This is a genomic window from Thermomicrobiales bacterium (assembly GCA_037045155.1).
In the GTDB taxonomy this organism is placed as follows: Bacteria; Chloroflexota; Chloroflexia; order Thermomicrobiales; family CFX8; genus JAMLIA01.
In genome coordinates, this window is sequence record JBAOIG010000005.1 from 633,666 (window position 1) to 691,336 (window position 57,671).

The following is a 57,671-nucleotide window of genomic DNA, read 5'->3' on the forward strand; positions in this document are numbered from 1 at the left end:
CTCATTCGCTGCGACCCTTGCGAACCTGGTGGGGTATCGCCCATCGGAGGGGGAGGCATGGATGAGCGCGGCGACACGGGAATATCCGGCGTCGGTATCCGTGGTCGTTGTCGGTGGCGGAGTGACCGGGACATCGGTCGCCTGGCAGCTGGCGCGGCGCGGGATCGACGTCGCGTTGTTCGAGCAAGAGCATCTGGCCTGGGGCGCCAGCGGCCGCAACGGCGGCCAGACCGGCGTCGAGGCAAACTACGGCAGCGGCATCATCCCGCATCGTCTGCGCTCGCTGGAGATCTTCCGCGAGGCCGAGCGCGAGCTGGGCGAGTTCGAGTACGACCAGTGCGGCCGGCTCAGGCTCTGGCTCGGAGAGCCCGGCGAGCACCCAATTCCCGACCCGACCCGGCCAGAAGCCGATGAGTACGCGCTCGGCGACGAGATACTGACTGGCGACGAAGCTCGTGAGCGACTGCCGCTCCTCTCCGAGCGAGTGATCGCCGCGCGCTGGGTGCCGACCAGCGGCCGGCTCTGGCCGTTCAAGCTGGTCCATCGCTTCGCCGAGGGCGCGACGAGACACGGCGCGCGGATCTACAACGGCGCGACGGTCGAGCGACTGGTCGTCGCCGATGGGCGCGTCCAGGGGGTTGTCGTCGACGGGCAGATGGTGCGGGCGCAGTGGGTCGTCAACGCCGCGAATGCGTGGGCCGGCCCGCTGGCAGACACGGCCGGGCTCAAGCTGCCGGTCATGCCCTGGCGCGGGCAGATCGTCGTGACCGAGTCGGTTCGACCGATGCTGCCGTTCACCATGGGCCACTTCGTCCACCGCAGCTCGAACTACTGGCAGCAGACACGCGACGGAAAATTCGTCATCGGTGGCTCACGGGTGCTGGACACCGTTGGCCGCGACAACCTCCACGACCGCAGCGTGTCGCCCGACATTCTGCAGAAGACCCTCTCGATGCTGGTTGCGGCGTTGCCGGCCCTTCGGGACGTGCGGATTGTCCGCGCATGGGGCGGGACGATGGGGTTTACGCCGGACGGCAACCCATACATCGGTGAGACAGAACTGCGACGGGGGCTGCTGCTAGCCTGTGGGTTCAGCGGCTCGGGCCTCTCCTGGGCGCCGGTGGCGGGGGAGCTCCTGGCCCAGATCGTGGCTGGTGAGCCGCTATCGCTGTCACTCGACCCGATTCATCCCGACCGCGAAACTGGCCAGCTAGCTGACGGCGAGGTTGCATGACGTCGACGCCAGGCGAGCGACACGGGCCCCGGCGGGTTTTCTACGGTTGGTGGATTGTCGTCGCCTCGGCCGGGGTCCAGATGCTTCAGGCCGGCCTGCTCCAGCAAGCCTACGGCGCGTACGTGTCGGTGCTGCTCGACCAGTTCGGCTGGAGCAAGACAGCGCTCTCGTTCGGCTACTCGCTTCAGCCGGTGCAGAGCGGGCTGCTGGGGCCGGTTCAGGGCTGGATGATCGACCACTGGGGGCCGCGCCGGGTCATGCGCACCGGCATGCTGATGTTCGGTAGCGGCTTCATCCTCTTCAGCCGGATCGACTCGCTGCTTCAGTTCTACGGCGTTTTCATTCTGATGGCGGTCGGTTCCAGTCTGGCCGGCTTCATGTCGATCACGACGACACTCGTGCAATGGTTCGAGCGCCGGCGAGCGACCGCAATGAGCCTGTCGCAAACGGGCATGAGCATCGGCGGCATGCTCGTGCCAGTCGTTGCCTGGTCTCTCGCAACCTACGGATGGCGGCAGACTGCCTTCGTGTCAGGGATCATCATCCTCGTCGCCGGGCTGCCGCTCACACAGGTAATGCGAACCAACCCCGAGCAATATGGGCTACATCCGGACGGCGTTGCGACAGCCGATCTGATAGCGGAGCCCGACGAGGCCACCGGGCCGGCCCGGGATGTCGCGACTCGGGTGGACTTCACCGCGCGCGAAGCACTGCGGACGCGCGCCTTCTGGCTGATTTCATTCGGGCATGGCTCGGCGCTACTCGTCGTGTCAGCCGTGATGGTTCATCTCATCCTCGACCTGGAGCAGAGCCGTGGCTTCTCCCTCGGTGAGGCAGCGACTGTCGTCGCCGTGCTGACGCTCGTCACCGCGCTGGGGCAGATCGCAGGTGGATTACTTGGCGACCGATTCCAGAAACGCAAGATTGCGGCGCTGGCGATGTTTGGCCACTCTGCCGGATTGCTGGCCCTCGCCTGGGGCGGAGCGTTCTTCTGGTTGATCGTGTTTATCTTCGCCCACGGCATCGCCTGGGGGATGCGTGGGCCACTGATGCAGGCGATGCGCGCCGATTACTTCGGCCGGCGCAACTTCGGCACGATCATGGGCTTCTCGAGCCTGGTTATCAACGTCGGGATGGTTTCCGGGCCGCTGATCGCCGGCGGAATGGCGGATCGCTTCGGCAACTATCAATATGGCTTTACGCTGCTCGCGATTTTCGCCGCGCTCGGCTCCATATTCTTCATCTTCGCCACACCGCCCCCACCACCCGTGCGACACGGTGATGGGCTGGTGTAACAGCGGAACGCTGGCGGCAGGCGAAGCAGGCCGGCGTCGCAATCTCAGTCTGCCGCAACCGCCTCCGACAACATGATGTCGTCGATTACCAGCGCCGGCTGCGCCGCGTTGCCCTTGAGCATGCCCTTGACAAGCGCGTAGAGGACGGCGTGGGAGGTGTGGAGGCGATTCTCGGCCTGATCGAAAACGACAGACTGCGGACCGTCGATCACCTCGGCAGTGACCTCCTCGCCGCGATGCGCCGGCAGGCAATGCATGAAGATCGCGTCGCGCTTGGGAAGATCGCTCATCAGCCCCTGGGTTACCCGGTACGGGGTAAGCTCGCCAAACAGCTTCGCGCGCTCGGCTTCGCTATCGCCCATCGAGAACCAGGTGTCGGTGTAGACCGCGTCCGCTTCCCAGACCGCCTGATACGGGTCGGTCGTCAGCTCGATCGTTGCGCCGGTCTGCTTGGCAATTGCCTTCGCCTTGGCGACGACGAGCGGGTCGGGTCCGTAGGCCTGCGGGGTCGCGGCAGTGATCGAGACGCCGGCCATCGCGGCGGCCTCGATCAGGCTATTGAGCACGTTATTGAACGCGCCGACGTAGGCCAGCTTTCGTCCCTCGAAGGTTCCCCACTTCTCCTTGAGCGTCAGGAGGTCGGCCAGGCTCTGCATCGGGTGGTGGCCATCGGTGAGGGCGTTGATAACCGGGATCGTCGCGCGCTCGGCGACCAGCTTGACATCATCATCGGCATAGGTGCGGATGACGAACGCCGATGCGTAGCGACTGATGGCCATCGCGGTGTCCTCAAGCGTCTCGCCGCGACCGATCTGCAGGTCGTGTGAATCGACCGACGAGGGGATGCCGCCGAGCCGGGCGACCGCTGTCTCGAACGAGAAGCGCGTGCGGGTCGAGGGCTTGGCGAAGTAGAGCACAACGGTCGAGCCGGTCAGCAAGCCATGATGCTTGAGCGGGTTCGCCTTCAGCTCGCTCGACAGGTCGAGCAGCATGTGCAGGTCGTCGATCGACAGGTCCGAGGTTCGCAAGAGGTCTTTCATCATCATGTTCTCCGATAGCTCCAGGAATCAACGCAAGTACCAGGTCGTTCGCCACGAATCGTGGCGGCAGCGGCCTGATGCACCTGGCGAAACCGGAAGAAGAGCCGGGGCGCCGGGCGTCAGGCGTTACGCCTGCGCCTTGTAATGCGCTCGATATTCACTGAATTTGCGGAGTATCGGGTGGGAGTGGGGGTAATCTGCGTGGGGTTCATGGCCGGCTCCAGACGAATCGAACGGACGAACAGAGAAACAACAGACGGCGGCTAGCCGCGCCTGCTTCTCCTGGTCCTCGACTCGCTGAAGATTCGGGTCACAACATCTCCTCTATGGCAGCACGCCATGATCCACGTTGGACGACTCTACCATCGCGTCGACCAGCAGTCAATACCCTTGCGAATGACGATGCAGTATTCTGACACCCGACTTCTCGCTCGAGCGGAGACAGACGACGTGAGCATGCGGCGGCGCCTCGACAAGGTCGACACACGCATGACACGAGCGTCGCGCCGCATGCGCGCGGATATCGGCGCCCTCGGGCCAGGGCTGATCACCGGGGTCGCGGACGACGATCCCTCCGGCATCTCGACGTACACCGTTACCGGCGCAACCCAGGGCTACCAGCTCCTCTGGCTCAGCATTGTCACGTTGCCGATGATCATCGCGGTGCAGAGTATCTGCGCTCGGATCGGGATCGTCCGCGGGCAGGGCCTGGCGCAGACGATTGGCGAACGCTACGGCCGTGGCTGGCTCATCCCGGTCGTGGGGCTGCTATTCATCGCGAACGTGGTCAATATCGGCGCCGACATCCTGGCTATCGCGGCGGTCACCGACATGCTGACATCGATCCCTACTCGCTGGTTGGTCGCGCCGATCGGCATCGGGATCGCGCTCGTTCAGGTTATCGTCCCCTACCCACGGTTCGCCCGCTATCTGAAGGTTCTGACACTGGTTATCTTCGCCTACGTCATCGGCGCGTTCTTCGCGAATCCGGACTGGGGAGCCGCACTCCGTGGGACGTTCGTGCCAGCGGCGGACTGGTCGGGGCCCGGGCTCCAGACCATCGTCGCCGTCCTCGGAACGACGATCTCGCCCTACCTGTTCTTCTGGCAAGCGTCGGCGGAGGTCGAAGAGGAGGAGCAGATGGGCATCGTAGCCGGGAAAGCCGATCCTGGAGAGATCTCGCCGATTATCCGGGGCGCTCGCCTGGATATCTCGCTCGGCATGCTGCTGTCGAACATCGGCTTCTACTTCGTCGTTCTCACTTCGGCAGCGACGCTCTTCGCCAGTGGCCAGACCAACATCCAGACGGCGGAACAAGCAGCCGAGGCGCTGCGGCCACTGGCCGGCAACGCGGCCTCGATCCTGTTCGCCGTCGGCATCATCGGCACAGGTCTGCTGGCGATCCCGACGATGGCCGGATCGGTCGCCTACGCGGCAGCCGAGCTGTTCGGCTGGCCCGAGGGGCTGAACAACACGTTCCGCCGCGCGCCGCAGTTCTATTCCGTTATCGCACTGGCAACGCTTCTTGGCATCGCGATGACCTTCACGAGCCTCGGTGAGATCCGCGCCCTGTATCTGTCAGCCATCCTCAACGGGCTGATCGCGCCGCTACTGCTCGTTGTCATCATGCTGCTGGCCGGCGACCGGGCGGTGCTCGGGCAGTTCACCGCCGGCCGGACTGTCAGGTTCATCGGTTGGACGACGACCATCGCGATGCTTGTCGTCGCGATCGTGATGCTGATCGGGCTGATCCCGACCTGAGGCCGGCGCGCCGCCCGACACGCCAGCCGACTGATTGACGAATTTGCCCGGCCGGCCCATGGCTCGCTTCTCGCCGCTACGCCGCCTGGGCCATCCGGCAGTAGCACGATGCGCGGATCGGGATATCGGCGCGAGCAATAGCGAGATCGAGGCGTGGTCGGATCATCGCGGCCAGATCATCCTCGCCCAACCTGACGAGACACTCGTAATAGCCATGCAAGCTCCAGACGTTTTCCGGGTGCTGCCGTGCCCGCGGCAACGAACCATCCAGACCCAGATCTGCACGGTAGACAGCCGCAGCATCTGCGACGCGGCCCTGCTCCAGTAGCAGCGCCCCGTAGGCATGACGGGTCGGCTGCATCCAGCCCCAGGGCTCGTCGTAGACCAGCCCATCCTCCAGCTCGATCGATCGACGCAGGTGGGCAAACGCAGCGTCGTAATTCGCCTTGCGGTACTCCAGCTCGCCCGCCAGCATTTCAGCGGCGATTGCGAGGATGTCATGGCAGCGATTGTTGAACAGGTAACGATCATCGGGCACCCGCTCGGTCGCCGCGACAAAGCGCCGCTGCTCCTCCTCGGCCTCGCGAACCCGACCCGTCGCAGAGAATGCTACCCCCCTGGCATAGTGGATCATCGCGGTCGTCACAGAATATAGATCCGGGTCATCCGGCAGCGGCGTGTCGATGATCTCCTGCCAGCGACCGAATCGGATCAGCACGTGCAGCTTGACCGGCATGAACCCTTCCAGCCAGTCAGCCATCGGAGGCGACTCGACACGCAGCAGCTCTGGCGGGATTGTCGCAATCACCTCGTCGGCTGTATTCAACGCAACCTCCGACTGGCCCAGAAACATCGCGCCGTACACCTTGAAGTGATAATTATGGACACGATATAGCGTATAGAAGTTCATTGCGCCTTCACGCTCGCGATACTTCTCATCGGCGATAATCGCATCATGGTTGGACGCGACAACCTGATAGTAGTGCCCACAGAGAACATCGATATGTGTCGGCATGTGTCGGAGATGGCCGGAATCTGGCGCAAGATCACGCAGCCAGTCCGATGCGCGTAGCGCCAGCTCGGGAAACGGCGACATCTCCATTAGATGAATGTACATGTGCAGCACGCCGGGGTGGACGCGGCTGGCCGGATTCTCCAGCGCACGTTCAAGGATCGCCCGCGCTTCATCGGTGTCGGCATCATCGGCGACGCCGCCGGTCGACAGGTCCCAGAGCGCCCAGGGAGTGCGGTTCATCAGCGCCTCGGCGGCCAGCGCGGCGATATCGAGGTCGTCAGGATGGCTGGCGTAGACTGCTCGCATCGCGGCAGCATACGCATCGGTCCACGGGGCAAAATCCTCCGGTGGCTCGTCTGCCTGGTAGCGCGACGCGAGCGCCGCGATCAGCGCGCGTTCGGCCGGCTGCGCGCCACCGGCCAACGCGGCAGCCTGCTCCGTGGCCGCGTGCGTCCTGGCGACAGCGTTCGCCAGATCGACGCGGTCGAACATCTCCCACGTCTTGTTGTAATTCGGGCCGGCCGCGTAGGCGATGCCCCAATAGGCCATTGCGCACGACGGATCCGCCTCGGCTGCTCGCTCGAAGCAGCGGATAGCCTCCTCGTGGTGAAAGCCATAGATCCAGCTCAGGCCACGGTCGAACCAGCGCTGAGCGTCAGATGAGGCCGTGGTGACCGGACGGGTGTGAGCGCCGAGATCGAAATAATCGGTCATCAGGTTGTTCCTTTGCTGCGTTACGACTGTCTCGGGGAACAATCGCGGGAGACGGGGCGGGCCAACGAACTACCAGTCATGAGGATCAATAGTGGAGGATGGCGAGCCCATTGTCCACTGATCCTTGCCGGCCGAGGCGAGATGAGCCTACGATGGCATACCTTCTGCGTCGTCTGGAAGTGCCCGGCACGGACGCGAGGCCAGCTGCAACGAGGCGGCGCCCGCCGTGCCGACTACGGGGGAAGGGTTCAGTAGCTGCATGGCTAACGGTATTGTCGTAATCGGCGCGGGGATTGCTGGTGGTAGAGCAGTCGAAGCGCTCCGAAAAGAAGGGTTCGAGGGAAACATTACCCTGGTCGGTGCAGAGCCGGAGTTGCCCTACGAGCGTCCCCCTCTTTCCAAGGGGTTCATGACAGGCGAGATTGCAGAGGGTGCGTTCACCATCACGTCCGCCGAGCAATATGCCGATCAACGCATCGATGCCCGACTGGGCCGGCAGGCTACAAGCCTCGATCCGACGAGCAAGAGCGTGACACTGGACGACGGTGAGACGTTGGAATACGACCAGTTGCTGATCGTAACCGGCGCTTCACCAAGGCGGATGACGGTCCCGGGCCACGAGCTCGCCGGCATCCACTACCTGCGCACCCTGGCCGATTCACGGGCGATCCGCGACGACCTTGCCAACGCTGAGAACGTGGCGATTGCCGGGATGGGATTCATCGGCGCTGAGCTCGCGGCATCGGCTCGCACACTCGGCAAACATGTGACGACGATTGAGTCACAGCCTGTGCCGCTGGCGCCCGCGCTGGGCCACGAGGTGGCCGAGCGGATCGTCGGTATCCATCGCAGCCACGGCGTCGAGATGTTTACCGGCGAGAGAGTTACCGGCTTCGAGGGCAATGGCCGAGTCCAGCGGGTTGTCATGGCTTCTGGCCACGCCGTTCCTTGCGACATGGTTGTCGTGGGAATCGGGGTCATACCGAACACACAGTGGCTCGAGGGGTCGGGGATCGAGATCGAGAACGGCATCGTCGTCGATGAATACTGCCGGACGAGCCTGCCAGATGTTTTCGCGGCCGGTGATGTCGCCAACTGGTGGAGCCAACGGTACGGTCGACGGCTGCGAATCGAGCACTTCGACCACGCCGGCAACCAGGCGGTTGCGGCGGCGAAGGTGATGCTCGGGCAGGATAAGCCGTACGACCCGGTGCCGTATTTCTGGTCCGACCACTACGACATCAGCCTGCAGGTGGCCGGCACGACTCGCGATCACGACGAGGTGATCTTCCGAGGCGCCGTTGCCAGCGGGTCGTGGTCGGCGTTCTATCTCGCGAGCGGCGAGCTACGCGCGGCATTGTCCGCGAACCGATTCAAGGATTTCTCGGCGGGACGGAGGATGCTACGGGCCGGCACGCCCGTCACCGCCGACCAGCTTGCCGACGAAAGCATCGAGCTGAAGACGTTACTCGCCTGACACTACGGGTACATCTCCTGGCTCGCGGCGTATCGCATCGTGCTTCAAGTAGAAAGGGAGCCTGCCATGCGCAGCAGAGCACGACTTTTCGGCCATCCGATTCACCAACAGCTGATCGTCTTCCCGCTGGGACTTCTGGCGACGGCGACACTGTTCGACATCATCAACCGGATCTTCGGCTGGACCAGCCTCTCAGCGGCTGCGTACTACATGATCGCGGCTGGAATCATCGCCGGCCTCATTGCCGCCGTATTCGGATTCATTGACTGGACTGCAATCCCCAACGGGACGCGGGCGAAGCGGGTCGGGCTGACCCACGGCGCGAGCATGTTCGTTGCCGTCGTCCTGTTCATCATCGCCTGGTTCCTGCACGACCACAGCAACCCATCGGCGTTGGCGCTCGTCCTCCAGATCGTCGGCTCAGGCATCGCGGTCGTCGGCGGCTGGCTCGGCGGCGAGCTGGTCGACCACCTCGGCATCGGCGTTGAGCCGGGCGCAAACCCCGACGCCGCTGGCTCGTTCGATCACGAGCCGGCCGGCGACGGTGGGCTGGCCCACGGCTGATTCGATGACGCCGCATACGCGGGCGGCGGGCGGCTCATGCCCACCCGCCGCCTATCCGCCGATTTCCGACTACAGCCTGATCGGCAACTGCCGGAGCGCCGCGCTGATCGGGCGCGACGGCGCGATCGACTGGCTCTGCTGGCCTCGCTTCGATAGCAACGCCATCTTCGCCGCGATCCTCGACCAGGGTCGCGGCGGCACGTTTCGCATTCGACCAGTCGGGGACGCTGAGATTCAGCGCCGCTATCTGCCCGGCACGGCCATCGTCGAGACCACCTACCGCACGTCTGGTGGCGCATGCGTCGTGCGTGACCTGATGCCGGTCGTGGACGAACGAGACAAGCGCACGATGCTCGTGCCGGAGCACGAGATCCTCCGGGAGATCGAAGGGCTGGCCGGCGAGGTCGTCATCGAGGTCGAATATGCCCCCCGACCCGGTTTCGGGCTTGACAGCCTCCGGCTCGTCGATCGCCATGGTTTCGGAATCTGGTGCGAGGCGGGCGGCGCGCTTTACTTGCAGAGCGATATCCCCCTTACGATCAGTCGTGACGGGCAAACCGCATCGGGCAGTGCGCCCGTGCAAGCGGGGCAGCGGCGGTATCTCTCGCTCGGCTTCTCCAGCGACGGGCCGGCGGTCATTCCTCCGCTCGGCGACGCGGCGCGCGAGCGGATCGAGCGCGCGGGCGCGTGGTGGAGCGCGTGGGCCGGCCGCTGTCAGTACGACGGACCGTATCGCGAAGCGGTCGTCCGCAGCGCGATCACGCTCAAGCTCCTGACGTTCGCCCCGTCCGGCGCAATCATCGCCGCGCCGACGACGTCACTCCCCGAACAACCCGGCGGCGACAAGAACTGGGACTATCGCTTCTGCTGGCTCCGCGATGCTTCCTTCACCGTCCGGGCACTCTACGATCTTGGCTACACAGAAGAGGCAGAGGCGTTCGTGAGCTGGACGCTGCATTCGACACGACTCTCGTGGCCGAACCTTCGGGTACTTTACGATGTCTACGGCCGGCAACCGCGGGGCGAGCGAGAGCTTCAGCATCTCGAAGGATTCGCGCAGTCCCAGCCGGTGCGTGTCGGCAATGGCGCGCAGGGGCAGTTACAGCTCGATGTCTACGGAGAGGTAATTGACGCCGCATGGCAGCTCGTCGCGCGCGGCGGCAAGATCGACCGGCAGACAGCGACGCTGCTTCGCGGGCTGGGGGAGACGGTCTGCCGGCGCTGGCGCGAGCCCGACAGTGGCATCTGGGAGCCGCGCGGCCCGCTTCAGCACCACACCCACTCGAAGCTGCTGTGCTGGGTCGCGCTCGACCGGCTGCTGGCGCTCCAGCACACGCAGGGGTTCGAGCTCCCGGTCGCGCGGTTCGTCGCCGAGCGGAGCGCAATTCGCGCTGCGATCGAACAGCAGGCATTCAATCCGCGGCTGGACGCCTATGCCGGAGCATTGGGCGGCGATCAGCTGGACGCCAGCGTCCTGACGATACCGCTCTACGGCTTCGTCGACGCCAGCAGCCTGCGGATGCGCTCGACGTGGGCAGCGGTGGATCGGCAGCTGGGCAACGGCGCATTCGTCTACCGCTATCGGACGCCGGGGGAAGTGCCCGACGAGGGAACGTTCGCCATCTGCGCCTTCTGGGCGATCCAGTGCCAGGCGAAATCCGGCGACCAGGCTGGCGCGACCGCACGCTTCGATCGGCTACTCGCCTGCGCCAATGACGTCGGGCTCCTCGCCGAGGAGATCGACCCGCGCGACGGCGCAGCGCTGGGCAACTTCCCGCAAGGGTTCAGCCACATCGGCCTGATCAACGCTGCGCTGGCGCTCTCCGCGCCGCCGGCGCAGCGCGATGTTCCCACGCATATGCCGAACATAATGGAAGCCGGGCTAACTTGATGAACTGGACGGGTGTGATCCTCTGGGGATTCGTCGCGACGGTCTTTCTGACCGGCATCGTGTCGGCGGCGCAGGGCCTGCGGCTGACGCGGATGAGCATCCCCTTCATGCTGGGCACGATGTTGACACCCGACCACGACCGCGCCCAACTGTTCGGGACGATGATCCATTTCGCCAATGGCTGGCTGTTTGCCTTCGTCTACGCAGCCGCCTTTGAGAGCTGGGGCCGCGCAACATGGTGGGCCGGCGTGGTGATCGGCATCGTCCAGGCGACATTCGTCCTGACGGTCGGCATGGCGTTCCTGCCGGGGATGCACCCGCGAATGGCCGGGGAGCAGCGCGGCCCGACCCCGACGCGCCAACTCGAACCGCCCGGATTTCTCGCGCTCCACTATGGCCGGCGAACACCACTGGTCGTCTTCGCCGCCCACCTGATCTACGGCGCAATCCTCGGCGGCTTCTACCATCTGGCCGGCTAGACCCGGCGTTTAGCGCACGCACAATCGGCCGGTGTCGAGACTGTCGGTCACCACTCAGCACCATAACCAGCCCGTTTGACCTGCTACCATCCGACTCGGCCGTCGCTCGGATCGATCGGTCTCCGTCTCTTCGGCCCACTACGAGAGGATGATCCATGAATGACGGATTGGTCGATGCCTTCAACCATAGCGCCTGGGCGACGAACCTCGTCCTCGATACATGCCGCGGCCTGTCAGACGAGCAGCTGAGCTCGGCAGTGACCGGCACCTACGGCAGCATCATCGCCACGCTGCGCCATATCGTGTCCAGCGAGGCGAGCTATTATCGGCGGCTCTCCGGAGAGGACGTGAGCTGGCACAACGACGAGATCGAATCGGCAGACATCGCCACACTGACAACGCACGCGGAGGACATGGCCGACCGCTGGCAGCGCTTCCTTGCCACGCCGTTCGATGCCGAGCGGACATTCATCGTTCCCTGGGACGAGGGAGTCGAGCGCGATGTGCCGGCCGGCGTCGTGCTCGCTCAGGCGCTGCACCACGCGGGCGAGCATCGCACCCAGGTCTGCACGACGCTGACGGCGATCGGCGTGCCGCCGCTGGAGCTGGGCGTCTGGGAGTTTGCCGAGGCCACGAACCGCGCGCTGGTGCGAACAGGCTGACGTGAATAACCCGGAACCGGACGCCGGTCGATACTCCGAGTACACCAGCGCGAGATGGAGGCGTTGTTGCACTACAACGGGCTGGCCATCCGCGAGGTCTACGGCGACTGGGACCGCAGCCCGCTTACGCGCGCAAGTCCGCGGATGATCTATGTCTGCAACGCGCGCGCCTGACACGAAAAAGCCCGCCCCGCGCGATGCGGGGCGGGCCAGACCTATGCACCGAGATGACTAGCCCTCGAAGTACCAGTTATCGATGTCGTAGATCTCCATCTCCCAGGAGGAGTCGACGTGGCCCTTGAGCTTCTTCGAGAAGCCGACGAGGCCGCCGCGATGGACGAGCCCGATCCGGACGACTTCGTCGACGACCAGGTCGTTCATTCCGATGAACAGCTTGACCTGCTTAGCCGGGTCGAGCTCGGTCTTGGCCTGGACCCAGAGCTTGTTGAAGTCCTCGTTGACCCAGCGGTTGTAGTTGCCGCCAGACCACTGGTTCGACTTCTGGGCGAGATCCGTCGCCGGGTCGGTCGACTTGAAGCCCGACATGTAATCCAGTGGGTACGTGCTGGTCGGGCCATTGGTGAACATACCGATGTCGGCGTAGAAGTGCGAGATCGTATCCGGGTTGCCAGCGTCTGACGAGAAGAAGACCCCAGCATCGATCGCGCGGAGCTCAACGGCGATGCCAAGCTCCTGCCAGGACTGCTTCAGGATCTCCTGTGTCTTCTGGCGCACGGGGTTCACCGTCGTCATGTAGGACAAGGCCAGATCCTTGCCGTCCTTCTTACGGACAGTGCCATCCTTCGTCCAGCCGGCCTCGTCGAGGAGCGCGGCCGCCTTGGTGAGGTCATACTCCATTGACGTATTCGGGGATTTGAACGAGGACGGCGCGACGAGCGTGTTTGGTGATGCCGTGCCGGCTTCGCCGTACAGCTGGGTCGCGATCGTCTCGCGATCGGACGAGATACGAATCGCGTCGCGCACGCGCTTGTCCTTGAAGATCGGGTGCTGGGTGCTGGGCTCCGATCGCGCGCCGTCGACCTCCGTGTTCGGGTCGGCAAAGTTGATGAGCAACTGCTCGACGCTGTTGCCCGTGGTTGCGATCAGCACACCGGTGGTGGCGCTGGCCGCCATCTGCTCGGCGATGGTCTTCTCGATCTGGAGATTCCACGCATAATCGGTTTCGCCCGATTGAAGCACGGCGCGCGCGGCAGCTGTCGCGTCGCCGCCGCCCTTCAGCTCGACCCGGCTGAAGTACGGCTTGTCGGCCTCACGATACTTCTCGTTGATCTCGTAGAGGACGGTGTCGCCGGGGCGGAACTCCTTGAGCTTGTACGGGCCGGTGCCAATCGGGCTGAGGTTGAATGGCGCGTTGCGGGCGGCCGTTCCGAGGACGTCGGCGAGGATGTGCTTTGGCAGCACCGCGCCATTGAACGAACCAGCGAAGGCACTGAACCAGCCGGGATTCGGCTCGGTGTACTTGAAGGTGATCGTATGGTCGTCGACCACCTCGACAGCGGAGATGACATCATAGACAGCGAAGGTCGTTGCGGCGACGTCGACATTCGTCGTGTATTCCCAGGTGAACTTGACATCTTCGGCCGTGAACGGCTCGCCGTCCGACCAGACGACGTCCGGTTTGAGCTTCCAGGTGACGCTCATCCCATCGGCCGCGACGCCGCCGTTCTCGAGCGACGGAATTTCGGCAGCTAGCACCGGCTGAAGCGACCCATCAGACATAACGTTGGCGAGTGGCTCAAGGATCAGTCGCGCTGCGAGGCCGTCCTTGTCACCCTGGGAGAAGTGGGTGTTGAGTGTGGTCGGCGCCTGCCAGACGAGCAACCGCACGAGGTCACCCTTGCCACGGCCCTGCCCGGGTGTCTCGCCGCCACTCGGCGTCGTAGCCTCGGGCGACGCTTCACCGCCGGCTGGCTTGGTCGCCTCGCCGCCGGGCGCGGTCGTCGCTTGTGGCGCGCTCGTCGGAGTGGATTCCGAGCCGCCGCAGGCCGCCAGCAGGCCGGCGATAATCGGCGCGCTCAGCCCGAGCGCGGCGCCGCGCTTCAGCACGTCACGGCGATTCAGGCGGCCGGCCACGATGCCGCTATACAAGTCGTCGATTCGATCATCCTTCAATGTCTCACTCCTCCAGATACCCTCATCCGCGCGGCACAACTGCTTGCCATCAGGCCCGCACGACACCTGATGATGTGCCCGCATCCCGCGTTGCTGTCGGATCGCCAGCCACTGGCAAACACCACGGCCGGCGCGACGCAACAAGGTCAGACGTGAGTCTCATGACCCGGACAGGACCGAGCCGCGCCGGATATTCGGCGCTTTCTATAGGGAGTATACGTTCCGGACACGTCCGCTGGTCGCATGACTCACTGTTGCGCAACTCACAGGGCATGGCCGGCCGGGTCGCAGAAGCCTTCGATATCGCCAGTGCCGACGGTGCTACAGTCGAGCGAAGCGCAAGTAGCGGATGCGCTCGTTGAAGAGTTGCAGGCCAGCGACATTGCCGTAGCCATCGCGGGTCACCGCGAGTGTGTTGCCCCCATAGCCGTCGATCGCGAAGAAATCTGGCGCGAGCGGCCGCAGCGGGCGCAGACCGTTCTTTCCTTCGCCGAACGAAAGCACACCATCTTTCAGGCTCATCCGGTAGATCGCGCCGATCTCGGGACAGGAGTAGCTGCCGACAGTTGCGGCGAGATTCTCGATGTCCGGATCGAACGGCGCCAGGCGCGAGGAGACGCGCATGTCACCATGGCGATCGATCTCATGCAGCTCCAGCGCGTCGTCAGGGCCGTCGAATCGCACCTCGAAGGGCGGCTCGTCGGCGCGGAAGCGGCGGTGACCGATTGGAGTCAGCGTGAGATCGTCACCGAACAAGGATGGCATCCGCAACAGCCCATCACGCAGCGTCACCTCGCGCACCTGCCGGGACGGCGACGCGTGGTAGACACCGGTCAGCGCCGCCAGCTCGTCCTCGGCCAAATCGACAACAGAAGCATCGGCGACATCATCCGCGCCCAGCCGGTCGGCGATGACGATATCAGCGACCTTCAACGCCAGCAGGCCCGGCTTCATCGAGCCGAGGTTGCAGAGGATTACAACGCCGAGATCGGATTCGGGGAACCATGTCACCTGCGCGCGGTAGCCGGAGTCGCTCCCACCATGCCCGATCATCCGCTGACCACGATAAGCGCCGACACTGAGACCGAAGCCATAGTGTGTCGGCGCGCCGCTGTTCAGCGCGCCGCTCGTCATCGCCAGATCCATGATCGGGCCGGCAACCTCACGCGTCTGGTAGTTGCGCACCCAGTGGGACAGATCCTCGACGGTCGTGAACAGACAGATCGCCCCGACGGCGCTGACCGTCGAGTTAGCGACCTTGACTCCGCCGTCCTCACCTGGGCGCTTTGCGTAGGCGCTCGTGCGACGGGCGACGATGGCGCTGTGGTCGTCGTGAATGTGGCTGCTGGCCATGCCGGCCGGGTCGAGCAGTCGCTCGTGGACGAACGAGCGGAACGACTGGCCGCTCACTCGTTCGACCACGAGCGCCAGCAGCGTATAGCTCGTATTGCAGTAGCGGTTCTCGTCGCCGGGGGAAAAGTTCAGCCGCTCGTGCCGGTAGGCGAAGTCGAGGACGTCGGCGAAGGTCTGCGTATCATCGTCGCGCCAGCCGGCCAGACGGAACAATCCATACTGGTCGCGAAGCCCGCTGGTGTGATGGATGCATTGGCGGATGGTGAACGGAGGGAGCGCGTCGGGCAGCTCGGGCACGTATTGGCGAACTGCGTCGTCGAGCGAGAGCTTACCTTCGTCGGCGAGCAGGCCGACCGCGAACGCGGTGAATTGCTTCGACACCGACGCGACGTGAAAGACCGAGTCCGGCGCGATCTGGATCCCGTGGTCGAGGTTCGCCATGCCGTAGCCGCGCTGATGGATCACCTCACCGCCCAGCAGCACGGCGATCGCTGCGCCGGGGCTATCGGCGCGGTCCCACTCCGCAAACAGCTCGTCAATCCGCGCGCTGAACTCGCCCTGCACCACATTACCCATATTCCGATTCACTCCGTCCCGTCTGAAAAATTGCCGACCAACGACGCAGAATAGCACCGTCCCAGCCTGGACTGGCAAGCCCGACATAATAGGTCGCCAACGTCAAAGTGGCACACACGTTGGCGCGGCAGCTACCCCGTGGCCTGTCATCTTGAGCGCACGCGAAAGATCTCTCCTGCGTTGGACTGTATCGAGCGGGTGGGAGATCCTTCGCTGCGGCTCAGGATGACAGGAGAAGGGGCGGGCTGCCGATCGGACAGTCTGACGTTGACCGCCTGCATAGTCCATTCAACGAATCCGAGGCGGGCGGGCATTGCTGACGGCGCATCGATCGGTGATGATCCCCGGCAATCCGGTGAGCTTGCTGGCATGAGGGGAGAGCAACGTGGGCGGGATGGTGGTGGCGCCACAGATTCCAGCGGTCGAGACGGGCGTTGGAACCCTGCGTAATGGCGGCAATGCAATCGACGCGGCGGTAACGGCAGCCTTCGTCCAGATGGTGGTCGACCCGCAGATGTGCGGGATCGGCGGCTTCGGCGCCGCGACGGTGCGGACGGCGGCAGGCGAGGAGGTCTGTGTCGATTTCAACGGCACGGCCGGCTCGAAGGCCACACCGGAGATGTGGCGGGACATCGTCATCGAGCAGGACTGGACCGGCTACGGCTACCACCTCGAAGGCCGGGTCAACGACGTCGGCTACGGCTCGATCATGACTCCCGGCACCGTCGCCGGTATTGCCGAGCTGCTGGAACGCTTCGGCACGATCTCCTGGCAGGACGCGCTGCGGGATGCCATCCGCATCTCGGAGGAAGGTCATGTCGTCACGCCGGAGCTGTGGCAACTGTGGAACATGCCCGGCTTCGGACAGCACATCTCGTTCGGCGAACGGATGGCGGCGACCGAGACGTCGCGGGCGATCTACTACAAGCCCGACGGCTCCGGCTACAAGCCCGGCGAGCGGATCGTGAACCCCGACCACGCACGCGCTCTCCGGAGGCTGGCCGACGGCGGACCGCGCGAGTTCTACGAGGGCAGCCTAGCGAAGGAGCTGGCCGCCGATCTGGCCGCCAATGGCTCATTCATCACCGCCGAGGACCTGGCCAGCTATCGCGTGCGCGTCTCCGAGCCGATCCGGGTGAGTTACCGCGGCCAGACAGTGCTGACCAATCCGCCGGCCGGCGGCGGTGTCTGCATGGCCGAGACCCTGAAGATCATCGAGCATGAGGACATCGCCGCTCTGGGCCTCAACAGCGTCGAGTACATCGACCTCGTTGGCCATGCAATGAAGGCCGCCTACCACGACTGGTACGGCATGGTCGCCGACCCGACGTTCCACAACGTGCCGGTCGACCTGCTGCTGTCGGACGAGCGGGCCGACGAGTGGTACGCGAAGATCAAGGCCGGCGAGCGGTTCGACGTGCCGCGCTATCCGGAAGCGCCGACAACGACGCACATCACCGTCGTCGATGACGCCGGCAATGCGATCGCGCTGACTCACTCGCTCGGCGCGAGCAGCGGCGTCGTCTCACCGGGCTACGGCTTCACCTGGAACAACATCATGAATGCGGCTAACCCGCAGCCGGGCCTGCCAAACTCGATCGCGCCGGGCAAGTCGCGGATCACCGGCATGTGCCCGACGATCGTGCTGCGCGATGGCGAGCTGGTGCTGGCGCTCGGCGCGCCGGGCGGCACACGGATCATCACCGGGGTATTGCAGACGCTGTTGAACGTTCTCGACCACGGCCTCTCGGCGGTCGAAGCGGTCTCGGCCCCGCGTTTCGATTGTCAAGGCGATCTGCTGGACTGCGAATCGCGAATTCCGATCTGGGTGAAGGCGGAGTTGGCCGGACGCGGCTTCCAGATCGTCCCGAACCCGGCCCCGTACGGGCAGTTCGCGCTGGTTCAGGCCGTCACCCGCGACCCGGCGACTGGCCGGCTCCGTGGCGGCGCAGATCCGCGATCCGGCGGAGCGGCGATGGGCTGCTAGTGGCAAGAGCGTCGGGTGTGAAAGCCCTCAACCATCGCGCTCGCCGGCCATGGAGATCAAACGACGCGCGATCCCGAGATGCGGTCCGATCCGGGACAGGTGATTGACGAGCGCATCGGTGGCGGTATGCAGTTCCTCGTCGGTTACCGGGTCAAGCACGTCGAGAATGAACAGCGCTGAGGTCGTCGTGTCACTCAGTTGCGTTCGACGGGCCTGACGCCAGTTCCAGCGACGACAGGTCACGCCCGCGTCGTCGAGCCAGATAACCTCGCCTGGCTCGGGGTGCTCGATCACGACCTCGCCATCCGCCATCGTGTCGAACGACTCGCTGCCGGTGGCACGGATCAACCGCGGCGGGCCACTGTATCGATCCAGATCCTCACCGCCGAGGGGGATCTGGTGGAGGACTGAGATAGCGTTGTAGATATCGGTGAGCCGGTTCACTCGCGGCAGCCCGGTGGGCGCGCGACGGAGCAGCGCCTCCAGACTGTTCCGGGTCCGTTGCGGCTTCGCGCCGAACGCCCGGTAGGCATCGCGCCAGGTCGCGACACGCGGGAGCTGGTCGGGCGGCGCGCTGCCAAGCGCCACGACCGCAACTGATTCTGCTTCCTGCAAAAGCGTCCCGCTCGCCTCATCGCTCGGGCCGGGCGTCAGGTGGGCGACCGCCAGCAACATGACGCGATAGTCGGGCCGAAGCGCGAACACCGCGTCATCGACCGAAGCGCCAGCGAGAAACGCCTGCGGAGTATGCTGATGATTCATCTCTATCCTCTCCACGGGGAGTGCATTCCAACGCCCGCGCATCATAACTGTGCCGAGCTGCAGTCAAGAACGCCAACTCCGTACCTGAGGATGTGGCGGACTTGACGTCGTTCGATCCCATATTCCCGGATTCCTGAATTCCCGATCTCTATATGATCGGGAATTCGGGAATTTCGTGGGGAGCATTGACGAGCGCCACATCTCGCGGTCTCATGCGACCATGCGTCCTGACAGAGAACGACCAGTCCGAAGGAGGAGCGTGTGGACGATTGGCGAGGGGCAACGGAGTCGGCTGACGAGTACGGGGTACTGGCGGCACTCGAGGTGATGATGCCGATGCGCGACGGGGTGCGGTTGGCGACCGACGTGTACTTTCCGGCGCGTCTCGATGACCCGGCCGACCGCGCCGAGGGGCTGTTCCCGGTCCTGCTGGTCCGGACTCCGTACAACAAGCGCGCCGACGACACACGGATGCGCGCGGAGTACTTCACGCGGCGTGGCTACGTCGTCGCGATCCAGGATTGCCGCGGGCGCTACCGTTCGGAGGGCACGTTCGCGTTTCTGACCCAGGAGCCGGAGGACGGCTACGACGCGGTCGAGTGGCTGGGCGCGCAGCCATGGTCTACCGGCAAGGTCGGGATGTTCGGGACGTCGTACCTCGGCTGGACACAGACGGCGGCGGCGGTGCTGAACCCGCCCAGCCTGGCGGCGCTGGTCGTCAATCAGGCCGGCGCGAACGCCTACAGCAGCTCGGTGCGCCAGAACGGTGCGATGGAGCTGCGCTTCCTGGCCTGGGCGTTTATGGAAGCGGCGACGCACCCGGAGGTTGTCGTCGATCCGGTTCGCAAGGCGGCGCTGGAGAGCGTCTCGTCGCTGGAATGGCTGCGCCAGCTGCCGTTGCGGCCAGGCCTGTCGCCGCTGGCGATGGTTCCCTCAATCGAGCGCTGGGCGCTGGACCTGTACACCCGCGGGGACTACAGCGAGTACTGGGACCACCCTGGCCTCAACTTCGCGAAGTTCTGGGACAACCACTCCGACGTGCCGATGCTGCTCTGCGGCGCCTGGTACGACTCGTACACCCGGGCGACGCTGGAGAACTTCGCCGGCCTCTCCGAGCGCAAGCGTGGGCCAGTCCGGCTGCTGATGGGGCCGTGGACGCACGGGATGGTCGACGTCAGCTACTCGGGTGACGTCGAGCTCGGCCCGACCGCGCCGGTGGCCGGCAACCTGGCCGAGACGTTCGACCACCTGCACCTGCGCTGGTTCGACCACTGGCTCAAGGGGATCGACAACGGCGTCGGCGAGGAGCCGGCCGCGCGCGTATTCGTCATGGGCGACGGCGGCAGCGCGACCCGACGCACCCGCGACGGCAAGCTCTGGCGTGGCGGGCACTGGCGCGAGACAGACGTATTCCCGCTGCCCGGCACGACACCGGTGGCGTTCTATCTCCGCCCCGATGGCGGCCTCGGAACCACGCAGGCGGAAGCAGGCGGGGCATCGACCACGTTCCGCTACGATCCGGCCAACCCGGTCCCGACCGTCGGCGGCAACCTCTCATCGCTCTCCGACGCGATCCCGATCGTCGGCGACGAGCGCGGTCGGATCACCTACGAGCAGCGCTGGAACAGCGTCGTCTCGATCGGCGGGCAGGACCAGCGCGACCCGGAGAGTGGCATGCCACTGGCAGCGCGCGACGATATCGTCGTCTTCCAGACCGAGCCACTAGCCGAGCCGCTGCAGGTCATCGGCGCACTGGAGGCGACGCTCCACATCTCATCCTCCGCGCCGGATACTGACTTCACCGTGAAGCTGGTGGACGTCTTCCCGCCGTCGGCCGACTACCCGCACGGCTACGCGCTGAACCTCTCCGACACGATCTTCCGCTGCCGCTACCGCGACGATCCGGCCAGCCCGACGATGATGACGCCGGGGGAGGTCTACGAGCTGACGATCCCGATGTACGGCACCGGCGCGGTCTTCGGTCGCGGCCACCGCATCCGGGTCGACATCTCGTCGAGCAACTTCCCGCGCTTCGACCCGAACCCGAACACCGGCGAGCCGATCGGTCGCCACCACCACACCCAGCCGGCCGACAACACCATCCACCACGACGCCGCGCATCCGTCGCGGATTACGCTGCCGGTGGTGGCGATGGAGTGACTGTTGATCGAGGCATCGAAGTAGTTTGTTCGCTAGTCAGCTAATACATAGTGGTGTGTTAGCTCGGACTCCAGAACACGATGTTATACAATTGTGGTGACTGGACTACAAGCGAAGGTTGCGCGCCGCGAACGAGACGTGGTGTCTTTTTCCACGCGGGCGCTACAGTGGCACAACGCTTCCGGGAAATGGGAGCTGAGATCGATCGGAACGTCTCATTACCCCCGGTGTCATAGGGATGGACCACGAGAGTGACCGCCGGCGATCACTGGTATCAAGAACCGATGGCTGAGTTGGGGGTGAGGCGTCTCACCGTGGCCCGCAGTCTTCGAGGGCGCTTGGGCCGCAAAGCAAACACCGTGTCCAAATCTGAGGATTACAATCAACTCGTTCTGTTCGACAGTCACTTCCCGTCTGCAGCTCTACACACAGTCCCTGTTGGGGACTCGCAGACGAGACAGTTGGACCCGCAGATTCGCCCTTTCACGACCGCTACGGACGATGATCCTCTTGACAGTAGCTTCGAAGACGCCGATTCCGATCGTTCATTTCTTCATGGCCTCGACGACAACCTTATCGGTCTCTTCGAAGACGACGAAGAGGTCGATGAGGAGATCGTCGATGCGCTTGATGGCGAATTGCTCGGCGAACCGGCCATCGATCGCGAGGATCTCGAGCAGATCATGGAGCTGGATATTCTTCCACGATTACAGCGCGCAATCGAGCACCGTGGTTATCTCACACTGGGAAATCTCAGCGTCGCGGTCGCGAGACTCCAAGCGAGTCAGCCACACCTTGAAGAGCTACGGACATTCATTCAGCGCGCTAACGTGCCACTAGTGCCGTCGCGATCCCACCAAGGCGTGCGAGATGTTCGAGTGGAGGATGTCCGCGTCGCGGAACACATCTTCGGTGACCTCATTCAGGGCGCGCCTGATTCCAGAATGGTTATCGAACGACTCGGCTATGCGGGTGTATCTCTGTCGGACGGGACGCGTGATTTCCTGATGCAAGTCTGGATGGGGCATCGACTCGCACGCGTAGAAGAGCGTATTCACTGCACAACCGTCGCGCAGGAGGTGGCTCGAAAAGGTAGTGATATCACTCGCTGGAGCAGCGAAGCACTGGCGGCGCGTGAGTCCCTCGTTGTGGATAACCTCTGGCTTGTGGCGAGAATCGCGCGTAAGTACATCGGAAACGGCCTGGAGATCGAAGATCTCCTTCAGGAGGGAGCAGGTGGCCTCTTCGACGCGGTCGTGAGGTTCGATCCCTCGCTTGGCTATCGATTCGTGACTTATGCTTCGAGCTGGGTATTCCAGCGGATTACTCGCGCTTTGGCGAATCAATCTCGAACAATTCGTTTACCGATCCACATGATCGAATGGCTCACTAAGGTGAATCGAGCAACCGAAGACTTGGAATCGGCATTGGGTCGTGAGCCGATGATTGAGGAACTGGCCGCGCAGCTAGAGGTCGACACATCAAGAGTAGCCCAGGCTCTTCACGTGAGCCAACCGATCTTGTCGATTGATACCCTGACCAACGAACAGCGGACGAAGCATGACCGTGACCAATTTCGTCAGGAGCCGGACCCCGTCTTAGAAGCCGTTGTGTCTCGCTCGGCCGCTGACGAAGTCACGGCGCTGCTCAGCAATCTCAATACACGAGAACGCAGGATTCTGGAGTTGCGCTTCGGTCTTGAAGGCGGAAGACCGTGGTCGCTCGAGGAAGTAGGCCAAATCTACGGACTCACGCGGGAGCGCATTCGACAGATTCAAGCGAAAGCAATTGAGAAGCTCCAACGGATTAGCAAGACAGGGTCGCTTGGAGAACAGTCTAATAAGAAGTCGCCATCGAAGTCACCGAATCTACTAGGGGTCCGCACTGATGGAAGAAACCTATCGCCTAGAGACGCGCGGTCTGGTGAACGCAACTCACGACGCAGGGCGAAGCATTGCACCGATGCAGGGACTGAGGAGTCTCTCAAGACCGACATCAGGAGGGCAGACCAGCGTAATCCGAATCAGAGTGTTGCCCCGATGATCGCGGTGCCTCGTGCTACCGCCAATCTCGAGTCGAAGGTACTGAACGATGTTGAGGCGAATCTGGACACAGAACTTCATTATAGACCCATCTTATCTGTTGCATTGCACTTCCTTCTCCGAAAGACGCTCCTAGCGTTACCCAAAGAAGACCAGGAGCTCGTAATAGCTCGATTCGGGCTTATGAGACCAGGACCGATGCCGCTAACGGAAATAGTTGCGAGATTCGAAGTCACTACCGAGTATGTGATTGATCTACAGTCCAGGCTCTTCGACGAAATTGGACACATACGGATACGGAATGAGATGTTGACATACCTGGACACCGTTGACCGTCGTGCGTCAGCACTTGACGCGATGTGAGTCATAGCACTACTGAGCAGAATCGGTGGTCGACCCTATGCTGCGGTGGACGGTCAGTGAACGCACATCGCCCCGATGAGAAAGAAGCCACCGTACCCGTGCGATTCGGTCTCGTCGTCATCAGCCTCGCCACGATTCTCATCACAGCCTGCCGGTCGTCGCCGCCGGCAGATATGACACCCTTGGCCACTTCGCCAGCGACGGTCATAACCAGTCCTTCGCAGCAGCCCAAGCCCGCGACTCTGCGCAACTTCCCAACGCAGATACCAATCGACGCGCACATGATGGCGCTACTGATCGGGCAGCTCCGCATCGTGGACGGCTGCCTGTGGGTGATCGGCGACCGTCAACAATATCCAATCGGCTGGCCCTATGCATATAGCTGGAACGACGATGACGGCACGGTGCAACTGCGCGATGAGAACGGAACAATCGTCGCGAAGGTCGGCGACACCATCGAGATGGCCGGCGGTGAGGTCGACGGCGATCCGCTCGATCCCTGCCTGACAACTGCAAAGGTCTGGTACGCCGTCGGGCCTGTCGTCGTCCTGAGCGAGGGGACGCCAGTGCCGTAGGATGACCGGATGACCGGGGCCAGTAGCGCAAACCGCCGCGACTTGCTACGATGCGTCCGCGCGGTTGGGGCCGCGCCCGTCGTCGTTGCCCGATCCTGAGCGAGAAGGAGTGTCCCATGCGGCGCCAGTTGAAGAACCAGCCGTCCATCTGCTTCTTCGACGAAGGTATCGCGCATGGCGAATCTCAACCTCGGGATCCTGGCGCATGTCGACGCCGGTAAGACAACCCTCACCGAGCGCATCCTCTACCAGGCCGGCGTCATCGCTGCGCCCGGCAGCGTCGACAAGGGCACGACGCAGACCGATTCGCGGGATCTTGAACGCGCCCGCGGCATCACGATCTGGTCGGCCGTGGCGTCGTTCCGGCTCGGCGAGCTCACCGTCAACCTGATCGACACCCCCGGCCACGGCGACTTCATCGCCGAGGTGGCGCGTGCGCTGGACGCGCTCGACGCCGTCGTGCTCGTCGTCTCGGCCGTCGAGGGGGTCCAGCCACAGACGCGGCGACTGGCGCGGGCGATCCGCGCGGCCGGCCTGCCGCTGATCGTCTTCATCAACAAGATCGACCGCCTCGGCGCGCGCGGCGAGCCGCTGCTGGATGACATCCGTGAGAAGCTCGGACTGCGGGTCGTGGCGCTGAACCGGCCGGACGGGCTGGGCGACCGCGCCGCGTCTGTCACTCCGGTCGACCGGACGGCCCCGGCATGGCGGGCGGCACTGACCGATCTGCTGGCGGAGGCCAGCGAACGAGTGATCGAGGAGTACGAGCGCACTGGCGGCGAGCCGTCCGCCGCGTTCCTCGACGCCGAGCTGCGCCGTCAGGTCGCCAACCGGGAGGTCTCGCCGGCCTTCTTCGGCTCGGCAATCACCGGCGCCGGGGTCGCGGCGCTGCTTGCCGGCGTTGAGGAATGGCTGCCGCCCGCCGTTGGCGACACCGACGCGCCGGCCAGCGGCACGGTGTTCAAGATCGCGCGACGGCCGGGCGGCGAGAAGGTTGTCTACGTCCGACTGTTCGACGGCCGGCTTGCCGTTCGCCAGCATGTATCGCTCCATCGCCAGAGTAGCTGGGGCGAGCCCGAGGAGATCGACGAGCGGATCATGGCGATCGACCGGTTCTCCGGCGGCGCGGCGATCCAGACCGGCGAGATCGTTGCTGGCGAGATTGCCGCGCTGCACGGGCTGCGTGAGGCGCGGATCGGCGACCGGATCGGCGCGGGTGGCGGCGCGGCGCGCGAGCTGCCGCTGGCGTTCCCGCCGCCAGCGCTCGAGAGCATCGTCCGCCCGCTGGATCGCAGCCAGATCACCCGGCTGCGCGAGGCGCTGGAGCAGCTGGCCGAGCAGGACCCGCTCATCTCGCTGCGGCAGCGTAACGAGTCCGGCGAGATCTCCGTCCGCCTCTATGGCGACGTGCAGAAGGAGGTACTGACCGACACGCTCTCGCGCGATTACGGCCTCGGCGTCTGGTTCGGGCCGAGCCGGACAATCTGCGTCGAGCGGCTGGTCGATTCCGGCGAAGCGCTGGAGGTGATCTTCGAGGGCCGCAACCCCTACTATGCGACGCTCGGCTTCCGCGTCGAGCCGGCCGCGCCGGGCAGCGGCATCCGCTACGAGCGCCAGCTTGGCTCGCTGCCGCTGGCGTTCTACCGCGCAACCGAGGAGACAGTCTACGATGCGCTCCAGCAGGGGTTGGCTGGCTGGGAGGTGATCGACTGCGTCGTGACGCTCTTCCAGCCGGGGTTCAACTCGATCCTCAGCACGGCCGGCGACTTCCGCAAGCTCGTCCCGCTGGTGCTGCTGGAGGCGATCCGGCAGGCCGGGACTGTCGTCTGCGAACCCATCGACGCGCTGGAGCTGGAGATCCCCGAGGACACCTACGGCACGATCTGCGGCGCGCTGATCCAGGCGCGCGCAACGATCGAGGACACCCGGGTGGACGGCGCAACCTGCCATCTCACCGTCACGATCCCGACGGTCGAGCTGCGTGGCATCGAGCAGCAGCTTCCCGGCCTGACACGCGGCGAGGGCGGCTGGTCGTCGCACTTCGCCGGCTACCGACCGGTCCCCGCCCCCGCCCCGACGCGCCCGCGCGTCGGCCCGAACCCGCTCAACCGCGCCCACTACCTGGCGGAGGTGGCGCGGGGATGAGTCGCAGAGCGAGACCAGTCGAATCAGCAAGCTAATGTCGCGGTGACGCTTGTGGTGACATCGACGCCGAGGCACTCAGACATTCGGCACTTCCAGCGGGTCGACGGCTTGCAGCTGTTCGTGCCGTCGTAGCGACGACGGCCACGCATCCCGGATCCCCGGAGACGCGAGCCGAGAGTCACGCCTTCCGGCAGTCCTCGAACACGCGCCGGACGATGGCGAGGGTGGCGGCGTAGGTGGAATCCATGCCGTAGTACGACAGGCCTCGCGCGCCGAGGGTGTGGGCGTGGGAGTACGGGGTGTCCGAGGCGTAGTGGATGATGCCCAGGTCGACCGGGAGCTGGCTCATGTTGACGCTCTCGTTGGTCGGGTGACGAGTGAGGGCGACGTCCTCGTAGAGCGCCGAGAGGTACGGGCCGGCCTCCATCTCGACGACCGTGAAGCTCTCTCGGTAATAGAAGTCGAGGTAGCCGCGGTTTTGCAGATAGGTGCCCTTGACCGTGACGGCGCGCTGGCGGTCGAGGGTCGAGCCGTAGACGAGGAATGGGTCGAGATCGGCGCTGGAGAAGCAGTTGGCGAACCAGTAGGTGTTGCCGGAGTGCTCGTCGTAGACGTCGTTGGCGATCATGACGTCGCCGATGCGGGCGTTGAGCGTTGCAGCTTTGCCGAGGATGTAGATCCCGCGGAGCCGATCCACCCCCGTCGCGATCTGACCGAAGATGTGATACGCCGCCAGGCCGAGCGGGTAGTTGATGTTGACGATCACGGCATCTGTGCCGCCGGGACAGTAGCCACGAATACGCGGGTCGAGATCATTCGGGTCGATCTTGCCGAGGTCCATGATCTGGATGCCGACATCGACGGCACTGGTCGGATCGATCGTGACGACGCCGCGCTCGGCCTCTTCGGCGTCGCGCTCGGCGCGCGCTTCGGGGTTGGCGGTGTAGTAGAGCCGGGCTGTGTAGTAGAGGAAGTTATCCCACGACGCGCGAACTTCGCCGGCCTGCAGCTTGCGCAACTCCGGCAGCAGGTCGGGGTGTGCCGACTCCTCGACGAAACGCACCAGCTCGTCGCGACGACGACGGGCGGTGCCGGTGAGGATGTTCGCCAGCGAGTGGGTGTTGGACGAGATGAAGTAGACCGGCCGGCCGCCGAGGTCTAGCTCGGACAAGCTGCGCCCGGCCGGCGCCCACCAGCGCTGAGCGGACCGTGTGTAGCCGAGATAGGTTCCACCGAGCATCTGCAGGCGCAGATCGCGCTTGCGCGCGGCCAGCCGGCGTAGATTGGGCCACAGTTCGCGACCCCAGGTCGAGCAAAGCCGCGCCCAGTCGGCCGGCTCGATCCCCAGCCCCTCGCCGATCTGCTCCAGCCGCTGGCCGCCATCGGCATCGCCAGGCTGGCCCGGCCGGCGCGAGCCTGCCTCGATCAGCGCCGCCAGCTCGGGGGTCTCGCTGATGCGCTGGTGCATCTTGTTCCACTCGATCTGCCAGCCGACGATCGTCGGGATCAGGTCATCGAGGTCGGAGGCCGAGCCGACCATCACAGCCATCGTGCTGCGCCCATCCCACTGCCACTTTCGCCGTCGGCCTGGCGCCGACACCGATGTCCAGTCGTCCAGATCGGTATAGCCGTGGACGGCGAAGACCGTATGTGCCTGACCGAGGAGGATATTCCGGACGGTGACGATCTCCGGCGGCAGCCGAAGCGTGCTGTACATGAACGCGCCCATATCCGGCCGGTCGGATGCAGCCTGTGCGTGCAGGCTGGACTGGATGTTGAGGTGTGCCGGAATGAGGGCGTCTACATCGACCGGGCCGGAGGAACGCAGTAAGGTCGAATAGGTTCGGACATAGAGGTCGACTTCCCGCTTGCCGGCCGGTTGACCCGCGTTCGCATACGTAAATGGATCCACCGGCGCCGTCCCGAGCGAGCCCGACGCGTCAGTTGTCTGCATACTGTTGTCTCTCCATCGCCAGCAACGATCCGGTGCGCCGATGATAGCGGCGAGCAGGACGTCCGGCAACGTACCCGACGCCTGCTTGCCGCCTGCCGAGTGTTGCCTGATACTGCGCCGATCTGAACGGCGGAGCGAACGGAGCGTCCGGCTATGCCTCGCGTCGCGATCGGCGGGATCTCGCACGAGACCAACACATTCTCGTCGATACAGACGACCCTGACCGACTTCCAGCGCCGCGCGCTCGCGCGTGGCCGGACGATCATCGAGACCAGCCGGGGGGCCGGCACAGCCCTCGGGGGGATGGTCGACACGTCGCTGGCACTACGCTGGGACCTCGTTCCGACGCTGTTCGCCTCGGCAACACCCAGCGGCCGCATTCGGCGCGGCGCGTTCGAATCATTGGCCAACGAGCTGGTCGGCGGGATCGCGGCCGCGGCCGGTGAGCCGGCCGGGCTGGCCGGCGTCTTGCTGGCACTGCATGGCGCGATGGTCGCCGAGGCGCTGGACGACGCCGACGGCGAGATCTTGCGCCGCGTGCGCCGGGCGGTCGGACCGGACGTGCCGATCGCCGTCGTTCTCGACTCGCACGCGAACCTGACTCCGCAGATGGTCGAGCATGCCGACATCCTGCTGGCCTACGAGACCTACCCGCACATCGACACCTATGCGCGTGGCAGCCAGGCGGTGCGGTTGCTGGAGCAGCGGCTGCTCGGCGAGATCCTGCCCACCCACGCATTGCGCCAGATTCCGCTACTGACCCCGCTGACGACGCAGTGGACTGCCGGGCCGACTCCGATGCGCGACCTCGCGCTGCTGGCCGAGCAGGCGCGTCATGAACGATCGGTGCTCTCGATCGCCCTCGCCTCGGGCTTCCCCTACAACGATATCCACGACGCGGGGATGGCGGTGCTGGTGACGACCGACGGCGATCCGGCGGCGGCGAACGCGATCGCCGACCGGCTGGCAGCCGCCTGCTGGGAGAGACGATCGCTGTTCGAGTCGGACCTGACCCCGGTCGATGCAGCGGTCTCGCTGGCGATGGCGGCGGAGCGCGGGCCGGTCGTGCTGGCAGATGTCGCCGACAACCCCGGCGGGGGCGCGTCGGGGGATGGCACGACGATCCTGGCCGCGCTGCTGGCGGCGCGTGCCGAAAGCGCGGTTGTCGCGATGATCGCCGATCCCGAGACGGTGCGTCAGGCAGAGCTGATCGGCGCAGGCAATCGCGGCAGGCTACGACTGGGCGGCAAGACCGACCACCTCCACGGCCCGACGCTGGAGCTCGACGCGCGGGTGCGCTGGACTGGCGACCTCACCTTTGTGAATCGCGGTCCGATGGGAACCGGGACGACGACGCGGCTGGGGTCGTCGGCGGTCATCGAGGTGGGCGACCCGCCGGTCGAGGTGATCGTTGCGACGAACCGCGTCCAGGCGCTCGACCCGGAGCTGCTGCGTGCGGCAGGGATCGAGCCGGAGTCGCGCCGGATCATCGTTCTGAAGTCGAGCGTCCACTTCCGGGCCGCGTTCGGGCCACTGGCAGCCGGCATCATCGAGGTCGCTGGGCCAGGACTCTCCTCGCCGGATCTGCTCAGCTTTCCCTACCGCCGCGTCCGCCGGCCGATCTGGCCGCTGGATCGCGACATGCGGTAGGGTCAGGGTAAAGGAGGCAGGATGAGCGATAACCGGGACCCGGACGACAAGCAGAAGCCACGCCAGCAGCAGGGGATGATCGTCGGCCTCCCGCTTGGCGTCGCGATCGGCGCCGATCGCGGCGCCGCAATGGGCAACGTCTCCCTGGGTATCTCGATCGGCGTTGCCATCGGCGTCGCGCTCGGCGTCGCGCACGATCAGCGCAAGAACGATTGATGAGCGAGATGCCGCCACGCCGCCGAAAGAACCCGCTCGTTCAGGCCGCCGCGGTCCTGCTGGGCTTCCTGCTCGGCATCGCGCTGCTCGGCCGGCTCGATAGCAGCGGCCTGCCGATCCTGGTCGGCGCGGCGATCGGGGTTGCGCTGGTCTTGGCGTTCGACGCGCTGCGGCGCAGAGACCGACCATCCTGAAGCGGCGAGCACCGTTGACTACCGACCGCCAACGTACCTCGTTCGACCTTCGTGCCCCTCACGTATTCCAGCGCAGTAGAACGACGGCGACAAGCTGGAGAACACAGAAGGCGAACAGGAAGATACCGATGCTGAAGACCGTGATCACGCCAAACACGAACGACAGCGCCGCGGCGATGAGCATCGCCTTCCACGACGAGCGAGACAGGCCGTACCAGGTTAGGAACAGCGAACACCCGGGAATCAGCCATATGAGATCGAGCCATAGCCCCTGGGACATTCGCCGGTCCGTTTCGCTACGCTGCTAGTGTCGGGTAGAATCAGGTATAGCGTCCTCCTCCACAGTGCCAGTAGCCACCGGGGACGAGCGAGCCGGTATGCGAGCACTAGTAGTTGTAGCTGCCTCCCGGCCAACCATCGTATTCGGCCTGGTGCTCGTGTAGCCAGTTACCACCCGCGTACTGGAATCCACCCAACGTCCAGGACCAGACCTCCGACGGACCTCCAGGAGACCACGCGGTATAGCAGTAGCGTTGACTCCAGCCATCCGGCGCGGCGTAGCAGTCGTGCCACTCGTTGTATCCGCCGTAGACCGCTGACCCGTCGTCAAGATAGGTGAGTTCTGCGTACACGTACGTTAGATCGATGCCGATCTTGTCGTTATATGTTGACCAAGCAACACCAAGTGTTGCGGTTGCGAGGATCGATGCCTCAGATGTAGCGGCGATTGAAGCTGGTCTCGCCGGTGTTCTACTAGGTTCACGAACTGATTGAACGACCATCGTGCAGTCTTCGGTTACGCGAATTACGATCTCAGAGGGTTGGCCGTCGTGATCGCCGACAGCACCGACCTCCACCTTCCCGAAGGAGCACTCGTCATCCGCAGAACCGCGCTCACTGTCCTTGAGGTGACCAACTGCGACGATTGAGCCAACCGTGATCGGAGTTGGCACACCGTCGACCCGTGAGTACTGCGTTCCTATATCCTGAGTCTCATCGCGCGAGCCGTCCGCCCAGGCGTGGCCAGAAAGCGCGAACACCGATAGCACGACAGCTAGAGCGGCGGATAGCCTGACGAATCGTTCGGCGAACATCGCTCAATACAGCGACTAGCGTGATGTGTCCTGTACTGTGGTGCGACAGCTACCACCGCTCGTTGTCATTCCGAGCCGCAGCGAGGAATCTCCCCTGGCTGGATACAGTCGAACGCAGGGAGATCCTTCGGCTGCGCGGGCGCCCTCTGGGCAGAGGATGACAAGGTGCGGGGAGGCTGCCAACCTGACACGTCATCCTAGTCGGAGCACTCAATACAGCGACTGCCATGAAGTGTCCGGTCGGCAGCCACCTGTGCCTCTGTCATGTGTGGCCCAGAGGGCACCCCGAGCGAAACATCCGTCCTCCCCGTTTCTCGGTTTCCAGACGGGAAAACGGATCCTTCACCCCGTTCAGGATGACAGAGGGAAGGGGGCCTACCGTACCCAATTACATGACAGATCACGCTGGTCGCTGTACTCAATGCTCTTTTCGACTGTCACAGTTGCCTGATCCACTGTAGCATAAGAATCAGGAAATGGCCATTCCGGGCACCGTTAACGTAGTATTGGCACGAATTTCACGTCGCTTGCCATTGAGCGACACCACCACAGCCAATGAATTAATCGCCGACATCGACGATCGTGACCCGGGCTGGGCCGTCGACGATGGCGTGCGCCAGGTCACCCCGAGTGCACGCCGCCGCCCGCCGTCCGCTAGTGATCGTGCCCGATGTCCACGTGATCAGGGAGAGGTCGGGTGAGGCGATGTCGTGCGACTGCGCGTCGGGCGCGCCCGAGCATCAACCCCCGCCAGCCGCTCGTCTCGCGTCACCTCGTCGGCGGCGCGGACGGTGATGTGGCCGAGCTTGCGGCCGGGCCGTGGGGCCTTGCCGTAGTGGTGGAGGTGCGCGTCGGGGATCGCGAGGATCGCGGACGGGTCGGGCATCTCGCCGATCAGGTTCTGGAGGCCGATCGCGCCGAGCGCGTCGGTCTCACCGAGTGGATAGCCGAGGATGGCGCGCAGGTGGTTTTCGAACTGGCTTGTTCTGGCGCCCTCGATCGTCCAGTGGCCGGAGTTGTGGACGCGCGGGGCCATCTCATTGACCAGCAACGCATCGCCGACCTGGAACAGCTCGATCGCCAGCACGCCGACGTAGTCCAGCTCCGCCATCGCGATCTCGACATAACCGCGGGCCGTCGCTGCCAGTATGTCATCGACACGACGGGCCGGGACGAAGGCGCGGTGGAGCATCCCACCGACCTGCTCGATCTCGACGACGGGCCAGACCGCCACTGAGCCGTCGCGACCACGGGCGGCGAGGATCGCCAACTCGCGATCGTAGGGGACGAACGCCTCCAGGATCAGCGGCCGGCCGCCGAGCGTCTGCCAGGCGGCGTCGAGGTCGGCGGCGTCGCGGAGGATGGCCTGACCTTTGCCGTCGTACCCCTCGCGCCGCGTCTTCAGCACGGCCGGCAGGCCCAGCTCGGCGACGGCGGCGTCCAGCCCGGCCCGGTCGTCGACGGCGACGTAGCGCGGGGTCGGGATGCCGAGCGCGTTGAAGAACGTCTTCTCCGACAGGCGGTCCTGGGCGACATCGAGCGCGGCCGGCGGCGGGTAGACCGGGACCTGGCGCTCCAGCGCGCGCGCGACGTGGGCCGGCACGTTCTCGAACTCGTAGGTGACGACATCCAGCCCCTCGGCGAAGCGGGCGAGGGCGTCGGGATCGTCGTAGGCGCCGACGATCAGCTCGCCGAGGTCGGCGACGGGCGCGTCCGGCGAGGGGTCGAGGAAGCGGAAGCGCAGGCCGAGCGGGTAGCCGGCCAGCGCCAGCATGCGGCCGAGCTGGCCACCGCCGATGATGCCGACGCGGATCATCTAGCTGCCCTCCCGTGGGTCGGGGTGATCGAGGACAGTCTGAGTCTGCCGCGCCCGCCATTCGTGGAGCGCGGCGCGGATCGCCGGCCGGTTCGCGCCGACGATCGCGGCGGCCAGCAGCGCGGCGTTGACCGCGCCAGCCCGGCCGATCGCCAGCGTTCCGACCGGGATGCCGGCCGGCATCTGGACGATCGACAGCAGCGAGTCCATGCCCTTCAGCGCGCGGGATTCGACCGGCACCCCGAGGACCGGCAGGACCGTCTTCGCCGCGGCCATGCCCGGCAGGTGCGCCGCGCCACCGGCGCCGGCGATGATGACCTCCAGCCCGCGCGCCTCGGCGCTGCCGGCGTACTCGAACAGCAGGTCCGGCGTGCGGTGCGCCGAGACGACGCGCGTCTCGTACGGCACGCCGAGCGCCTCCAGCGTCTCGACCGCATGCGCCATCGTCTCCCAGTCCGAGCGCGACCCCATAATCACGCCCACCAGCGGCTGTTCGGCCATGCTTCCTGAACTCCTGTCTCGTCCGTCTGTCCGGGCATGACGGTAGCAGATTGGGGGACGGCGGACGAGGGACGGGGGACGGGGATGGTTTCGTAGGGACAGGACCGGGCCTGTCCCGTATGGAGCCAACAGAATCCATCTCTCCGGTACGATAGCGTCGTAGACGCTGATGAACGACACCGGAGGTTCCCCAGATGACACTGAAGCCGATCGTGACCCGCACCGTCGATGTTGTCGAGGACTACCACGGCACGCCAGTGGCCGACCCGTATCGCTGGCTAGAGGATGCAGCCGATCCCGAGGTGCTGGCCTGGACCGAAGCGCAGAACGCGCGGACGCAGGCGTGGCTCGGCGAGCATGCTCCCAAGCGGGAGCGCATCCACGAGCGGCTGACGGAGCTGTGGGACTACCCCAAAGACTCCGCGCCGATGAAGCGCGGCGGGCGCTACTTCGCCTTCCACAATCCCGGCCTGCTGAACCAGCCGCTGCTGACCGTTCGTGAGGCGCTCGACGCCGAGCCGCGGACGCTGCTGGACGTCAACCAGCTCTCCGATGATGGCACGGTCGCGACGACGAACCAGGCGGCCTCGCGCGATGGCCGGCTGCTGGCCTACGCGCTGGCCGAGAGCGGCAGCGACTGGCAGACGATCCGCGTGCGCGACGTCGAGAGCGGCGCTGACCTGTCCGACGAGCTGCGCTGGTGCAAGTTCTCCAACATCGCCTGGCTGCCGGACGGATCGGGCTTCTACTACAGTCGCTACCCCGAGCCGGGCAGCGTCCCGACCTCGCGGCAGAACAGCCACAACCGCGTCTATCTGCACAGGATCGGCGACCCGCAGGCAGACGACACGCTGGTCTACGAGCGGCCAGACATGCCCGACTTGCATTTCTTCGCCGAGGTCAGCCACGATGGCCGCTACCTCGTCATCACCGCCTCGATCGGCACCGACCCGCGGACGCGGATTTACTACCGCGACCTGGCCAGCAACGGCGACATCGTGCCGCTGCTCGACGGCGCCGACGCCAAGTACGAGTTCGTCGACAACGACGACGCGACGTTCTACATCCTGACCGACCGCGACGCGCCGCTCGGCCGGCTGGTGGCGATCGACGCCGCCGACCCCGCGCCAGAGCGCTGGCGCGACGTGATCCCCGAGGGCGGGACGCCGCTGGCGGCGGTCGTCGCGGCCGGCGACCGTCTGGTCGCGCTGATGCTGATCGACGCCCAGCATCGAATCGACCTGTATCGACGCGACGGCACGTTCGACCGGATGATCGACCTGCCCGGGATCGGCGCGGTCGAGGCGCTCTCCGGTGAGCCGGATGACCCGGAGCTGTTCCTCACCTTCACCTCGTTCCTGACGCCGCCGACCCCATACCGCTACGACCTGGCCGACCCCGACGCGAGGCTCGCGCCGCTCCTTGCGCCGGCCATCGACTTCGATAGCGATGTCTACGAGACGCGGCAGGTTTTCTTCCACTCGCAGGATGGCACGCGAGTGCCAATGTTCGTCAGCCATCGCAAGGGTCTGAGCCTGCACGGGGATAACCCGACACTGCTCTACGCCTACGGCGGATTCAACATCAGCCTGATGCCGGCCTTCTCGCCGACCAATCTCGCCTGGCTGGAACGCGGCGGCGTCTTCGCCCAGGCCAACCTGCGCGGTGGCGAAGAGTACGGCGAGGAGTGGCACCAGGCCGGCATGCTGGAGCGCAAGCAGAACGTCTTCGACGACTTCATCGCCGCTGCCGAGTGGCTGATCGGCAACGGCTACACCAGCCGCGAGAAGTTGGCGATCAACGGGCGCTCGAACGGCGGACTACTGGTCGGCGCGTGTCTGACCCAGCGGCCTGACCTCTACGGCGCAGCGGTCTGCGAGGTGCCGGTGCTGGACATGCTGCGTTACCACCGCTTCACCGTCGGGCATTTCTGGACGCCGGAGTATGGAAACGCCGAGGAGGATCCGGAGCACTTCCGCTTCCTGCTGGCCTATTCACCACTGCACAACGTCCACTCCGGCACGGCCTACCCACCGACACTGGTGACCTCGGCCGACACCGACGACCGGGTCGTCCCAGCCCACGCCAAGAAGTTCACGGCGACGCTGCAGGCGGCCCAGGGCGGCGACGCGCCGGTGCTGCTGCGGGTCGAGATGAAGGCCGGCCACGGCATGGGCAAGCCGACCGCCAAGCTCATCGAAGAGCGCGCCGACGTGCTGGCGTTTCTGTCGACGGTGTTAGGGGTGGACCCGAACGACGGATGACGCACGAGATCTGAGTGTGATGCTCGCGGGCGTCCAACGGCATTCACTCGTGCGATCGTGCACGACGCGCTCGTCGCGGTTCCGACGTATATCATTATCGAACGACACCCATCCCCCGGCCAGTTCGGAAGGGGCGAATGATGACCGCTGACGATGCTGACCTCCGCCTTCGATGTCCCTCGTGCCAGGCCGTGCTTCCCGAGGCTGCGAGATACTGTCCGGTCTGTGGCTACGCTCTGGATTCGCGGACTAATTCGTTGGCGGGGCCGGCGTCGAGCCTCGATCTGCGACTGGAGCGGATCGAACGACGACTCGCCGAGCTCGACCAACGCCTGCTGGGGCTGGAGCGTGGCGCTGCGCCGCCGGTAGGTGTCTATCACGAGCCACGACCCGCGCCGCCAGTCGCACCCGTTGCCGCGCCACGACCGACAGTAGCCCAACCGCCGCAGGCCGCGCCCCGGCCCCCACCGCCGGCTCGGCGTCGCGCGGAACCGCGCTGGTCGGGTGTGGATCTCGAGGATCTATTGAGCGGCCGCGGACTTGCCTGGCTGGGCGGGCTGGCGCTGATTGTTGGCGCGGTCTTCTTCCTGAGCCTGGCCTTCAGCCGTGGCTGGATCGGGCCGGCTACGCGCGTGACGATCGGTCTGGTTAGCGGAGCGCTGATGCTGGCAGGCGGCGGCTGGCTCTTCGAGCGGCGCGAGCGGGTCATCGGCCACGTCCTGGTCGCCGTCGGTCTCGGCGTCCTCAGCCTCTCACTGCTGGCTGGTTGCGATTTCTACGACCTCTTTTCGATCCACGTCGCGCTGCTCGGCACATTCGCTGCCGCAGCGGTGGCCGCCGTCATCGCTATCCATGCTCGGTCGCAGGTCGTCGCTATCTTCGGTCTCGTTGCCGCGCTGGCGGCTCCCCCACTGCTCGGGGCGGAGCCGGACGGCGCGACGATCGCATTCCTGGTGGTCGTGCTGGCTGGCACGACTGCGATCACGCTCACCCGCGACTGGCGCTGGCTGGCGCCGGTCGCCTTCGTCCTCTCTGCGCCACAGTTGGCAGACTGGGTGCTGAGCAATCCGGCCGTCGCGCCAGCGCTGCTAGCGACCTGGGGCTTCTGGCTGCTCCATGTGCTTGCGGCTGGCGGCGAGGAGTATCGTGTCCCGCGCGACCGGCTGCGCCCCGTCTCGGCGATGCTCCTGCTGGCGAACGCCTCGTTCCTCATCTGGGCCGGGTTCCGGCTGCTCGAAGGCGGACTCGACGGCTGGCGGGGGCTGTTCCTGGTCGGCGTCTCCCTGGCGCATGCCGCCATTGCGGCCTACTTTCTCGTCGTCCGTGGCCAGCGCAACCCATTCGGCCTACTGATGGCTGGCACAGCGCTGGCCGCGTTCAGCATCGCCGTTCCGGTCCAGCTTGGCGGGCCGATCGTCCCGATTATCTGGGCAGCCCAGGCGGTTGCGCTGACCTGGGTCTACACGCGGACACGCAACGGGTATGCGGCCAGCGCGGCAGTCGTCCTTGGCGCTGTCGCAGCGCTACATCTCGCCACGATCGAGTACCCGTTCTGGCAGATCGACATGGCAGGCGGACCGGAGCGTGTGTTCCTCAATGGAAATGCCGCGACAGCCGGGTTCCTGCTGGCCTCGCTGATAGTGGCCGGCTGGTTCGTCCACGATCGCTTCGTTCGGATGCTGCTGGCTGCGGCCGGCGTTGCGCTGGTTGTCTACGTCCTGCCGTTCGAGCTTTCGGGCGCGGCGCTCGTCGGGGGCTGGTCGGCGGTCTGGGTCGTGGCGCTGGTCCTCTGGCGGACACCAGCATTTCGGCCCGATATTGATGATTACGGTGTGTCAGTGCGCTGGCGAGCTCTCGCCATTCGTGGGGCTGCCCATGCGCTGGCGGTCGCCGCGGGCGTCGCCGCCATCTGTGCTATCCAGCACCTGACGGCGCTTGACTTGCCGTTGGAAGATGCCTTTGCTCAAACTAGACCGGAGACTCCGTTCGTCAACGCTCCGAGTCTCGCGGCGGCATTCATGATTGCGGCCGCGCTGGCCGGCGCCTGGATCGTGCGTGCCTGGGATCGCGCCCGTGGCTGGTCGATCGTTGCCGCTGTGGCGATTGCTGGCTACCTGCTGCCGTTCCAGGTTGTGGAAGCGGCGGTCGTGGCCGGCTGGTCGGCCCTCGCCGTCGCGATCGCCCTCCTGGTTCGTCGGGATGCTGCGAACGCCGCCCTGTACCACGGAGTCTCGCTGGCGTTGCTCGGCTTCGGCGCGCTGCTCACGATCGCGCGCGTTGCTCCGCTCGACCGCCTCGCCGTCGACGCCACGCGCCCGATCGACCATCCGTTGCTGTGGAGCGGCGCGACAGTTGCCGGCATCGCGCTGGCAGTCGCCGCAGGTGTTGCTGCCAGAGTCGTGCGCGACAAGCCGCACGGGCGCTGGCTGATCGTTGCCGCGTCGATTGCCATCGTCTACACCCTCTCAGTCGGCCTGGTCGACGCGTTCCAGCGTCAGATCGGCGGGGAGACGGCGCTCGAGGAGCTACAGAAGCGGGCTCAGGTCGGGCTCTCGATCCTCTGGGCCGTTCTCGGCGGCGCGGCGTTCGTCGCCGGCATTGTCATGCGCCGACGCGAGGCTCGCTGGCTGGGGTTGGGATTGCTCGGCGTTGCGGCCGCCAAAGTGTTCATCGTCGACCTGGCTTCCCTCGACGCCGCCTACCGTGTGCTGTCCTTCATCGGACTGGGCATCCTGCTGCTACTCAGCTCGTGGGCCTATCAACACTGGATGCCGAACCTCCCCGAATCAGACGGACGCCCTGACCCCGTCGCTAGAGCTGGTGGGGAGTAGGAGAACCCGTTGCTCAGCGATCTCTCCGATGCAGCCAAGCATCTAGCGCCGCCCGAGCAACACTATCCGTGCGGCGCTGGGAGACCGCCGGTCGCCAGAGACGTGATATTTCAGGCGCTCTGTCTGATGTGGCACGTGGCGCCAGGCCGGCATGCTGGAGCGCAAGCAGAACGTCTTCGACGCCTTCATCGCCGCTGCCGAGTGGCTGATCGGCAACGGCTACACCAGCCACGAGAAGTTGGCGATCAACGGGCGCTCGAACGGCGGGCTACTGGTAGGCGCGTGTCTGACGCGGCGGTCTGCGAGGTGCCGGTGCTGGACATGCTGCGCTACCACCGCTTCACCGTCGGGCATTTCTGGACGCCGGAGTATCGTCGCGCAGCACCGAGCCGAATAGCGCCAGTTCGCGGATGTCGTAACGGCGACACAGATCGGCGAGGGCGTCCAACGGAAGGGGAATACGCCCCTGAACGTTCGTGCTCATGTGGTCCCCACATGACGTCCGATGGCGAGCGAGTCTTTATTCACTGTCGTTACGGCCCGAACCATCGAACGATACTTCCACCTTCGGTCAGGCGACCTGATAGATCAACGGACGGTAGCGCGGCTCGGGGATCGGCCGGCCGCCCTCACGGGCAGAATCGAGCCAGAGCCGTTCGGCGACCAGTACCTGTTCGAGCGCTTCCAACGGAGTATCCCCGAAGGCTGAGCAATACTGAAGGTCGGGGATATCGGCGACGAAGCAGCCATCCTCTTCGCTGTAGAACACATTGATGTGGTAATGCTGGTCGCTCATAGTTTCTCCTCAAGTCGCAGCTCATATCGCTCGACGAGACGCAGGAACTAGCGAATCTGATATGGCTTGGCCTCGCCACGAAGCGGCTAGAGGTTGACCATCGCGGGGACCGCCGGATGAGCGTATAGGTGGCGGCTGCCCTCCGTGCGGTCGAGAATGAATCCGAAGCCCTCGACAAGATCCTCGAAATCGCGAAACACGCCGTTGTTCATGGAGCCTTGCGTCAGCCGGCGTAGCAGCCGCTCACGGTTCCATAGTATCGGCGTCCGCGCGAATCGCCAACGCTCACGCGGCCTCCATCCGTCGCCCGGATGGTCTGCTCGGCGTTCCCCAGGTCGGTCACCTCGACGATCTGATCGGTGATGCCATCCTCGTCGAATCGGTAATGACGACGAGGTTCGACGTAGGGCGAATTGATGATCGGGTTCTCGATCACGACCTGTGTCACGGTGGCCCTCCTGCTGGGTTTCTATCGTAGCACGCGCAGCAAGGTTTGATCGCGCTTCATCGGGCAGGGTCGCCGGCCATGGCTCCTCTGCGGCGCGAGTCGTGCTGGGACTGATGTATACATGCAGCAACGACGACGGGCGACGAGGCCCGGCGAGTTGAGGAGGGCAGGGACACGATGGCCGTGGACGAGACTGCGACCGACCGCACGACTGCGCCGCTATTCGAGCTGGACGACACACATCGTGAATTTCAGGCGCTCTGCCGGCGGTTCGTCCAGCAGCACGTGACGCCGAGGGTCGAGGCTGCCGAGCGCGCAGGGCAGTTCCCGCTCGATCTGATGCCGCTGATGGGACGCAACGGATTCCTCGGGCTGACCTTTCCGGAGGAGGCCGGTGGGACGGGCGGCGATATGCTGGCGATCGCGCTCCTCTCCGAGGAGCTGGGCAAGTCGTGTGGCGGCATCGCGGTGACACCGCTGGCCAGCGCCTACATGGCCGCGCCACACCTGGCGAAGTTCGGCACGCCGGAGCAGCAGGAGCGCTGGCTGCTGCCGATCACGACCGGCGAGAAGATCGCCTCGATCGGCGTCACCGAGCCCGCCACGGGGTCGGACGTGGCCGGTATGCGGACGACGGCAGCGAAGGTCGACGGCGGCTACCGGATCAACGGGACGAAGCTGTTCATCACCAACGCCGGGTTCGCCGACTACATCGTCCTCGGCGCGAAGACCAACCCGACCGAGCGACACCGCGGCATCACGATGTTCCTCATCGAGAAGGACGACCCGGGCTTCAACCTCGGCCGGCCACTGGAGAAGATGGGCTGGCACTCGTCCGACACCCGCGAGCTGATCTTCGACGACTGCTTCGTGCCGGACGACCGTGTGATCGGCCAGGTCGGCCGGGGGTTCTACCAGATCGCCGGATCGTTCCAGACCGAACGCGTCACACTGGCCGGGATGGGTGTCGGGCTGGCGCAGGCGGCGTTCGACGACGCGCTGGAGTACGCGAAGACGCGGCAGGCGTTCGGGCAGGAGATCGGAAAATACCAGGCGATCCGCCACAAGCTGGCCGACATGGCGACGAGCATCCACGCCGGCCGGCTGCTGCTCTACCAGGCAGCGGCCAAGTTCGACAGCGGCGCGGACGACGCGCTCGACCTCGTCGCGATGGCCAAGCTGCAGACGGCGATCATGGCCAATCGCGTCGCCGACGACGCAGTCCAGATCTTCGGCGGCTACGGCTACATCGAGGAGACCCGCGTCGCGATGCACTATCGCGACGCGCGCATCCTGCGCATCGGCGGCGGCACCGACGAGATCCAGCGCGAGATCCTGGCAAAGCGGATGGGGTTGTGACGGAGGGATGGGGGATGGGGCAAAGGCGTGGAACCGACTCCTCGTCCCCCGTCCCCCGTCCCCCGTCCCCGGCGATCTACCAGATACCGAGCTCGTCGCGCGCGTCTTCGCTCATCATGGCCGGCGACCAGGGCGGCGTCCAGACGATCTTGAGGTCGATATTGCCGATGCCCATCAGCCCCCCGAGGGCGCGGTGGACCTCTTCGAAGATGACCGGCCCGAGCGGGCAGCCCATCGAGGTGAGTGTCATGATGACTTCGACATCATTCTCCTCGGAGATGATCGCGTCGTAGACCAGGCCGAGGTCGACGATATTGACGCCCAGCTCCGGGTCGTAGACATCCTTCAGCATCTCCAGAATCAGGTCTTTGTTCAGTTGCACCATCTCGGCGCGTCGCTCCTATCGATTCGTCGGCTATCCTGACCGCTAAGGATAGCGCCTGAGGCAGCGTTGGTGCGCGCTCTGCGGTACCCTCAGCACAACAACCGGGAGAATCCCGGAGCGATCCGTTCATTCACGATCGAGGGTTGACGGCGATGTCCTGGCTGGATTTTCTGAAGCGACACGAGCAGCACGACGAGGAGCGGCCGACCCGCGACCTGCCGATCATCCGCACCGGCGGCGTGCAATCTGCCGCTGGCGCGCCGGTCATCGGCCGGCGACCGGCGACCGACGATCCCGAGGCGCAAGCCCGGCGCAAGGCGCGGCTGGAGCAACGCGTGCTCGACCTGCGCTACGACATCCAGCGGGCAGTGAGCGCGTTGGAGGAACCCAACCGCTGGACCGAACGCGTCGCCGAGCTGGACGCCGCGATCGTTCAGGCCGATCGCGACATCGAGACGATACGCGCCGCCCAGCCGGATACGCCAGGCATCCCGCTACCCGCCTGGCCGGTGCATATCGCATCGTTGCGCGCAGCCGAACCCGCTGAGGCGCAGTTGCGCATCGGCGAGGCGCAACTGCGCTATGTCGAAGACATTGACTGGGCCGAACGCGGGCATCAGAAAACCCCCGGCGAGATGCGACGCACCGAAGGAGACCCGGACCTGCTGATGCCGGACGACGTGCCGGCCGCCCGGCGTGACGAGCTGCGCGAGCACCTGGGACACGGGCTGGCGACGCTCGTCGACGATCTGCGCGAGCGCGCGCTGGACGGCCGGCCGCTACCGGAATGGACGCTAGCTGACCTGGCCAGCCCCTGCCCGGAATGCGGCGGTTGGCGCGATCTGCGCGGACGCTGTCCATCGTGCCAGCGACGTAAGTGGCAGGTTGAAGCGCTGGAGGACGATGTGCGGCGGCTGCGCAAGGAACGCATCGACACGCTGGAGGAAATCCAGACTCTCCGCGACCGCCTGCCGCTCCTCCAACGACGCCTCGCCGACGCCGAGGCAAACGCAGCTGCGGCGGGATAACCACTAGCAGTGCGCGCTTCTCGCTGGTGAGCGGTTCTCTTCTCGCACTTCAGTATTAGGCTTGCCTAAGTTCGTAATTCGTGGCACAGTAGATAAATGTTACTCGATACTGCGATATTGATCGCCGGTGGTTCATCGTGAGAACGGGTCATCCCGGACGCAGTCGCGCGGGCAGGGTTTCGGCGCTGCTCAGCCTCATCACCCTGGCGATCGTCCTCACGGCGTGCGGGCGAGAGGTCGGCGGCGCGCCGACTGACATCACGGACCGGCGCGTTCATGTCGTCGCGACGACCGGCATGGTCGGTGACGTCGCGCGGAACGTCGGCGGCGAGCGCGTCGCGGTCACCGCGTTGATGGGGCCGGGGGTCGACCCGCACCTGTACAAGGCGAGCGCACGAGACGTCGAGGCAATCGACAACGCGGACATCCTCTTCTATAGCGGCCTGCACCTCGAAGGCCGGATGACCTCAATATTCGAGCGGCTGAGCGTCACCCGGCCGACCGTGCCGATCGCCGAAAACATCCCGGTCGAGCGGCTGCGCCGGCCACCCGAGTTCAAGGGCGCCTACGACCCCCACGTCTGGTTCGACGTCGGGCTATGGAGCCATTCTGTGGACGTGGTCCGTGACGCGCTCATCGCGCTCGACCCGGACCACGCCGCGACCTACCAGAACAATGCCGGTGTCTACCGCGCCGAGCTCGTCGCCCTGGATGCCTGGGTCGCCGAGCAGTTCGCGACGATCCCCGCTGGCGCGCGGCTGCTGATCACCGCCCATGATGCCTTCGGCTATATGGGCGCTGCCTACGGGCTGGAGGTGCGCGGCCTACAGGGCGCCAGCACGGCGACCGAGGCCGGCGCCGCCGACGTGCGCGGGCTGGCCGACCTGATCGTCGAGCGCGGGATCAAGGCCATCTTCGTCGAATCGAGCGTGCCGCAGGCGACGATCGAGGCGGTTCAGGCCGCCGTCCGTGCCCGCGGACATGAGGTCGCCATCGGCGGCCAGCTGTTCTCCGACGCGATGGGCGACGAGGGCACACCAGAGGGAACCTACATCGGGATGGTCCGGCACAACGTCGCGACGATCGTCGCGGCGCTGCGCTGATAAATGGAATGAGAGGGGGCGCGATGATCGCTAAGGAGCCACCAGGCGATGCGCCAGTTCGTGTTCGCGACCTGACCGTCGCCTACCGCGAGATGCCGGTGCTGTGGGATATCAACCTCGACATCTCCGAGGGCCAGCTCGTCGCGATCGTCGGGCCGAACGGGGCAGGGAAGTCGACGCTGATCAAGACGATCCTCGGGCTGGTTCGGCCAGCCAGCGGCGCCGTCACCATCCACGGCCAGCCCTACCGGCGCCAGCGGCATCTCGTCGGCTACGTCCCGCAGCGCGGCAGCGTCGACTGGGACTTCCCGACGAACGTGCTGGACGTCGTCCAGATGGGTATGTACGGCCAGCTCGGCTGGATTCGCCGGCCGGGCCGGCGCGAGCGCGAGACCGCGCTGGCATGCCTGGAACAGGTCGGGATGGCCGACTTCGCCGGCCGGCAGATCAGTCATCTCTCCGGCGGCCAGCAGCAGCGCGTATTCCTGGCGCGGGCGCTGGCGCAGGACGCGCGCGTCTACTTCCTCGACGAGCCGTTCGCCGGAGTGGACGCGACGACCGAGCGCGCCATCATCGACATGCTACGCGAGCTGCGGACGCGTGGCAGGACACTGGTCGTCGTCCATCACGACCTGGAGACGCTGCGCGAATATTTCGACTGGGTCATCATGCTCAACGTTCGACTGATCGCCAGCGGCCCGGCCGCGACAACATTCACACGGGAAACATTCCATGCAACCTACGGCGGGCGGCCGGCCGCGTTGTCAGAGCTGTTCGCCGGCGGCCCGGTCGCGGCGGGGGACTGAGCGTGCTGCCACAGATTCTCCACGACCTCCTGTTCGACTACACCCTGCGCACCGTCGCACTCGGGTCGGCGCTCCTCGGGATCGTCGGCGGGGTGCTGGGGACGTTCGCCGTCCTGCGCCGTCAAGGACTGGTCGGCGACGCGCTGGCGCACGCCGCACTGCCTGGCATCGCGCTGGCGTTCATCCTGTCCGGCTCGCGGACGCCGGCCGTGCTGATGCTCGGCGCGGCAGTCTCCGGCTGGCTGGGCACGCTGCTCATCCTGCGGATCGTCCGCGACACGCGGATCAGCGAGGACACCGCGCTCGGCATCGTGCTGACCGTCTTCTTCGGCATGGGGATCGTGTTGTTGACGTATATCCAGCACGGCGGGGACGCTAGCCAGGCGGGGCTGGATCGCTATCTGTTCGGGCAGGCGGCGACGCTGGTCGCCGAGGACGTCCGGGCGATGGCGATCGTCGGCGCGGTGGCACTGGCGATCGTCGCGGTCCTGTTCAAGGAGCTGAAGCTGCTGGCGTTCGATCCGGAGTTTGCAGCCAGTCTGGGGTTCCCGACCGACCGGCTAAGCGTGCTGCTGACCTCGGCGATCGTTCTGGCGGTCGTGATCGGGTTGCAGACGGTCGGCGTGGTGCTGATGGCCGCGATGCTCGTCGCGCCGGCCGCGGCAGCGCGGCAGTGGACAAACCGGCTGGGTGTGATGGTGCTGCTCTCCGGCGTCTTTGGCGCGATGGCCGGGGTGATCGGCGCGATGATCAGCGTGACCGCCCGGCGCGTGCCGACCGGGCCAATGATCGTCCTCTGCGCGACGGCGCTGGTGATCGTCTCGCTGCTCTTCGCCCCGGAGCGCGGACTGGTCTGGGACGCTGTCCGGCGGCGGGCGATGAGACGAGAGGCGCTGGCATCCGGGCCATGGGGGGCGCCATGACGGCGCAACAGACAATCCTGCTGACGGCGATCTTCGCGGGCGCGTCCTGCTCGCTGGTCGGCGTCTTCCTCGTCCTGCGGCGGATGGCGATGATGGCCGACGCGATCAGCCACGCGATCCTGCCGGGGTTGGTCGCCGCCTACGTCCTGGCGAACGGGCCGAACCTGCTGGCCGGCATCGCCGGGGCGAGTGCAGCCGGGCTCCTGACGGTTGTGCTGGTCGAAGCGTTGCAGCGCAGTGGGCGAGTGAAGTCGGACGGCGCGATTGGGATCGTCTTTCCGGCGCTGTTCGCGATCGGCACGCTGGCGATCTCGCGCTGGTTCGCGAACGTCCATCTCGACGCCGACGCGATCCTCTACGGCGAGATCGCCTTCGCTCCGTTCGACCGGCTGATCATCGCTGGCTACGACCTCGGCTCGCAGCCGCTGATCGTGCTGGTGGCGCTGACGGCGATCAATTTCGCCTTGCTGCTGTTGTTCTTCAAGGAGCTGAAGCTGGCGACGTTCGACCCTGGCCTGGCGGCGGCGCTGGGGTTCTCGCCCGCGCTGATCCACTACGGGCTGATGGCGGGAGTCTCGGCGACGACGGTCGGCGGATTCGCGGCGGTCGGCGCCATCCTCGTGGTCGCGCTGATGATCGTGCCGGCCGCAACAGCCTATCTGCTGACCGACCGGCTGGGCTGGATGGTCGCGATCGCGGTCGCCGTCGGCGCGGGTTCGGGGGTTGTCGGCTACCAGATCGCCTGGGCGCTGGACGTGTCGATCAGCGGGATGATCGCGGTCGTAATGGGCGCAGCATTCGGGCTGGCGGCGACCTTCTCGCCATCCCACGGCATCGTCGCCCGTACGATTCGGCGCGGTCGGCAGCGTGATCGATTCGCGGCGGACGTGCTGCTGCTGCACCTCGATCACCACCCGGCCGGGGTTGAATCGCTGGCCCGGCTCGAGACCAGGCTGCGCTGGCCGGCCGCTCGCCTGGACGGCGCCGCGCGACGCATTCAGGCCGAACGCCTGGCCACCGTCCAGGCCGGCGAGCTGCGGCTGACCGAGCTGGGGCGAGCCGAGGCGGCGCGGATCGCCAGTGGGCTGGGCGTCGCCAGCGCCGACTAACCCTCGGCGGCGCGCTGCTCGACGAAGCGTCGCGCCAGATCGAGATTATCGGTCGTAAAGCCATCGACGCCCCAGGCGAGGATCTGATCCAGCCTTTCCTCCGTATTGATCGGCCAGGTGATTACCGTCGAGACACGTTCCTTCAGCGCGGTGACGATCTCGGCGTTCAGCAGCCGGTAGTGAATGGAGATCGCGTCGTGGTCGTCACGCTCCAGCCGCGGCCAGACACGGTCGAGCTGGCGCAGGTTGCCGATCGAGTGGACGACGGTAACCTGCTCCCAGGCACGAAGCTCATCGAGCAGTCGCCAGTCTTGCGAGCAGACCAGCAGCGGGTCGTCACCGTGGGTAGCGCGCCAGGCGGCGACGAGCGAGGCCGGCAGGCCGGGCACACCATGCTTGAGGTCAATGAAGAGGCTCGTATCCGACGCAAGCTGGCCCAGAAGCTGGTCGAGCGTGAAGCGCGGCTTGCGCCCACTCTCGATCGACCAGCGATCCCAGAGAATGGGGACCGGGCCGATCGTCTTCGAATGCCGCACCTCCAGCCGGCCGCGATAGAGCCAGATGTCGGCTTCGACGAGGTCGACGCCGGCTGCCTCCGCACTGTGCAGCTGCTCCACTGTGTTGCCGAACCGGTGAGCGACGACGAAGGGACGAGGAAGCGTCGCGATCGCTAACGCGCGTCCCCGCGCCGCGGCGACGGCTGTCGAGCTCTCCGGTCCCGGCGAGCGCGCGCCGCTCCCAGCAGATGGGAACGGGGGGGGCGAGGGCGTCTCTTCGTTAGCCCAGGACGCAGATGGCATGCCTGACGCGGGCGCGGTCGGGACGATCGAACGCTGCCAGATCGGCGCGACGCGAGTCACGATCAGGTAGCTGCTCACGACAATGAACCCGCCGGCTATTCCGTCGATGATGAAATGATTGGCAGTCAGCACGATAGCGGTATACATCAGCACCGGCATGATGACGCCGATCGCGCGCGTCCACCAGCGACGCGCCTCCAAGAAGACCGCCATCCCGGCCATCAGATCCCAGCCGAAATGCAGGCTGGGAAAGGCGGCATACGGGTTGGTCAGCGCAGGCGGCTGAAGGACGCGATAGGCGTCGGATCGCAGCGTTACCGTGTCGACCAGGCCGATATCCGGCACGAGGCGAGGCGGCGCGACCGGATAGAACAAAAAGATCGACATCCCGATCAATCCCGAGAGGAACATCGTATTTCGATATTTCGGATAGGCGTTCGGGTGGGCAATGACGAGCCACGCAAAGACGCCAGCCAGGAATGGCCAGTGCCCCCAGATATAGATCCAGTTGACGACATCGACCAACCAGTCGTGCGTCATGATCTGCTGTTGCAGCCACGACTCGTGGAACAGTCCGAGCCGTGCCTCGACGTCGATGATGTGGTGGGCGTGAGCGAGGGCGACCTCGAGGCGAGCGTGCGCCAATCCGCGAACGAGGAAGTAGAACAGTGCCGCCGGCGCGATCATCAGCACTTCGCGGATCAGCCGGACGCTGCGCTGATGTGACGCTGGAATCAGCCAGCGCACGACGAGACACAGGAGCATCAGAAAAGCGTAGGCCGCAGTGTTCCAGTCGAATGGGTTAAACGTGAGCGTTGGCAAAAACGTCGACTCCGACCGTTGCGGGAAAGGTTATCGGCGCCCCGTAGAATCCGGCCGAGCGCGGTAGCGGGGCAACCGACACAGCCATTTCAGCAATCAAGAATACGACGGGCTGCAACCGGCTTCAGCGCACCCATGCCTGAGGCGCGCGTCGCGGGGATGGTCGGAGATCAGGCGAAGAGGTTGAAAAGGCCGACCAGGTGCGGCATATAGAGCAGCCCGACGACCGGCAACGCGATGGCCAGATTGCCGACGGCAACAGTCCGCAATCGCTGGCTCGGTCGCCAGTGGCTGACCGCCCAGGCAAGCCCGGCCGCGCCGGCAACGGCGACCACCAACGAAATGAGATCGTCCGGGCCGAGCGCCCCGCGCGAGCCGAGCACCGGCAGCAGTGTGCCGTCGCTGGCGCCAGCGATCAGCGCGCCAAGTCCCACCGCAGCGGCTGCGACCTGTGGCAGATGGCTCGCCGCGGTCTGCACGACTTCCTGGCGGCCGGCCTGAGCGGCCAGGCCAAGGAACAGTGGCAGCCAGACATCGCCAACGCGGAAGAGCAACGCTGCGCCGACCGCGGCCGGCACCGGCACCCCCATCTGCTGCAGCGCAAGCGCCATCGACACCTCAACCAGCCCGATACCCTGGAAGACGGGAGCGACGAGGCTGAACATCGTCCCGGCCGTGAACCCGACGAGCACCACGACTGGCGAGACATCCTGGTGCATCGCCCGCAGGGCGACGAACAGCGTAACGGCGCTTACCAGGTTCTGGGCCAACCCCACCACAAACGGCAACGCCAGATCCTGCCCACGGATGCCATAGTCGCGGGCATGATCGACAAACGCAACGACACGCTTCGGCAGATGGCGCTGGAGCGGACCGCTTGCGTGAGCATGTCGACGCTGACGCAACAGGAGCGAAATCAATGCCGTCATGACAGCAAGCATGCTGACGAGGATCGCCGCGCCGATCAGCGCGATACCGGACGGTCGGTGGAACAAGAACGTCGGGATCAGCAGCAGGACGAACGACGCGTAGCCGGTTGCGCTGCGCAGCGTCGTCGTCAGCAGCGCATCGTCAGTCGAGACGCCACGCTGGGCCAGGTTACGAATGAGCACGTAGACCGACGCCGGACCACTGGCCGGCGTCAGCGTGCCGACGACATGGCGCTGCAGGTGAAGGTCGACGACCTGGTGCAGGCGGACGTGATGACCCAGCCGGCGCAGGATGACCTTATAGGTCAGGCCAGAGAGGACAAGCGCGACAAGCTGCGCGACAACGATGCCGGCCAGCCAGAATCGATCGGCGTCCGCTAGCGCCGCGCCAATCTGTTGAATTTCAGCTTGCTGGCGGGAAACGAAACCGACCGCGAGGAGGGTAAGGAGCGCCAACCAGATGAAGATGCCGTATCGGGAGAGGACCATCCGGCCCTGTCGAACGAAAGCGCGAACGATTGGCATGGACTATTGTTGTTCTCTTTCCCCATCCGCGATGGGGCGACCCATCTCTGTCGGGGCTACTGCAATCGCGTGACGACCATCACGTGCGTGCTGAACTCTACCACGCTACCTGTCCCGTCGAACAGGCAGGAACCTGTCTACTTGGCCGCTAATTCTGACGCATAAGCCACGCCACGAAAACGGAGGAGGTAGAGAGCCGGTCAGCTGTCACCGGCGGCGACAGGCGAGGGTGGCGGGTTGACCCGCGCCTCCATCGATGGCTCGGCGTAGGAGCGGTGGGACGGAACATCGACGATCTCCCGCTCGGGGTAGCGCAGGGCGGTCAGCGTGCCGCCGAACGCGCAGCCGGTGTCGATGTTGATCGTGTTATTCCGCCATTCGGCAGCGTGCATCGGCGTGTGTCCGTAGACGACGAGCGCGTCCCCGCGATAGCTTGCAGCCCAATCGCGGCGGATGGGGAAGCCCCAGGGCGAGCGCTCCCCGGTCGGCTCGCCGAAGCGACAGAAGGCGGAGATCTCCCGGTCGACCCGTCCGATCATCCATTCCTCGATGCCGGCATGAGCGATCACAAGGTGGCCGCGGTCGAGAATACGGTAGGGCGGTGTCGTGGCTAGCAGATCGGCGATCGCCGCGCCCAACGCATCACGGCGGCGTGGTGGAAGCGCCAGCAGCTCATTGACCGTCTCGGCCAGCCCGTAGGTGAGATGGACATCGCGGCCCATCAGATAGCGAGCGAACTTGCTGTCGTGGTTGCCTGGCACGTAGAGCGCCGTGCCAGCTGCCAGCGAGGCGACCGCGATCGACCAGACCGCGATGCTGCCTGGCCCACGGTCGTTAAGGTCGCCGAGAAAAGCCAGCGTCCGGCCGGCCGGATGGCGGGCGATATCGCCGTCAAGCTGATAGCCAAGGCGGTCCAGCAGATCCCGCAGCTCATCGATACAGCCGTGGACATCGCCGACGATGTCGTAGGGTGGGGACGTTGAATCGCAGATGGCGACGCCATGCGCAAGTAGCCGGTCGGGGGCGAATGCGCCGGGCCACGAGTGGTTTCGTCTGTTTCTGTCAGCCAAGCTCGTCTCGCCTGCTCGCATATCACCCGTCTTGCGGTCGGCCGCCGGCAGCGTCAGCGCCAATGCCCTATTGTCGCACGGGCAGTGCCGCGGGCCAGATTGTCACACCATTGCCACGGCAGCGCCCAATTCCGTCGCGCGGCTGAAACTCTGCCGATGATCAAATGACTGCAGTCGGGCCATCGCCGCGCGACGCCGATACGGCATTCCATCGAGCGGCCTGTCCCGGGCAAGGAGGGTCACGGTGGCATCCTCTTCCGTCGTGTCAGTCGACACCGCGCCGAGCATCGTTGTCGACCCCATCGATGAGTTGATTGTGCGCGCTCGAAAGGGCGATCGGAATGCGTTCGGAGCGATCTACGAACGACATTTCAACGAACTGTACTGGCACGCGCTGCGGTTGACCGGAGACCCGAACGACGCCGCCGACGTCACTCAGGAGGCGTTCGCCCGCGCCCTTGTGGCGCTCCCAAAGACAGCCGGGGCGATGAACGTCCGCGCCTGGCTCTATCGGATCGTGACAAATGCCTGCCACGATCTTGGCCGCCAGCGCGCCCGCTCTGCAACGACCAATCTGTCGCCGGAGATCGCAGCCGCTATTCCCGACCATGACGCGACGACCGACCCGGAGCGATGGCTGCTGCGCCGTGAGGCACAGTCCGAGGTCTCCGGCGCCCTCGGGCGGATGAGCAACCGCTCGCGGACGTTGCTACTGCTGAGAGAGCGCGATGAGCTGTCGTGCGCCGAGATCGGCGAGCGGCTCGGCGCGTCGCGGGCGGCGGTGAAGTCGGGCCTGTTCCGCGCCCGGCACGAGTTGCGGCGACTCTACGACGCCGAACGGGACGCGGCCTGACGGGCAGGCGTTCGAGAGGATCGACGATGAACTCGCCAACGATCCTTCAACGCTGGTCATCCGACCATCTCCCATACGTCGTGCACGTGCGGTTGACGCCATAGGCCCGCGACGCTCGTGACGGAAACTCTCCGCATCACTCACTCGCCCGTTGTCGAGCCGGCCGGCCGGGCCGGCTCAGCGCGGGTCGGCTCAACGTGCTCGCGCGGTCGCTCGTGGGCAGGCAGGAAGAGGAGCGCCACCAGCGCGCCAGCGACGGCGAAACCGGACGCGACCAGCGCGGTCGTGCCCATCGCGTCGACGAAGGCCGACCGCGCGGCGGCCGCAAGCGCCTGCCCCTGGGCGCCGCCGATCTGCGCCGCCACGCCGAGCGCAACCCCGACCGAGTCGCTAGCCGCCTTCGCGGCATCCGGCGGTAGCGCGCGCACAACCGGGCCGATCGCGCTGGAGTACGACGACGCCAGCAGGCTGCCGAGGATCGCGACGCCCAGCGCTCCGCCGACCTGGCGGGTCGTATCGTTGACCGCCGAGCCAACCCCGGCGTTCTCCTCCGGCACCGCGCCCATGATCGAGTCGGTCGCCGGAGACATCGCGCTGCCCATGCCGAAGCCGAGGATCAGGATCGAGATCAGCACCGTCTGATAGCCGGATGAGTCACTGACGGTCGAGAGGTTCAGCAGCCCAAGCGCGACGATCCCCAGCCCCGCGCCGACGACGATCTTCGTCCCGATCTTCGCCGCCAGCCGGGTTCCGATACCGACGCCGCTGCCGATGCCAACTACCACCGGCGTGACGCGGACACCTGTCTCGAGCGTCGAGAAGCCAAGCACGAACTGCAGGTACTGGGTCAGGAAGAAGAGCATGCCGAACATCGCGAAGAACACCAGCGTGATAGCGATGCTGGCTGCCGAGAAGCGCGGATTCCGGAACAGACGCAAGTCGAGCATCGGCTGTGCGCGGCGCAGCTCCCACAACGCGAACGCGCCCAGCAGCACGACCGCGGCCACGCCCCAGCCGAGCGTCTGGCCGGCCAGCCAGCCGACGTTCGGCGCTTCGATGATCGCATAGAGCATCGAGGCCAGGCCGCCGATCGAAAGGAGCGCGCCGACGGGGTCGAGCCGCGACGCTTCCGGATCCTTCGACTCCGGCACGACCAGGATCGCGCCGAGGATCGCGACCGCGATGATCGGGACGTTGATCAGGAAGATCGAGCCCCACCAGTAGTGTTCGAGCAGCCACCCGCCGATGACCGGGCCGAGCGGGACGCCGAGGCCGACCGTCGCCGCCCAGATGGCGATCGCCTTCGGGCGCTCCTCACGGGGGAAGACGTTGACCAGGATCGAGAGCGTGGCCGGCATGATGAACGCCCCGCCGACCCCCATCAACGCGCGGGTGGCGATCAGGTTCCCGGCCGAGCCGGACCAGGCGGCGAGCAGCGAGCCGCCACCGAAGATCACGAAGCCGGTGAAGAGCGCCAGTCGCCGGCCATAACGGTCGCCGAGCGCGCCGGCCGTCAACAGCAGGCCGGCAAAGACCAGGACATAGGCGTCAACGATCCACTGCAGCTCGGAGTTGGTCGCGTCGAGGTCGCGCACCAGCGTCGGCAGCGCGACGTTGAGAATCGTGTTGTCGAGCGAGATCACCAGCAGGCTGACGCAGAGGATCGCCAGTGTCCACCAACGTCGCTCGAAGGCGTCAGAACGCATCACAGGTCATTCCTATCGCCGATTTCCGATCGATACGGCGTCGTATCGCACTGGAACCTACACCCGCCAGTATCGCCCGGCAAGCAGAATCGAACAGCACTGTGCGCTACTCTGCCGTCGACACTCATGTCGACGGCAGAGTGCTGACTGGTCGAAAAATTACCGCAGCACTCATCATTCCGTGCCGGATGGCGGATCGCCTGCCGAAGGTCGCGCATCGCCGACGATGCCATTAAGTACCAGACCAACGATCCGCGCTGGAAACCAGGACTCCGCGACCGCCATCATGTTGCCGAAGAGCATGCGGCTGATGACTGCCCAATGAGAAGATCGATGACCAGCATATCGTGGAATAATCGCTCGCCAGGCTCCGCCGATCACTGCCGGACGAGTCCTGAAGGCTATTGTCATAGCGCGTATTCTTAGTATGAGGAGGGAGCATGGCAGCGATTGATCGAGCTACCATCGTCTCGCGAGACAGGCTGGGGGAAATTTGCCGGCGTTACGATGTGACTGAGCTCCGCGTATTCGGCTCGGCACTGAGCGATGCGTTCCGCGCCGAAAGTGATATCGATGTGCTCGTCGAGTTCGCTCCGGACGCCCGTATCGGATTCTTCGAGCTTGCGCGGCTCCAGCGCGAACTATCGGCGCTCTTCGGCCGCGAGATCGATATTGTCTCAAAACGCGGTCTCAATCCAACGATCCGTCGGGACGTGCTCAACTCGTCGATGACACTCTATGCGGCGTGACGAACTGCTTCTTCGGGATATCCTCCAGGCAGCCGACATGATCTCCGAATTCCTCGACGGTATCGATCGGAGCCGCTTCCTGAACGACCGATTGATTCAAAGCGCAGTCCTGCAACAACTCACCATCATCGGTGAGGCTGCCTCCCGCGTATCCCAAACGCTTCGCGAAGACTATCCAAAGGTCCCCTGGGATGACGCCCGAGCCACCAGGAACTTTGTCGTGCATCAGTATTTCTCGATCGACTGGTGGATCGTGTGGGATACCGCAACACAAAACATTCCCGAGATCCGACCGCTAATCGCGGCGATTATCGAAGCAGAGGTTGGTGACGCGCCAACATAGCGCGGACTACTCCCACAGCTCCCCCAACTCCGCGACCGAGGCCAGCGAGATATCCGGCGTGCCGTATTGCAGGTCGATATCGAGGAACTTGCCGGTGCGGACGAGGACGCCGGTCGCGCCCATCCGCATGGCCGGGACGAGGTCGTGGGCGATCGAGTCGCCGACCATCGCAGTCACGGCCGGCGGCAGACCGAGCGCCCGGAAACCGGCCCGGAAGAACGGCATCGCGGGCTTGCCGACCAGCCGCGAGCGCGTGCCGCTGGCGAACTCCAGCCCGCGGATGAATGCGCCGGCGTCGATGGTCGGGCCAGCCGAAGTCATCCACCACGGGTCGCGGTGCATCGCGACCAGCTTCGCGCCGCCGAGCAGCAGCCGGAAGGCGTGGTTCATCGTCTGGTAATCGAAGTTCTCGGCGGCGTCGCCGATCACGACGACGCCGGCCCCTGGCCCGTCGGTCAGCTCGACGCCCTCGAACTCGGCAGCGACGTCGCCGGAGCCAAGCAGGAAGACCGGCTGACCGGGGAAGTTGCGCCGGACATATTCCGCCGTCGCGCCGCCGGCCGTGATGACATCGTCATCCGCGACGTCGAAGCCGAGGTCACGCAGCAGCGCGCCGAGCGCCCAGCGCGAGCGGACGGTCGTGTTGGTCAGCAGTCGAAACGGGACGCCACGCGCGCGCAGATCCGCCAGCGCTTCGACCGCGCCGGGGATGGCAACGCCATCGACGTGCAGCACGCCATCGACGTCGAACAGCACACCCTGAATCGCCTGATCGGCCATCGGCTCATCCTCTCTCACTCGTGCAGCATCGCCAGCAGTGTACTTCTGGGCAACATCTAACGCGGGTGATGGCAGTTGACAGCGCAGAAACGTCGTGTAGTCTATGCATAGAACACGCGTTCGCAACCAGAACGAAAGGGATCGCATTGGACGCTATCACGAGTCTTCGGGGGCAGTTCGGACGTGGACACGAGATCATCGAAACGGCTGTCGCCGGCCTGTCGCCCGAACAGCTTCACTACCGCGGAGAGGGATCGACGATCCAGTCGATCGCCGCGATCTACTCCCATACCGTTCTTGGCGAGGATGGCCTGCTCAACGGGATGGCTCGCGGGCAGGCGTCTCTGTACGACTCCGGGGGCTGGGCCGCGAAGACCGGTATCGACGGCAGCAAGGCCGGCCAACTCTCGGATCAGACCAGCGACGCGCTCCGCGAGGTCGACTTCGCGGCTCTGCGCGAATATGCCCAGACGGTGTACGCGGAGACCGACGCCTGGCTGGCGACACTGTCCGAGTCCGATCTCGACCGATCGATCCACATCTCCTGGATGAACACCGATATGCCGCTCGGCCAGTTCATCGGCTCGGTCGTCGCCTGGCATACCATCCACCACGGCGGCGAGATCGCCGCACTCACTGGCGTCCAGGGCGGGCACGGCCTGGCGTTCTAGCGCGCTCCGGCAACCGGCCGGCGAGACACAGAATCTCGCCGGCCATGCTCGGGAATACTCCCCACCCGCCGACGTTATCAGTCGCAAGGCGGCGCGAGTGAGACCGCTCGACGAGCCGTAGGCACCTGTGCTCCGCCGGCCATCAGGCAGGCCAGGCGAGCGATACCTGGAGACTGGCGCCCCGATGCGACTGACACACTGCACAGCACTCCGATGCACACACGACCCGCGAGGCGGCGCTTTGAATAGCGCTTGGCCGGGCACGCCTGTCGCCCACCTCGCCTTCGAGACAGACACCTACTTCACCACCATCGACTGTCGTCGCTGACAGACGCTCCCCGGCTACAACCGGGCCGAGCAACCACACCCGCCAACCAACGCGGCCAGAACGGCAGCGACTCGCTGTCGCTGTCCGCGTTCCGACACATTCAGCGACGCCAGGAGGATGTTTCCGGATGGAACATTGGGATATTGACATAAGCGACGCGCTGCTTTCCGGCACGGGGGTCGTAATCCACGAACGCCCGGCCGGCCCAGCGCAGCAGGTGGACGACCTGACCCGTCTGATCGGCAACACGCCGCTGATCCGGCTGCGCTCGCTCGAGCCAGCACAGGGGATCGAGGTCTACGGCAAGGCGGAGTGGCAGAATCCGGGCGGGTCGGTCAAGGATCGCGCGGCGCTGGCGATGATCGAGTCTGGCGAGCGCAGCGGCCAGCTGACGCGCGACAGGACGATCGTCGACGCGACCAGCGGCAACACCGGCATCGCCTACGCGATGATCGGCGCGGCGCGTGGCTACCGCGTCGTCCTCTGCCTGCCTCGGAGCGCCAGCGAGGAGCGCAAGAAGATCCTGCGCGCCTACGGGGCCGAGCTGATCTTCACCGACCCGGCCGAGGGCTCCGACGGCGCGATCCGCGCGGTCCGCGCGCTCTACGCCGCCAACCCCGAGCGCTACTTTTATCCCGACCAGTACAACAACCCGGAGAACACCCGCGCCCACGAGCGCACGACCGCGCCGGAGATCTGGCGGCAAACGGAGGGGCAGATCACGCACTTCGTCGCCGGCCTGGGGACGAGCGGCACGTTCGTCGGCACGGGCAGGAGGCTCAAGCAGTACAACCCGGCGATCCAGCTCGTCGCCGTCCAGCCGGACTCGCCGTTCAACGGTCTGGAGGGGCTCAAGCACATGGCGACGGCGATCGTGCCGGGCATCTACGACCCGGCGCTGGCCGACATCAACGCCGAGGTCCGCACCGAGGACGCCTACCGGATGGTGCGCTGGATCGCCCGCAGCGAGGGCATTCTGATCGGCATCTCCGGAGGCGCGGCGCTGGTCGAGGCGGAGCGGATCGCGCTGCGGGCGAGGGACGAGACGGGACGGACGGTCATCGTCGCGATCCTGCCGGATAGCGGGACGCGGTATCTCAGCGACCGGTTCTGGGACGAGGAGGGCTGAGCGATGCCGAACCATCGTCCCCCGTCCCAGCTCGCGCTTCCGCAGGAGCTGGCGTCCGCCATCGCGGTCCACGGCGAGCAGACCTACCCGGACGAATGCTGCGGCGTGCTGCTGGGGTGCGACGGCGAGGGCCAGCGGGTGATCGAGCGGCTGCTGCCGATCGACAACCAGTGGGACGCGGGCGAGCGGCGGCGGCGGTTCCTGATCACACCAGAGGATATGCTACGAGCCGAACGTGAAGCGCGCCGGCAGGGGCTGAAC

49 protein-coding genes and 1 pseudogene (1 of these 50 only partly in view) are annotated in these 57,671 nt (G+C 65.6%); 32 read left to right on the top strand and 18 right to left on the bottom strand.

Annotated features, from left to right (window positions below):
• Positions 1-61 precede the first annotated feature (61 nt).
• Entirely contained in the window at positions 62-1,234 is a 1,173-nt protein-coding gene (locus V9F06_13100) for an FAD-binding oxidoreductase (protein MEI2618545.1), read from the top strand.
• Entirely contained in the window at positions 1,231-2,529 is a 1,299-nt protein-coding gene (locus tag V9F06_13105) for an MFS transporter (GenBank protein ID MEI2618546.1), read from the top strand. The genes V9F06_13100 and V9F06_13105 overlap by 4 nt, the downstream gene beginning before the upstream one ends.
• Before the next feature lie 44 nt (positions 2,530-2,573).
• Here V9F06_13105 and argF read toward each other — a convergent pair whose 3' ends face one another.
• Positions 2,574-3,575: an ornithine carbamoyltransferase gene (gene argF / locus V9F06_13110; GenBank protein MEI2618547.1), complete on the bottom strand. Its 1,002-nt coding sequence runs from the start codon at positions 3,573-3,575 to the stop codon at positions 2,574-2,576.
• A gap of 333 nt (positions 3,576-3,908) precedes the next feature.
• On the opposite strand from argF, the gene V9F06_13115 reads away from it, so the two are divergent.
• Positions 3,909-5,330 (top strand): divalent metal cation transporter, encoded by a 1,422-nt coding sequence (locus V9F06_13115; protein MEI2618548.1) that lies wholly within the window; start codon positions 3,909-3,911, stop codon positions 5,328-5,330.
• A 76-nt stretch (positions 5,331-5,406) separates the two neighbouring features.
• Here the strand turns inward: V9F06_13115 and V9F06_13120 are convergent, their stop codons facing one another.
• The gene (locus V9F06_13120; GenBank protein MEI2618549.1) at positions 5,407-7,059 is read right to left on the bottom strand and encodes a hypothetical protein; all 1,653 of its coding nucleotides are present in this window, start codon (positions 7,057-7,059) and stop codon (positions 5,407-5,409) included.
• A gap of 259 nt (positions 7,060-7,318) precedes the next feature.
• Here V9F06_13120 and V9F06_13125 point away from each other — a divergent pair, with 259 nt between their 5' ends.
• The 5 genes from V9F06_13125 to V9F06_13145 all read left to right on the top strand — a co-directional run bounded on the left by V9F06_13125 (position 7,319) and on the right by V9F06_13145 (position 12,132).
• On the top strand, positions 7,319-8,536 hold the full coding sequence (locus tag V9F06_13125; protein ID MEI2618550.1) for an FAD-dependent oxidoreductase: 1,218 nt from the start codon (positions 7,319-7,321) through the stop codon (positions 8,534-8,536).
• Between the two features lie 66 nt (positions 8,537-8,602).
• On the top strand, positions 8,603-9,100 hold the full coding sequence (locus V9F06_13130; GenBank protein MEI2618551.1) for a DUF2231 domain-containing protein: 498 nt from the start codon (positions 8,603-8,605) through the stop codon (positions 9,098-9,100).
• Between the two features lie 4 nt (positions 9,101-9,104).
• A complete protein-coding gene (locus tag V9F06_13135) occupies positions 9,105-10,991 on the top strand; it encodes a glycoside hydrolase family 15 protein (GenBank protein MEI2618552.1) in 1,887 nt (628 codons plus the stop codon).
• Entirely contained in the window at positions 10,991-11,470 is a 480-nt protein-coding gene (locus tag V9F06_13140; GenBank protein ID MEI2618553.1) for a hypothetical protein, read from the top strand. The genes V9F06_13135 and V9F06_13140 overlap by 1 nt, the downstream gene beginning before the upstream one ends.
• A gap of 155 nt (positions 11,471-11,625) precedes the next feature.
• The gene (locus V9F06_13145; protein ID MEI2618554.1) at positions 11,626-12,132 is read left to right on the top strand and encodes a DinB family protein; all 507 of its coding nucleotides are present in this window, start codon (positions 11,626-11,628) and stop codon (positions 12,130-12,132) included.
• 231 nt (positions 12,133-12,363) lie between these two features.
• Here the strand turns inward: V9F06_13145 and V9F06_13150 are convergent, their stop codons facing one another.
• Both V9F06_13150 and V9F06_13155 read right to left on the bottom strand, forming a co-directional pair.
• Positions 12,364-14,265: an ABC transporter substrate-binding protein gene (locus V9F06_13150; GenBank protein MEI2618555.1), complete on the bottom strand. Its 1,902-nt coding sequence runs from the start codon at positions 14,263-14,265 to the stop codon at positions 12,364-12,366.
• Positions 14,266-14,586: 321 nt separating this feature from the next.
• Entirely contained in the window at positions 14,587-16,194 is a 1,608-nt protein-coding gene (locus tag V9F06_13155) for a serine hydrolase (GenBank protein ID MEI2618556.1), read from the bottom strand.
• Between the two features lie 394 nt (positions 16,195-16,588).
• Between V9F06_13155 and V9F06_13160 the strand changes: the two genes are divergently transcribed.
• Positions 16,589-18,181, top strand: a complete 1,593-nt coding sequence (locus V9F06_13160) for a gamma-glutamyltransferase family protein (protein MEI2618557.1) — start codon at positions 16,589-16,591, stop codon at positions 18,179-18,181.
• 27 nt (positions 18,182-18,208) lie between these two features.
• Here V9F06_13160 and V9F06_13165 read toward each other — a convergent pair whose 3' ends face one another.
• Positions 18,209-18,943 (bottom strand): phenylalanine--tRNA ligase beta subunit-related protein, encoded by a 735-nt coding sequence (locus V9F06_13165; protein MEI2618558.1) that lies wholly within the window; start codon positions 18,941-18,943, stop codon positions 18,209-18,211.
• A gap of 261 nt (positions 18,944-19,204) precedes the next feature.
• On the opposite strand from V9F06_13165, the gene V9F06_13170 reads away from it, so the two are divergent.
• The 4 genes from V9F06_13170 (at position 19,205) to V9F06_13185 (ending at position 26,228) form a co-directional block, all read left to right on the top strand.
• The gene (locus tag V9F06_13170; protein MEI2618559.1) at positions 19,205-21,103 is read left to right on the top strand and encodes a CocE/NonD family hydrolase; all 1,899 of its coding nucleotides are present in this window, start codon (positions 19,205-19,207) and stop codon (positions 21,101-21,103) included.
• A 251-nt stretch (positions 21,104-21,354) separates the two neighbouring features.
• Positions 21,355-23,508 (top strand): sigma-70 family RNA polymerase sigma factor, encoded by a 2,154-nt coding sequence (locus tag V9F06_13175; GenBank protein ID MEI2618560.1) that lies wholly within the window; start codon positions 21,355-21,357, stop codon positions 23,506-23,508.
• Between the two features lie 98 nt (positions 23,509-23,606).
• The gene (locus tag V9F06_13180) at positions 23,607-24,083 is read left to right on the top strand and encodes a hypothetical protein (GenBank protein ID MEI2618561.1); all 477 of its coding nucleotides are present in this window, start codon (positions 23,607-23,609) and stop codon (positions 24,081-24,083) included.
• 174 nt (positions 24,084-24,257) lie between these two features.
• A complete protein-coding gene (locus V9F06_13185) occupies positions 24,258-26,228 on the top strand; it encodes a translation factor GTPase family protein (protein MEI2618562.1) in 1,971 nt (656 codons plus the stop codon).
• A gap of 178 nt (positions 26,229-26,406) precedes the next feature.
• Here V9F06_13185 and V9F06_13190 read toward each other — a convergent pair whose 3' ends face one another.
• Positions 26,407-28,182 carry a hypothetical protein gene (locus tag V9F06_13190; GenBank protein ID MEI2618563.1) on the bottom strand — a complete coding sequence of 592 codons (1,776 nt, stop codon included), beginning with the start codon at positions 28,180-28,182 and terminating at the stop codon, positions 26,407-26,409.
• A gap of 153 nt (positions 28,183-28,335) precedes the next feature.
• Between V9F06_13190 and V9F06_13195 the strand changes: the two genes are divergently transcribed.
• Genes V9F06_13195 through V9F06_13205 form a run of 3 tightly spaced genes read left to right on the top strand, consistent with a single transcriptional unit; the run spans position 28,336 to position 30,242 of the window.
• Complete coding sequence (locus V9F06_13195) at positions 28,336-29,832, top strand: M81 family metallopeptidase (GenBank protein ID MEI2618564.1); 1,497 nt, start codon at positions 28,336-28,338, stop codon at positions 29,830-29,832.
• Positions 29,833-29,853: 21 nt separating this feature from the next.
• Positions 29,854-30,048, top strand: coding sequence for a hypothetical protein (locus V9F06_13200; GenBank protein MEI2618565.1), 195 nt, complete (start codon positions 29,854-29,856; stop codon positions 30,046-30,048).
• Positions 30,048-30,242, top strand: coding sequence for a hypothetical protein (locus tag V9F06_13205; GenBank protein ID MEI2618566.1), 195 nt, complete (start codon positions 30,048-30,050; stop codon positions 30,240-30,242). Before V9F06_13200 ends, V9F06_13205 begins: the two co-directional genes overlap by 1 nt.
• Before the next feature lie 58 nt (positions 30,243-30,300).
• Here the strand turns inward: V9F06_13205 and V9F06_13210 are convergent, their stop codons facing one another.
• Together V9F06_13210 and V9F06_13215 are read right to left on the bottom strand one after the other, a co-directional pair.
• Positions 30,301-30,522, bottom strand: coding sequence for a hypothetical protein (locus V9F06_13210; GenBank protein MEI2618567.1), 222 nt, complete (start codon positions 30,520-30,522; stop codon positions 30,301-30,303).
• A gap of 106 nt (positions 30,523-30,628) precedes the next feature.
• Positions 30,629-30,874: a hypothetical protein gene (locus V9F06_13215; GenBank protein MEI2618568.1), complete on the bottom strand. Its 246-nt coding sequence runs from the start codon at positions 30,872-30,874 to the stop codon at positions 30,629-30,631.
• Between the two features lie 138 nt (positions 30,875-31,012).
• Between V9F06_13215 and V9F06_13220 the strand changes: the two genes are divergently transcribed.
• Positions 31,013-31,171: a hypothetical protein gene (locus V9F06_13220; GenBank protein MEI2618569.1), complete on the top strand. Its 159-nt coding sequence runs from the start codon at positions 31,013-31,015 to the stop codon at positions 31,169-31,171.
• Positions 31,172-32,018: 847 nt separating this feature from the next.
• Here V9F06_13220 and V9F06_13225 read toward each other — a convergent pair.
• Positions 32,019-33,152, bottom strand: coding sequence for a 5-(carboxyamino)imidazole ribonucleotide synthase (locus V9F06_13225; protein ID MEI2618570.1), 1,134 nt, complete (start codon positions 33,150-33,152; stop codon positions 32,019-32,021).
• Positions 33,153-33,653, bottom strand: coding sequence for a 5-(carboxyamino)imidazole ribonucleotide mutase (gene purE, locus V9F06_13230; protein MEI2618571.1), 501 nt, complete (start codon positions 33,651-33,653; stop codon positions 33,153-33,155).
• Positions 33,654-33,847: 194 nt separating this feature from the next.
• Here purE and V9F06_13235 point away from each other — a divergent pair, with 194 nt between their 5' ends.
• From V9F06_13235 to V9F06_13245, 3 genes and pseudogenes are all read left to right on the top strand, one after another.
• Entirely contained in the window at positions 33,848-35,917 is a 2,070-nt protein-coding gene (locus V9F06_13235) for a prolyl oligopeptidase family serine peptidase (GenBank protein ID MEI2618572.1), read from the top strand.
• Positions 35,918-36,057: 140 nt separating this feature from the next.
• Positions 36,058-38,748: a DUF2339 domain-containing protein gene (locus V9F06_13240; protein ID MEI2618573.1), complete on the top strand. Its 2,691-nt coding sequence runs from the start codon at positions 36,058-36,060 to the stop codon at positions 38,746-38,748.
• A 145-nt stretch (positions 38,749-38,893) separates the two neighbouring features.
• Positions 38,894-39,145, top strand: a pseudogene (locus V9F06_13245) (prolyl oligopeptidase family serine peptidase).
• Between the two features lie 174 nt (positions 39,146-39,319).
• On the opposite strand, the gene V9F06_13250 reads toward V9F06_13245, so the two are convergent.
• Both V9F06_13250 and V9F06_13255 read right to left on the bottom strand, forming a co-directional pair.
• The gene (locus V9F06_13250; GenBank protein MEI2618574.1) at positions 39,320-39,544 is read right to left on the bottom strand and encodes a type II toxin-antitoxin system HicB family antitoxin; all 225 of its coding nucleotides are present in this window, start codon (positions 39,542-39,544) and stop codon (positions 39,320-39,322) included.
• Positions 39,545-39,767: 223 nt separating this feature from the next.
• Positions 39,768-39,992 carry a hypothetical protein gene (locus V9F06_13255; GenBank protein MEI2618575.1) on the bottom strand — a complete coding sequence of 75 codons (225 nt, stop codon included), beginning with the start codon at positions 39,990-39,992 and terminating at the stop codon, positions 39,768-39,770.
• Between the two features lie 177 nt (positions 39,993-40,169).
• On the opposite strand from V9F06_13255, the gene V9F06_13260 reads away from it, so the two are divergent.
• Positions 40,170-41,351: an acyl-CoA dehydrogenase family protein gene (locus V9F06_13260; GenBank protein ID MEI2618576.1), complete on the top strand. Its 1,182-nt coding sequence runs from the start codon at positions 40,170-40,172 to the stop codon at positions 41,349-41,351.
• Between the two features lie 76 nt (positions 41,352-41,427).
• Here V9F06_13260 and V9F06_13265 read toward each other — a convergent pair whose 3' ends face one another.
• The gene (locus V9F06_13265) at positions 41,428-41,736 is read right to left on the bottom strand and encodes a metal-sulfur cluster assembly factor (protein MEI2618577.1); all 309 of its coding nucleotides are present in this window, start codon (positions 41,734-41,736) and stop codon (positions 41,428-41,430) included.
• A 152-nt stretch (positions 41,737-41,888) separates the two neighbouring features.
• Between V9F06_13265 and V9F06_13270 the strand changes: the two genes are divergently transcribed.
• From V9F06_13270 to V9F06_13290, 5 genes are all read left to right on the top strand, one after another.
• Positions 41,889-42,764, top strand: a complete 876-nt coding sequence (locus V9F06_13270; protein ID MEI2618578.1) for a hypothetical protein — start codon at positions 41,889-41,891, stop codon at positions 42,762-42,764.
• A 137-nt stretch (positions 42,765-42,901) separates the two neighbouring features.
• Positions 42,902-43,867 (top strand): zinc ABC transporter substrate-binding protein, encoded by a 966-nt coding sequence (locus tag V9F06_13275; protein MEI2618579.1) that lies wholly within the window; start codon positions 42,902-42,904, stop codon positions 43,865-43,867.
• A 23-nt stretch (positions 43,868-43,890) separates the two neighbouring features.
• The gene (locus V9F06_13280) at positions 43,891-44,673 is read left to right on the top strand and encodes a metal ABC transporter ATP-binding protein (protein MEI2618580.1); all 783 of its coding nucleotides are present in this window, start codon (positions 43,891-43,893) and stop codon (positions 44,671-44,673) included.
• 2 nt (positions 44,674-44,675) lie between these two features.
• Positions 44,676-45,596, top strand: a complete 921-nt coding sequence (locus tag V9F06_13285; GenBank protein ID MEI2618581.1) for an iron chelate uptake ABC transporter family permease subunit — start codon at positions 44,676-44,678, stop codon at positions 45,594-45,596.
• The gene (locus tag V9F06_13290; protein ID MEI2618582.1) at positions 45,593-46,705 is read left to right on the top strand and encodes a metal ABC transporter permease; all 1,113 of its coding nucleotides are present in this window, start codon (positions 45,593-45,595) and stop codon (positions 46,703-46,705) included. The genes V9F06_13285 and V9F06_13290 overlap by 4 nt, the downstream gene beginning before the upstream one ends.
• On the opposite strand, the gene V9F06_13295 is transcribed toward V9F06_13290, so the two are convergent.
• From V9F06_13295 to V9F06_13305, 3 genes are all read right to left on the bottom strand, one after another.
• Positions 46,702-48,327, bottom strand: coding sequence for a phosphatase PAP2 family protein (locus V9F06_13295; protein MEI2618583.1), 1,626 nt, complete (start codon positions 48,325-48,327; stop codon positions 46,702-46,704). The genes V9F06_13290 and V9F06_13295 overlap by 4 nt on opposite strands.
• A gap of 170 nt (positions 48,328-48,497) precedes the next feature.
• On the bottom strand, positions 48,498-49,781 hold the full coding sequence (locus tag V9F06_13300) for a lysylphosphatidylglycerol synthase transmembrane domain-containing protein (protein ID MEI2618584.1): 1,284 nt from the start codon (positions 49,779-49,781) through the stop codon (positions 48,498-48,500).
• A 200-nt stretch (positions 49,782-49,981) separates the two neighbouring features.
• Positions 49,982-50,851, bottom strand: a complete 870-nt coding sequence (locus V9F06_13305) for a metallophosphoesterase (GenBank protein MEI2618585.1) — start codon at positions 50,849-50,851, stop codon at positions 49,982-49,984.
• 244 nt (positions 50,852-51,095) lie between these two features.
• Between V9F06_13305 and V9F06_13310 the strand changes: the two genes are divergently transcribed.
• Positions 51,096-51,704, top strand: a complete 609-nt coding sequence (locus tag V9F06_13310) for an RNA polymerase sigma factor (protein MEI2618586.1) — start codon at positions 51,096-51,098, stop codon at positions 51,702-51,704.
• A 140-nt stretch (positions 51,705-51,844) separates the two neighbouring features.
• Here the strand turns inward: V9F06_13310 and V9F06_13315 are convergent, their stop codons facing one another.
• The gene (locus tag V9F06_13315; GenBank protein MEI2618587.1) at positions 51,845-53,410 is read right to left on the bottom strand and encodes an MFS transporter; all 1,566 of its coding nucleotides are present in this window, start codon (positions 53,408-53,410) and stop codon (positions 51,845-51,847) included.
• 440 nt (positions 53,411-53,850) lie between these two features.
• Here V9F06_13315 and V9F06_13320 point away from each other — a divergent pair, with 440 nt between their 5' ends.
• Positions 53,851-54,159: a nucleotidyltransferase family protein gene (locus V9F06_13320; protein MEI2618588.1), complete on the top strand. Its 309-nt coding sequence runs from the start codon at positions 53,851-53,853 to the stop codon at positions 54,157-54,159.
• On the top strand, positions 54,149-54,502 hold the full coding sequence (locus V9F06_13325) for a DUF86 domain-containing protein (GenBank protein MEI2618589.1): 354 nt from the start codon (positions 54,149-54,151) through the stop codon (positions 54,500-54,502). Before V9F06_13320 ends, V9F06_13325 begins: the two co-directional genes overlap by 11 nt.
• A 6-nt stretch (positions 54,503-54,508) precedes the next feature.
• Here the strand turns inward: V9F06_13325 and V9F06_13330 are convergent, their stop codons facing one another.
• Positions 54,509-55,282 carry a TIGR01458 family HAD-type hydrolase gene (locus V9F06_13330; protein ID MEI2618590.1) on the bottom strand — a complete coding sequence of 258 codons (774 nt, stop codon included), beginning with the start codon at positions 55,280-55,282 and terminating at the stop codon, positions 54,509-54,511.
• 146 nt (positions 55,283-55,428) lie between these two features.
• Here V9F06_13330 and V9F06_13335 point away from each other — a divergent pair, with 146 nt between their 5' ends.
• The 3 genes from V9F06_13335 to V9F06_13345 all read left to right on the top strand — a co-directional run.
• Positions 55,429-55,953, top strand: a complete 525-nt coding sequence (locus V9F06_13335) for a DinB family protein (protein MEI2618591.1) — start codon at positions 55,429-55,431, stop codon at positions 55,951-55,953.
• A gap of 455 nt (positions 55,954-56,408) precedes the next feature.
• The gene (locus V9F06_13340; protein MEI2618592.1) at positions 56,409-57,410 is read left to right on the top strand and encodes a cysteine synthase family protein; all 1,002 of its coding nucleotides are present in this window, start codon (positions 56,409-56,411) and stop codon (positions 57,408-57,410) included.
• A gap of 3 nt (positions 57,411-57,413) precedes the next feature.
• A protein-coding gene (locus tag V9F06_13345; protein MEI2618593.1) for a M67 family metallopeptidase crosses the window boundary here: on the top strand, positions 57,414-57,671 show its 5' portion. The gene runs 192 nt beyond the window's last position; only the first 258 of its 450 coding nucleotides appear in the window; the start codon lies at positions 57,414-57,416; the stop codon falls past the right edge of the window.

Bases quoted from the DNA above. Each gene is read 5' to 3' on its own strand.
- V9F06_13100 (MEI2618545.1), top strand. From the start codon at position 62: ATGAGCGCGGCGACACGGGAATATCCGGCGTCGGTATCCGTGGTCGTT.
- V9F06_13105 (MEI2618546.1), top strand. From the start codon at position 1,231: ATGACGTCGACGCCAGGCGAGCGACACGGGCCCCGGCGGGTTTTCTAC.
- argF (MEI2618547.1), bottom strand. From the start codon at position 3,575: ATGATGATGAAAGACCTCTTGCGAACCTCGGACCTGTCGATCGACGAC.
- V9F06_13115 (MEI2618548.1), top strand. From the start codon at position 3,909: ATGATCCACGTTGGACGACTCTACCATCGCGTCGACCAGCAGTCAATA.
- V9F06_13120 (MEI2618549.1), bottom strand. From the start codon at position 7,059: ATGACCGATTATTTCGATCTCGGCGCTCACACCCGTCCGGTCACCACG.
- V9F06_13125 (MEI2618550.1), top strand. From the start codon at position 7,319: ATGGCTAACGGTATTGTCGTAATCGGCGCGGGGATTGCTGGTGGTAGA.
- V9F06_13130 (MEI2618551.1), top strand. From the start codon at position 8,603: ATGCGCAGCAGAGCACGACTTTTCGGCCATCCGATTCACCAACAGCTG.
- V9F06_13135 (MEI2618552.1), top strand. From the start codon at position 9,105: ATGACGCCGCATACGCGGGCGGCGGGCGGCTCATGCCCACCCGCCGCC.
- V9F06_13140 (MEI2618553.1), top strand. From the start codon at position 10,991: ATGAACTGGACGGGTGTGATCCTCTGGGGATTCGTCGCGACGGTCTTT.
- V9F06_13145 (MEI2618554.1), top strand. From the start codon at position 11,626: ATGAATGACGGATTGGTCGATGCCTTCAACCATAGCGCCTGGGCGACG.
- V9F06_13155 (MEI2618556.1), bottom strand. From the start codon at position 16,194: ATGGGTAATGTGGTGCAGGGCGAGTTCAGCGCGCGGATTGACGAGCTG.
- V9F06_13160 (MEI2618557.1), top strand. From the start codon at position 16,589: ATGGTGGTGGCGCCACAGATTCCAGCGGTCGAGACGGGCGTTGGAACC.
- V9F06_13165 (MEI2618558.1), bottom strand. From the start codon at position 18,943: ATGAATCATCAGCATACTCCGCAGGCGTTTCTCGCTGGCGCTTCGGTC.
- V9F06_13185 (MEI2618562.1), top strand. From the start codon at position 24,258: ATGGCGAATCTCAACCTCGGGATCCTGGCGCATGTCGACGCCGGTAAG.
- V9F06_13190 (MEI2618563.1), bottom strand. From the start codon at position 28,182: ATGCAGACAACTGACGCGTCGGGCTCGCTCGGGACGGCGCCGGTGGAT.
- V9F06_13195 (MEI2618564.1), top strand. From the start codon at position 28,336: ATGCCTCGCGTCGCGATCGGCGGGATCTCGCACGAGACCAACACATTC.
- V9F06_13200 (MEI2618565.1), top strand. From the start codon at position 29,854: ATGAGCGATAACCGGGACCCGGACGACAAGCAGAAGCCACGCCAGCAG.
- V9F06_13205 (MEI2618566.1), top strand. From the start codon at position 30,048: ATGAGCGAGATGCCGCCACGCCGCCGAAAGAACCCGCTCGTTCAGGCC.
- V9F06_13210 (MEI2618567.1), bottom strand. From the start codon at position 30,522: ATGTCCCAGGGGCTATGGCTCGATCTCATATGGCTGATTCCCGGGTGT.
- V9F06_13225 (MEI2618570.1), bottom strand. From the start codon at position 33,152: ATGATCCGCGTCGGCATCATCGGCGGTGGCCAGCTCGGCCGCATGCTG.
- purE (MEI2618571.1), bottom strand. From the start codon at position 33,653: ATGGCCGAACAGCCGCTGGTGGGCGTGATTATGGGGTCGCGCTCGGAC.
- V9F06_13235 (MEI2618572.1), top strand. From the start codon at position 33,848: ATGACACTGAAGCCGATCGTGACCCGCACCGTCGATGTTGTCGAGGAC.
- V9F06_13240 (MEI2618573.1), top strand. From the start codon at position 36,058: ATGACCGCTGACGATGCTGACCTCCGCCTTCGATGTCCCTCGTGCCAG.
- V9F06_13250 (MEI2618574.1), bottom strand. From the start codon at position 39,544: ATGAGCGACCAGCATTACCACATCAATGTGTTCTACAGCGAAGAGGAT.
- V9F06_13260 (MEI2618576.1), top strand. From the start codon at position 40,170: ATGGCCGTGGACGAGACTGCGACCGACCGCACGACTGCGCCGCTATTC.
- V9F06_13265 (MEI2618577.1), bottom strand. From the start codon at position 41,736: ATGGTGCAACTGAACAAAGACCTGATTCTGGAGATGCTGAAGGATGTC.
- V9F06_13270 (MEI2618578.1), top strand. From the start codon at position 41,889: ATGTCCTGGCTGGATTTTCTGAAGCGACACGAGCAGCACGACGAGGAG.
- V9F06_13280 (MEI2618580.1), top strand. From the start codon at position 43,891: ATGATCGCTAAGGAGCCACCAGGCGATGCGCCAGTTCGTGTTCGCGAC.
- V9F06_13290 (MEI2618582.1), top strand. From the start codon at position 45,593: ATGACGGCGCAACAGACAATCCTGCTGACGGCGATCTTCGCGGGCGCG.
- V9F06_13300 (MEI2618584.1), bottom strand. From the start codon at position 49,781: ATGCCAATCGTTCGCGCTTTCGTTCGACAGGGCCGGATGGTCCTCTCC.
- V9F06_13315 (MEI2618587.1), bottom strand. From the start codon at position 53,410: ATGCGTTCTGACGCCTTCGAGCGACGTTGGTGGACACTGGCGATCCTC.
- V9F06_13320 (MEI2618588.1), top strand. From the start codon at position 53,851: ATGGCAGCGATTGATCGAGCTACCATCGTCTCGCGAGACAGGCTGGGG.
- V9F06_13325 (MEI2618589.1), top strand. From the start codon at position 54,149: ATGCGGCGTGACGAACTGCTTCTTCGGGATATCCTCCAGGCAGCCGAC.
- V9F06_13330 (MEI2618590.1), bottom strand. From the start codon at position 55,282: ATGGCCGATCAGGCGATTCAGGGTGTGCTGTTCGACGTCGATGGCGTG.
- V9F06_13340 (MEI2618592.1), top strand. From the start codon at position 56,409: ATGGAACATTGGGATATTGACATAAGCGACGCGCTGCTTTCCGGCACG.